Genomic DNA, 56,392 nt, shown 5'->3' with positions numbered 1-56,392 from the left:
GCAGACCTATCCCGACCGGCTCGCCGACGGGCAGTCCCGCCGGATCGACCTCTACCAGGGCGAGGAGTTCCTCCAGACGGTGGTCAAGCCGGACGAGAAGGAGCCGCTGCGCACCACGATCGACCTCAAGGTGCACCGGGCGGGCGCCGCCGCGCTCGACGGCGTGCGGAAGCCGGCCTCGCTGGTCGCCATCCGGCCGTCGACCGGCGAGATCCTTTCGGTGGTCAACAAGCCGGGCGGGTTCAACCGGGCACTGCTCGGCAAGTACCCGCCCGGCTCGACGTTCAAGGTCGTGACCGCCTCCGCGCTGGTCGCGGACGGGGCGAAGCCCGACGAGCAGGTCGAATGCCCGGCCGAACAGAACATCGGCGGCTTCCCCTTCCACAACGCCGGCTTCCACGACTACGGCCGGCTCTCCTTCCGCGACGCCTTCGCCCACTCGTGCAACACCACGTTCGGCGCGATGGGGGTGGCGAAGCTCGGGGACGGGCGGCTCGCCGAGGTGGCCGCCGGCTTCGGATTCGGTTCCGCGATCACGCCGGGTGTGCCGGCGGTGAAGGCCGAGTTCCCCGCGCCCAAGGACGACACCGACCTCGCCTCCGCCTCCATCGGGCAGGGCAGGGTGCTGGCCAGCCCGCTCAACATGGCCTCGGTCGCGGCCGCCATCGCCGACGGCTCCTGGCGTCCGCCCCGCCTGGTCGCCCAGGAGCTGATGCCGGACCGCACGCTCCGGCCGCGCCCGCTGGAGGACGGCGTGGTGCGGGCCCTGCGCGAGCTCATGCCCGCCGTCGTCACCGACGGCACCGCGCACGCGGTGAAGTTCCCCTCCGGCACTGCGGGCAAGACCGGGACGGCCGAGTACGGCTCCGGCAAGGAGCCGCCCGCGCACTCCTGGTTCATCGGCTACCGGGGGGACCTGGCGTTCGCGGTGATCGTGGAGGGCGGCGGCGCCGGCTCCGCGGTGGCGGCCCCGATCGCGGCCCGCTTCCTCAACGCGCTGAGCTGACCCGCCTCCGCTTCACCACCGCCCCGCTCCGATCGGCCCGGCCAAGCGGCCGACCGGCCCGGCTCAGGGGCTGACCGGCTTGCGGTCCACCGGTGTGGTGAGGCTGGCGACCGCGGCCACCACCTCTGAGGCGTTGGACAGGTCGGGCAGCACGAGGTCGGCCCCGGCCTCGCGCAGCTCGCCGGCCATCGACCGGCCGGAGGTCACCCCGATCATCGCCGCCCCACCGATCTTGGCGGCCTGTACGTCACGCGTCGAGTCCCCGATGACCACGGTGTTGGCCGAGGTGAACGGCACCCCGAAACGCGCCTTGGCCCGCCCTTGGGCGACCTGGAGCAGCGACGCCTTGGGGTAGACCTCCTCGCCGTAGCCGCCGAGCTCGAAGTCGATGTACTTCTCGAGCCCGAACGCCTTGAGCTTGTGCACGGCGTTGCTCTTGATCGTGCCGGTGAGCACCGTCTGGACCACGCCGTCGAGTTTGGCGACGGCCTTGAGCGCCTCCTTGGCGCCCGCCATCGCGCGGCCCTCGGTGGCCAGGCGCTTGCGCCGGTCGGCGAACGCCATCGCCAGCGCGGACAAGAACCGCGGCAGGGTGTCGTCCTCGGTGACGATGCCGTTGACCGCGAGGGTCTCGAAGACGATCTCGGAGTCGGGCCGACCACGCGCCGGCGCCAGTTTGAGCATCGGGCGCCCGGTCACGGCGCGGAACGCCTCGGCGTAGGCGTCCCTGGTCACTATCGCGACGTCGACCAGTGTGAGGTCGATGTTCCAGAGCACAAGGCGTTTGATGGCGACCTCCTGAAGGGGACCCAGCCAGGGTACGGCCATCCGCCGGGCCAGGACGGCCGGCGACGCGATTCAGGCATACGTGAGCGCTTGCGCGAGGGTGTCGACGACCGGCAGCCCGGTGGCCTCCAGCTCGGCGCGCGTGGTCATGCCGCCGGTGTAGAGGACGGCCCTGGCGCCCACGTGCTTGGCGGCGAGCCCGTCGTCGACGCTGTCGCCGATCACCAGGATCTCGCGGGCCTCGACGTCGATGGCCTCGATGTGGGCGGTCAGGTGCGCGGCCTTCTCGCCACCCGTCAGCCCCACCAGACCGTCGACCCTGGTGAAGTGCCGGGTGATGCCGAAGGACTCGATCAGCGGCACCAGGTGGGTGTGCGGGGCCATCGAGCAGAGCGACTGGGTGCCCGTCCAGCTGGTGAGTGACAGCTCGGCGTCGGCGGCCAACTGACAGGCCACGCTGAGGCGGAAGTAGTGCTCGTGGAAGCCTTCGTCCAGCAGCTCCCACTCGCCCTCGTTGAGCGGGCGGCCGAGCAGCCGCTCGTAGGCGACCCAGATGGGCCGGGTGTAGACCGCGCGGAATTCGTCCGCGGTCAGCGGCGGCAGCTCGTACGGCCTGAAGACCTCGTTGGTGGCTCCGACAACGGCGTCGATGTCGTGGAACAGCGTGCCGTTCCAGTCCCAGATGATGTGCTTTGTCATGTCACGATCAGTTTAACCGGCGGGTGTGACATCCCGATGAACGGTGAAGCCGCAGCCCGTTGGCCGCGGCTTCACCCGTGACTGCGAGTCAGACCCGCGTGGCTAGCCGCAGGCCTTGGAGGTGGTGCCGGAGCCGTTCTGGCCGCCCTGGCCGGAGCCGAACACCACGCTGGCACCGCCCCAGGCGCACATGTTGTTGCCGTACAGCATGTTGCCCCAGTGACGGCCGCCGTTGCCCTGCTTGAAGGAGAACCGGTCGTACCTGTCGTCCGTGTAGACGCTGATGGTGCCGTGCGCGGACGAGGCCGTCCTGATCTCGATCCAGTTGGTCTTGCACCTGCTCGACCACCAGAGCTGGATCGTGCCGACCTTGCCTTCGATGCGGTTGCTGAGCGACGCGCTCCGCACCACCTGGGCCGCGTTGCCGCAGCCGGTCTTGTAGGGGTCCTTGTGGTCGTAGTAGTAGTGCTTGGGGGCCGCCTGCGCGCTGACGGGAGCGACCGTGAGGAGGGCCGCCGCCACCGCGCCGACCGCGATGGCCGTTACTCGGAACTTCACCTGGAACCGACTCCTTGAGCTGGGGATGGGATCCGTGGGGAACTTAGCGATAAGCCTCAGGAGACGGTCAAGGTTCGGTGATCTATTTAACGTGTTCCTAACGTTACTCTATGAGATCAGGGATCTCCTGCGTGGCGAACCACATGAGCTCATGCGCCTCGGCGCCGTCCACGGTGAAGCGGGCGTCGTCGTCGCCTCCGTCGGCGGCGGGAAGGGCGGCGATCGCGGCCTGGATGTCGGCGACCGCGTAGAGGTCGTCCACGTGGACCGCGGCCACCTTGGCCATCGGCACCGGCTCCGCCACCCGTACTCTGGCCCGTTCTTCCAGGTCGGCGCCTATGGAGAGGGCGCCGTCCGGCACCTCGGCGACGACGACCAGGCGGCGGGAGCCCGCCTCGACTCCGTCGGCGTGGTCGGCGGCCAGCATGCGCAGCGAGGCGCGGGCCGCCTCGGTGAGTGCCACGTATTCGAGCTCCTCGGTGTCTCCCGAGGCGTACCACTCGGTCAGCGCGGGGGTCACCGCGTAACCGGTCAGCGGGGCCGGGCCTAGCTCTCCCGCCTCGACCGCTCGGGTCAGGGCGGGGAGCGTGCACGGCAGATAGACGCGCATCACGAACCTTTCACAACATGCAAGGGGGCTCTATCATGCCCGTCGCAACGGAAGTTGGAGCAGAGACTCGAGTTCCGTGATGGTCGAATCGGCGTCGCGGTGGTGGATGCCCGCCATGCCGAGCCCCCGCGCGGCCACGATGTTGGCCTCGATGTCGTCGATGAACACGCACGCCTCGCCGGGCAGCCCGACCCTGCCGAGCGCGTGCTCGAAGATGCGCGGCTCAGGCTTGCGCATGCCGACCTCGCCGGAGATCACGATCGCGTCGAAGAGCTCGTCCCAGCCGTCCCGGGGATAGACGTTGGACCAGGAGTTGGACAGCAGGCAGGTCTTGAAGCCGTTGCGTTTGACGTCGTGCAGCATGTCGTACATCGCGTCGACCCGCTCGAAGCCGGCGAACATCCGCTCCAGCAGCCCCTCGGCCTCGGGCGACACCCCGTCGACGGTCCGCAGCCGGGCGGCCAGGTCGCGCTCGAACGCGGCCCCGTCCAGCTCCCCGCGCTCCAGCGCGTGCACGACGCTCTCCTGGTCACCGCCGTAGGCCTGGTCGATCAGCTCGCGCATGACGGATCGGTAGTGGGCGTCGTCGATGCGATCCGCCTCGATCCACTTGCCGATGGACACGGAGAGACTGGTCGTGAGCACGCCACCCCAGTCGATCAGCACCCCTGTGATCAAGGTCCCTCCTTGGAATCCCGTTCTAGGGTAGTAGAGCGTCGCACATCCCACGGTGACCGGCACAAACCCCTGATAAAGGACAAGCAAATTGCCCGGCTATGGTGAGGTTCCATTGAGCTGACCCCCGGAAGGGACCGCCGTGCGTACGACGATCCTGATCACCTCGGATGAGTTCAAAGCTCCAGGGACGGAGTTGTTCGACTTCGACCCGATACTCCCCGGCGGCCCGGAGTGGCTGACCAAGCCCGTACTTCTCGCTCTGCTCTCCTCGGCCCTGATCATCGCCTTGTGCTGGGCCGCCTTCGCCAAGCCGAAACTGGTCCCCAGAGGCTGGCAGAACGCCGGCGAGTACGCCTACATGTTCGTCCGCGAACAGATCGCCAGGCCCAACCTCGGCAAGGACGCCGACAAGTGGATGGGCCTGCTCCTCACCGTCTTCCTGACCGTGCTGGTCTGGAATCTGATGGGCGTCATCCCGTTCATCCAGTTCCCCGTCGCCGCGAACATCTCCTTCCCCTTCGTGCTTGCGGTCAGCGTGTACGTCATCAAGGTCTACCTGGGTGTCAAGCACCACGGTGTCCACGGCTACCTGAAAGGCGTCGTGTACCTGGAGGGCCTGCCCGGCTGGGCCTACGGGATCTACGCCCCGCTGATCATCGCGGAGACCTTCATCAACTCGCTGTTCACGCACTTCATCCGGCTGTTCGCGAACATGTTCGCCGGCCATCTCCTCCTGGCGTTCTTCAGCTCGGTCGGCTTCTGGTTCCTGTTCGAGCGACTGACCGTGCTCGGCGCGGGCATCGGCGTCCTCGGCGTGGTGATGACGATACTGATGACCGCGTTCGAGATGTTCATCATGTTCCTACAGGCGTTCCTGTTCGCCCTGCTCGCCTCGATGTTCATCGCCAGCGGGCTGAAGGGCTCGCACTAACGCGCGACGCGGGCGGCCAGCCTGCGGTGCTCCGCGCCGCGGAGCACCTTGGCCGCCTGGGCGGCCGACGCCACGGGCGCCTTGGGCAGCAGGCCACGGCCCTGCTTGAGCTTGAGCAGCCGGGTCACCGACTCGTCGAGGCGCTGCTGCGAGATCTTGCCCGACTTCACCGCCGCCAGCACCGCGTTGTACGCCTTGGGCAGGTCGTTCGGCATGAGCAGCAGGTCGGCGCCCGCCTGGATGGCGCGCACGGGGATCTCGGCGTCGTTGTACTTCTTGCGCACCCCTTCCATGTTGAGCGCGTCCGTGGAGATCACGCCCTGGAAGCCGAGCTTGTTCCTGAGCAGCCCGGTCAGGATGGGCTTGGACAGCGTCGCGGGGTCGCGTGACGGGTCGAGCTTGGGGAAGACGATGTGCGCGCTCATCACGGCGTCGACGCCGGCGGCGATCGCGGCCTTGAACGGTGGCGCGTCGATCCGCTCCCACTGCTGCTTCGTGTGCTTGATCACCGGCAGCCCGGTGTGGCTGTCGATGTTGGTGTCACCGTGGCCGGGGAAGTGCTTGGCGGTGGCGGCGACCTTGGCGTCCCTGAAGCCCTTGACCGACGCGGCCACCATCTTGGCCACCTCACCCGGCTGGTCGCCGAAGGCGCGCTTGCCGATGACCGGGTTCCTCGGGTCGACGTTCACGTCGGCGACCGGGGCGAAGTCCAGGTTCACGCCGACCGCGCGCAGCTCCTCGCCGGTGGCCTTGGCCACGGCCCGCGCGAGCGCGGTGTCCTTGGTCGCGCCCACCTCCGAGGCGCCGGGGAAGTCGGTCATCAACGCGCCCATCCTGGACACCAGGCCGTTCTCCTGGTCGGTACCGATCAGGAGCGGGACACCCTTGGACGCCTGCTGCAGCCCGTTGGTCAGGTTGACGACCTGGTCGACGCCCTGGATGTTGGCCGGGAAGAGGATCACGCCGCCGAGGTGGTAGCGGGCGACCACCTTGGCCGGGGTCTGGACGCCGTATCTCGCCTGGTTCTCGCCCGACACGGTGCCGGGCGCCGTGCCGTACAGGACGGGCATGAACAGCTGGCCGACCTTCTCCTCCACACTCATCTTCGACACGACCAGCCGCAGATCGGCGCCCTCGCCGGACCGCGAGGGGCTCGGCCGGGACGGCTGGGTCGGCTGGGTCGTGGCCGGGGTCGCCACCTCGGGCCTCGTCGCCGGAGCGGCGCCCGCCGGAGCGCCACCACCACCGGCGCATGCCGCGAGAGCCATCACCAGGAGCCCGGTCGTACCTGTCCGTCGAAGCATGCCCCAACGGTATCCATGCCGCCGGGACGCCCGGACCACAAGCCGTCCTTCCGGCCTCCGGTCAGCGCTCCTGAACGCAGAGGCTCCTGAACGCAGAGGCTCCCAAACGCAGAGGCTCCTAGACGCCCAGCGGAACGAGGCCGGGCAGATGCGAGCGGGCCGCCGCGCGGGCGTGCGCCGGCGTACTGGCTCCCCGCGCCGCCTGCGCGGCGAGCTGGCACTGGTCCAGCGTGTGCGCGCCAAGCCCGGTCCGTACGGCGGGCAGCGCGGCGGCGCCCATGGACAGCGTGGTCACCCCGAGCCCCACGAACACACAGGCCATGGCCGGGTCGGCGGCCGACTCCCCGCAGACGCCGCACGGTTTGCCGTTGTCGGCGGCGGCCGTCGCGGTCATGGCGACGAGGTCGAGCAGCGCGGGCTGCCACGGGTCCTGCAACGAGCCCAGCGCGCCGGACTGACGGTCGGCGGCGAAGGCGTACTGCGCCAGGTCATTGGTCCCGATCGACACGAAGTCGACCACCGTGACCAGGCTCTCCGCCCGCAGCACCGCCGCCGGGATCTCGATCATCACGCCCGCCTGCGGGAGCCCTCTGGCGTGGCAGGCGTCGGCGAACCACTTGGCCTCCTTGGCCGTGGCGACCATCGGAGCCATCACCTGGAGCTCGGCCGCCGCCGTCCCCGCCCGGACCGCGGCCGCGCGGTCCACCGCCGCCGCCACGGACAGCGCTTCCAGCTGGGCGTCCATCACCTCGGGGAACTTCTCGAACAACCGCAGGCCACGCTCGCCGAGTGCCGGGTTCGGCTCGGGCGCGGCCGGCGGCAGGAACGCCAGCGGCTTGTCGGCTCCGGCGTCCAGCGTCCGCACCACCACCCTTCCGCCCGGGAAGGCCGCCAGCGCCGCCCGGTAGACCTGCTCCTGCTCCGCCACGGAGGGCGCCTCGGGCCGCCCGAGGAAGAGGAACTCGGTGCGATAGAGCCCGACCCCCTCCGCCCCGGCCGCCAGCGCCCCGTCGAGGTCGCCCGGGCCGCCGATGTTGGCCAGCAGTTGCACCAGGTAGCCGTCGCGGGTCCGGCCGGGGCCGCCGGTCGTCATCCGTTGCCGCCTGGCCTCGTTCGCGCCGACGTGCCGGGCCACGTCGGACTCGGTGGGCTCCAGGCGTACCTCTCCGGTGTTGCCGTCGACGAGCACCCGGGTGCCGGGCGGGATCTCGGTCGCGCCCGGACAGGCCACGACGGCGGGCACGCCCATCGCCCTGGACAGGATCGCGGTGTGGCTGGTCGGCCCGCCGCCCTCGGTCACGAACGCGGCCACGACGTCCTTCGACAGCAACGCGGTGTCGGCGGGCGCCAGATCGATGGCGATCAGCACATACGGCTCGCCCGTGCCGGGATCGGGAGGCGGGGCCGGCAGGGGGTGGCCGGTGAGGCGGGCGATCACGCGGTCCCTGATGTCGTCCAGGTCGGCGACGCGCTCGCCGAGATATCCGCCCGCACTAACCAGCATGTCCCGATATTTCGCGAAAGCTTGGTAGACCGCCCGGGGAGCCGCGATCCCCTCGTCGATCAGGGCCTTGACCCCCACCACCAGGCCGGGATCCTCGGCGATCAGCGCCTGGGCCTTGAGGATCTCCTTGGCCTCGCCGCCGGCCCGGTTGCCGCGGGCCTCCAGCTCTCCCGCCACCTGCCGGAGGGCGGCCACCGCCCGCTCCCGCTCCGGCTCCGGCGGGCCCTCGTACGTGGAGCCGGGGGCAGGCTCGGGTACGGCGCCGGTCAGCACGTACGCGGCACCCAACCCGATCCCCGGGCTGACCCCGGCCCCCCGCAGGTTCATGGGGTCCCGGCGATCGCCGCGAGCTGGTCGAGCACCTCGTCGGCGCCCTCGCCCTCGGCCCTGATCACGATGTCCTCGCCCTGCCGGACGTCCAGCCCCAGGATCTGCAGGATGCTCTTGCCGTTGACCGGCGTGCCCCCCACGCCCTTGGTCACGGTGATGTCCATCGGGGCCTTGACGGCGGTCTGCACGAACGTCGCCGCCGGGCGGGCGTGCAAGCCCACTTCCGCCGCCACGGTGACCTTGCGCTCGGCCATGTACTCCTCCTTGTCCACCGGTCCGGACCACCCGGACTCAGATCGTGCTAATCCCAGAGAAAAAGCTCGTCTCCGGCGAGTACCGACCCGCCGGCCATGGCCGTCACCGACCCGGCGGGCGCGTCGAGCGCCACCACCGGGCAGACCGGCGAGCGGCCACCGGCCTCGATCGCGGCCGGGTCCCAGGCCACCACGGGCTGGCCCGCGCACACCCTGTCACCCTCGGCCGCGAGAAGCTCGAACCCCTTCCCCTTCAGCTGAACCGTATCGATGCCCAGGTGCACCAGCACGCCCTTGCCGTCGTCCCCCACGATGACATAGGCATGCGGATGCAATTTCATGATTTTTCCTGTTATCGGGGCTACGGCCGTGCCCGGTCCCCGCGCTGGATCTATCGCCGTTCCCGGCCCGACCATGCCCGCGGAGAACACCGGATCGGGCACGGCCGACAGCCCGACGGCCACCCCCTCGACCGGGGCGAGAACAGTCGTCATGGTCTCGCCCTCTAGCCGATGATGTCCTCGATGTCGCTGGCGATCGTGTCCGCCTCGGGCCCGACGACGACCTGCACCACGTTGCCCGCGGCCATGACGCCGTGCGCGCCCGCCGCCTTGAGCGCGGCCTGGTCGACCTTGGAGACGTCACGCACCTCTGTCCGTAGCCGGGTGATGCAGGGTTCGATGTCGATGATGTTGCCGGCACCGCCGAGCCCCGCGATGATCGCGCTGGCATCAGCCGCCATCCGTCCTCCTCGTACGTTACGACCAGGCTAAACGTCAGTCGGTCTGGGTCACCTTGTTGAGCCCGCGCGGCGCGTCGGGATCGATGCCCAGCCTCCTGGCCAGCGCCTCGGTGAGCAACTGCCCCGGCACGATGAGGCCCATGGGCGCGACCCACTCGGGCAGGTCCGGGCCGTTGAGCGCCGCCGTGCCCGCGTGGGCCAGCGCCGGACCACCGCCGATGGTGAAGGCCGCGGCGCCCGCGGCGACGACGCGCTCGGCCAGCGCCACGGTCCCGGACAGCGTCGGGCTGTTCTCGGCGGCGACCAGCAGCGCGGGGGTGTCGGCGTCGACCACGGCGATCGGCCCGTGCAGCAGGTCGGCGTACGACAGGCCCATGGCGTGCAGGTAGCACGCCTCCTTGAGCTTGAGCGCGGTCTCCAGCGCGGTGGAGAAGGCCAGGCCGCGGGCGGAGACCACGGCCCCGGGCTTGTCGGCCAGGCCCTCGACGACCGCGTCGAGGTCACCAGGCTCGGCGATCAGCTTCTCGACCGCGTCCGGGACCCGCTGCAGGTCGGCCGCGTCCACGTCGGCGCCGAGGCCGAGCGCGAGCACGGCCAGCGCGGCGAGCTGGGTGGTGTAGGTCTTCGTGGCGGGGACCGCCTTCTCCTCGCCCGCCAGCGTGCACAGCGCCAGGTCGGCGGCCTGGGCGAGCGGGCTGTCCGGACCGCCGTTCGTCACGCCGACCGTCCTGGCCCCGCAGTCCTTGGCCCAGGTCAGCGTCTCGACGATCTCCTCGGTCCGGCCCGACTGCGAGATGGCCACGGCCAGCACGCCGTCGAGGTCCAGCTTGCGCTTGTACGTCGTCGCGACGGACGGGGCGGCGAGCGCGGCCAGCCGGCCCGCGTGGGCTTCGACCAGGTAGCGCCCGTAGACTGCGGCATTGTCGGAGGTGCCACGCGCGATGAACAGCAGTTGCCGGGTCTGCTCACCCAGCGCTCTCACCTCGCCGATCCTGGGGAGCAGGGAGTCGAGCGTGGCCCGCAGAGCCTGGGGTTGCTCAGCGATCTCGCTGCGCATCTTGGTGGTCATCATCCCTCAAATCGTTACCGTGCAGACTTGACCCTGTTTTACGACATGTGGTCTAGTCCGGACTAGACCAGTACGAACCATAGCCCATTGCCCAGGTCAGATCGAGGGGAGGATCCGTGGCGCACATAGATCCGGACAGCCCGGTGCCCAAGTACTTCCAGCTCCGCGAGATCCTGCTGGATCTCATCGACAGTGACGAGCTGAGCATCGGCGCGGCGATCCCGTCCGAGCGCGAGCTCTGCCAGCGCTTCGGCCTGTCCAGGATGACCGTCCGGCAGGCGGTCGACCACCTGGTGTCCGAGGGCCGGCTGCACCGGGTTCCCGGCAAGGGCACGTTCGTGGCCAGGCCCAAGATCGAGCTCGCGCTGCAGCTCACGTCGTTCACCGACGACATGCGGGCGCGCGGCATGGAGCCGGGCTCGCGCGACCTGGACAGAAGGGTCGTACGCGCCAGCGCCCATCTGGCCAAGGAGCTGGGCATCCAGCCGGGCGAGGAAGTGCACTTCATCGAGCGGCTGCGGACCGCCGACGGCGAGCCGCTGTCCATCGAGCGGGCGCACATCCCGGTCAAGCTCGCCCCCGACCTGGCCGAGCACGACCTGTCCGGCAGGTCACTCTACGAGCTGCTGGAGAGCCGCTACGGGCTGGTCATGGACGCCGGCGAGCTGACCATCGACGGGGGCATCGCCGATCCGAGCGACGCCGACCTGCTCAAGCTCGCCCGGGGCGGGGCCGTACTACTGTTGCAGCGCAGATCCTTCTCCGGCGGCGTCTGCGCGGAGCTGGGCGTGTCCACCTATCGCGCGGACCGCTACCAGCTGCGCACCATTCTGGAAACGCCCACCAGACGGGGCTGAGGGCCCGATCCGGAGGAACCCCCGGTGAACGAGACCACCGCCGCCAGGCCTTCGCCGTTCTCACGCGTGATGAACGTGCTCCAGCGGCTGGGCCGCTCGCTCATGCTGCCCATCGCCGCCCTGCCCGCAGCCGCGCTGCTGCTCCGCTTCGGCCAGCCCGACATGCTCGGCTCCAACGGCGCCGACCCCGGCGGCCTGGCCGACGTGGCCGGCTTCGGCTGGATGAACCAGGTCGCCGAGGTGCTGGCCGCCGCCGGTGCGGCGCTGTTCGAGAACCTGCCGCTGCTGTTCGCGGTGGGGGTGGCGATCGGGTTCGCCCGCAAGTCCGACGGCTCGACCGCGCTCGCCGCGGTGGTCGGCTACCTGGTGTTCGACCGCGTGACCAAGGTGATGTTCTTCGGCTCGGCCATCAGGAACACGGTCCTGATCAGGGCGGAGCAGCCTCAGGGCATCAAGGAGATCATCAACTACGGCATGCAGAATCCCACCCAGGTGCTCGGCGGCATCATGATCGGGCTGGTCACCGCCATGCTCTGGCAGCGGTTCCACCGGATCAAGCTGCCGTCCTGGCTGGCCTTCTTCGGCGGGCGCCGGTTCGTACCGATCATCACCTCGATCGCGGCGCTGCTGCTCGGCGTGCTGATCGGCTGGGTGTGGCCGATACTCGGCGAGTGGATCGGCCACGCGGGCGAGGCCCTGACCACGCTCGGGCCGCTGGGCACCGGCATCTACGGCCTGATCAACCGGCTGCTGATCCCGCTCGGCCTGCACCACTTCGTGAACTCGATCGTCTGGTACGTGGTCCCTCAGTGCGAGGTCGGCGGCCAGGTCCTCGGCGGCGACTGGAACTGCTACTTCGGCGGCGCCCCGCACTCCGGCCAGTTCATGGCCGGGTTCTTCCCGATCATGATGTTCGCGTTGCCGGCCGCCGCGCTGGCCATGTGGCGGGCCGCGCCTCCGCACCGTCGGGCGGCCGTGGGCGGCATCATGCTGTCGGCCGGGCTGGCCTCGTTCGTCACCGGCATCACCGAGCCGATCGAGTTCGCGTTCATCTTCGTGGCACCGGTGCTGCTGGTCGTACACGCGGTGCTGACCGGTCTGGCGATGGCGCTCACCACACTCATCGGCGGGCAACTGGGCTTCGGCTTCTCCGCGGGACTGCTCGACATGCTCCTCAACGCCAGCAAGTCGAACACCCATAATCTGCCGGGGATCCTGTTGCTGGGAGTGATCTATGGGGTGGTCTATTACGTGGTGTTCACTTTCCTCATCCGCAAACTCAACATCCTGACCCCCGGTCGCGAGCCCGAACCTGACGTCGACTCGGGCGAATAACTTCCATTTTTTACGGCAAGCCCGGTGAGCCCCACCCGCCATACAGGGCTGAGATCTGTCCAGGGGCACGCTCCTCCGGTGGAGGTGGCTGGGCGCCGAGACGCGCGTCTTCTTGGCCGGGGCCTACCGCCCAGGCGGTAATGGAGCATCGGGGTGGGCCGGATCCGTTCTGGACGGGCCGGTGGCAGGGTGGGCTGGACCGAAATTTTGCTGGACCACTCCAGCTTTCGGTGATCTTGTTCGCCAATCACCTCGAATCGGCGGCCCAGGCGGGAAAGTTGGTGGCCGATGTATTCGGGGGCGGGGCCGGAAACTCTATGTATCGATCCCTCTCCCCCTATGACATCGGAGGACCCATGTCATCTCTTCCGCACGCCGCCGCCGTTCCCGACCCGCTCGTGTGGGGGCCGCCGGGGGCCATCCCCGACGAGCGCAAGCTGAGGTCGCTCGGACAGGCACTGGCCGAGGTGCTCGCGGGACGGCGGCCGGCTGAGAGTGTCGCCGACCGGTTCACCGAGCGGGCCTACCGTGAGCTCGTCAGGGCGGGGCGGATGATCGACGCGAAACGGCCGCCGTTCGTGGGGAGCCCGCATGTGAAGGAGCCCAAGGACGGCGCGGTGGAGATGTGCCTGCTCGTCCATTGCGGCGAACGCAGCCACGTGCTGGCCGTCCGGCTGGAGCGACGCGGCGTGCAATGGCTGTGCACGGACTTCGAGACGGCCTGACGCGGCATTTGAGACGGCCATTCGAGACGGCCCGAATCGGCTATTCGAGACGGCCTGACGCAGCACGTGAAAGAGGCCCCCGCCGGGCGGCGAGGGCCTCTTTCACGGCACTGGGCGTTGTTACGCCTCGGTGTGCTTGGGGTCGCCGTGGCAGCGCTTGTACTTCTTGCCCGAGCCACAGGGGCAGGGCGCGTTGCGCTCGACGTTGCCGTAGGCGGCGCGCTCGGCCGACGTGCTGCGGACCCGGGTGTGCTCGACCTCGCCCGCCTCGCCCGGCGCGGTGTATTCGAGCTCGGCGGGCCGCTCGGGCCCACGCAGGCCGCGCGCGATGATCGAGCGGGTCTCCGCCATCATCGCGTCCTCTTCCTCGACGATCGGGTTCTCCTGAACCTCGACCTCGATGTTGAACAGGAAGCCGACCGAGTCCTCCTTGATGCCCTCCAGCATCGCGGCGAACATCTCGAAGCCCTCGCGCTGGTACTCGATCTGCGGGTCCTTCTGCGCGTAGGCCCGCATGCCGATGCCCTCGCGCAGGTAGTCCATCTCGTAGAGGTGCTCACGCCACTTGCGGTCGAGGACCGACAGGATGACGCGGCGCTCGAACTCGCGGGTGGCGTCGGCGCCGAGCTCCTCCTCACGCCTGGCGTAGGCCTCCAGCGCGTCCTTCTTCACCTTCTCGGAGATCAGCTCGGCGGTGAGCTCCTCGCGGCTGCCGGCCTCCTCGACGACGTTGTCGATGGTGAGCGTGACGGGGTAGAGCTCGCCGAACGCCTTCCACAGCTTGTCGAGGTCCCACTCCTCGGCGAACCCCTCGGCCGTGGCGCCGGCGACGTAGCCGTCGATCACCTCGCCGACGAAGCCGCGCACCTGCTCGTGCAGGTCGGCGCCCTCCAGGACGCGGTGGCGCTCGGCGTAGATCACCTTGCGCTGCCGGTTCATGACCTCGTCGTACTTGAGAACTTCCTTGCGGATCTCGAAGTTCTGCTGCTCGACCTGGTGCTGGGCGGAGGCGATGGCCTTGGAGACGATGCCGGACTCGATCGGCTGGTCGTCCGGGATGTTGAGCCTCGTCATGATCATCTCGACCCGGGCCGAGTTGAACAGGCGCATGAGGTCGTCGCCCAGCGAGAGGTAGAAGCGCGACTCGCCCGGGTCGCCCTGACGGCCGGAGCGGCCACGCAGCTGGTTGTCGATGCGGCGCGACTCGTGGCGCTCGGTGCCGAGAACGTAGAGGCCGCCGATCTGGGTGACCTCGTCGTGCTCGGCCTTGACGGCCGCCTTGGCCTTCTCCAGCGCCTCGGGCCACGCCTTCTCGTACTCTTCGGGCGTTTCGAGCGGGTCGAGGCCGCGCTGGCGCAGCTCCAGGTCGGCGCGGAACTCGGAGTTGCCGCCGAGCATGATGTCGGTGCCTCGACCGGCCATGTTGGTGGCCACGGTGACGGCGCCCTTGCGGCCCGCCTCCGCGACGATCGCGGCCTCGCGCGCGTGGTTCTTCGCGTTGAGCACCTCGTGCGGAACGCCGCGGCGCTTGAGCGCCTTCGACAGCCGCTCGGACTTCTCGACCGAGGTGGTGCCGACGAGCACCGGCTGGCCGGCCTCGTAGCGCTCCTTGATGTCCTCGACGACCGCGGCGAACTTGGCGTCCTCGGTCTTGTAGACGACGTCGGCCTGGTCCTTGCGGATCATCGGACGGTTCGTCGGGATCGGGACCACGCCGAGCTTGTACGTCTGGTGGAACTCGTTCGCCTCGGTGACGGCCGTGCCGGTCATGCCGGACAGCTTCTTGTAGAGGCGGAAGTAGTTCTGCAGGGTGACCGTGGCGAGAGTCTGGTTCTCGTCCTTGATCTTCACACCCTCTTTGGCCTCGATGGCCTGGTGCATGCCCTCGTTGTAGCGGCGGCCGTGCAGGATGCGACCGGTGAACTCGTCGACGATCAGCACCTCGCCGTCGGAGACGATGTAGTCCTTGTCCTTCTTGAACAGGTCCTTGGCCTTCAGGGCGTTGTTCAGGAAGCCGACCAGGTGGGTGTGCTCGGCCTTGTAGAGGTTGTCGATGCCGAGCCAGTCCTCGACCTTGGCGACACCGGACTCCAGGACGCCGACCGTGCGCTTCTTCTCGTCGACGATGTAGTCGCCGGTGCTCTCCTCGTCGGGCGACTTGGCCTCGACGCCCCTGCGCAGGCGGGGCACGATCTTGGCGAACTCGGTGTACCACTTACCCGACTGCTCCCCGGGACCGGAGATGATCAGCGGGGTGCGGGCCTCGTCGATGAGGATGGAGTCGACCTCGTCGACGATCGCGAAGTGGTGGCCGCGCTGCACGCACTCGTCCAGCGACCACGCCATGTTGTCGCGCAGGTAGTCGAAGCCGAACTCGTTGTTGGTGCCGTAGGTGATGTCCGCCTCGTACTGCTTGCGCCGCTCGTCGGGGGCCTGCCCGGACAGGATCATGCCGACTTCGAGGCCGAGGAAGCGGTAGACGCGGCCCATGTGCTCGGCGCCGACCTTGACCAGGTAGTCGTTGACCGTGATGACGTGCACGCCGTTGCCGGCGAGCGCGTTGAGGTAGGCGGGGAGGGTGCAGGTGAGGGTCTTGCCCTCGCCGGTCTTCATCTCCGAGATGTTGCCCATGTGGAGGCTCGCGCCGCCCATGATCTGCACGTCGAAGTGACGCTGGCCGAGCACGCGGCGGGCCGCCTCGCGCACGGTCGCGAACGCTTCGGGAAGCAGATCGTCGAGGGTTTCGCCAGCGTCGAGCCGCTGCTTGAATTCGTCCGTCAGGGCGCGCAACTCCGCGTCGGACAGGCTCGTGAAGTCGTCCTCGATGGAGTTGACCTGATCGGCGATCCGCTTGAGCTTGCGCAGGGTCTTGCCTTCGCCGGCGCGTAGGATCTTGTCGAGAATGGCTGCCACTTTATGTAAAGCTCCTCGCAGGTCTACCCCGGCGGCGCCGCCAGGAGGAGAGGCTGAGACAAACTTCCCCGTTGCCATCGTAGGCGGTTCCGCAACCAGACACAGCCACCGCGACGACGAGAGCGTCGGGCACGTCTGGGAGAATGGGGTTAGGCAGAGCGTATGCCGGTAAGACGCCGGTTCGCACCATTAGCGGGATATCCGGTAAAGGGAAGGATTTGTGATGGTTGAGGGGCGCAAGTCAGAGCATGCGGAGAATCTCGGCAGCCATGGCGGCCGTGCGTCCTCATGGCTCGCGGTGACCGTGATGGTGCTCGGCACCGTCGTCGCCGGCTATGGGTTGACCGCCGCCAACTGGACGCTCGTCTGGATCGGGGCCGGGGTGTTCGTCGTGGGCGCAATCCTCGCCCTCGTCTTCGACATCGTCACCGACGTCGTGATCGACGCCCCCCGAGCCGGACTGCGCGCGGAAGACCACCGCTGAACCACTGCCTCACCTCCGCCCCACCTCCGCCGGCGGATGCGGCCACCGCTCACCCCCGGGACATAACGGGCGGCAACCGCCAAACCGCCGCATCCATGGACAGACGCGGAGGGTCGCCGCCCAACCTCCGAGACGGAGGCGAGACAGGCCCCGCCGCTGATGCGTACGTCTCGCGGCGGGCCGCCGTTTCTGTCGGTGCCCGCCGCTAGCATTCGCGGCATGCCTAGCCGTACCAATGTGCTGATATGACGGATCTGACGGCCGACGAGGCGCGGCGGATCATCCTGCGGGCCCAGGGCCTGCTCGGCGGCGCGGACGCGCGCCGGGGCGGCGTGCACGGCATGCTCCGCAGGCTCGGCGCCATCCAGCTCGACACCATCTCCGTTCTGGCCCGCTCCCACGAACTGGTCGCCTACGCGCGCCTGGGCGCGGTGGGCAGGCCCAAGGTCGAGCGCGCCTACTGGCACAACCCCGCCCAGAGCTTCGAATACTGGTGCCACGCCGCCTGCATCCTGCCGATCGAGCACTGGCCCCTCTACGCCTTCAGGCGGCGCGCCTACCGCGACCGCCGCTACCGCTGGCACGAGGTCCCCGACCACGTCGACAAGCTGCGGGATCAGGTACGCGACTCGGGCCCCCTCACCACGTCGGACGTCGGCGGCGCCAAGAACGGCGGCCCCTGGTGGGACTGGTCCGACTCGAAGATCGGCCTGGAGTGGCTGCTCGACATCGGCGATATCGTCTGCAGCCGCCGCGTCGGCTGGCGCAGGGTCTACGACCTGTCCGAGCGGGTGGTCCCCGCCGAGCTCCTGGCCGAGGACCTCTCCGACGAGGAGTGCATCGTACGGCTGGCGGCCATAGCCGGCGCCTCGCTGGGCGTGGCGACCAGGGGTGACCTGATCGACTTCCTGCGGCTCAAGGGGAGGTTCGCCGCGATCCTCGACGAGGTGCTGCTCAGCGGGGCCACCGGGCTGGTGCCCGTACACGTGACCGGCTGGCCCTCGACCAGGGGGCAGACCAACGCGTGGGCCGATCCGGCGGGCCTTGCGTCGGCGCCGCGCGGCCGGCACCGCACGACGCTGGTGTCGCCGTTCGACTCGCTCATCTGGCATCGCGGCCGGACCGAGCGGGTCTTCGGCTTCAACTACCAGCTCGAGCTCTACGTGCCCAAGCACAAGCGGGTGCACGGCTACTTCACGATGCCGGTGCTGGCCGGCGGCCGGCTGATCGGCCGCGTGGACCCGGCCCGCGAGGGCACCACCCTGGTGGCCAGGCAACTCAGCCTGGAGCCCGGCCTCACCGCCGCCAAGTGGGCCGACGCCCTGCGCGACGCCCTGTGGTCAGCGGCCGAGTGGGTGGGCTGCGACGCCGTACGAGTCGAACGCGCCGACCCCACCCTCATCACCCACCTGGAAGCACCCGCCGACTGACCACGACCCTCGTCGCCTACTTGACGACAGACACCACCTCGGTCACCCACCAGGGCACGAGCATCACCTGACCACCGCGCTCGTCGCCTATCCAGCGGCGAGTGCCGTCAGAACGCCGTCCTCCGCACCCGCGGGGCACGAGCACCGGCTGACCGCTACCCTCCGCACCCGTTCGGGACGGACACCGGGTGATCGTCACCCTTCACCGCCCGCCCGGGGCGCACCAGGTTACGCCAGGCGCCGGCGGCGGCCTGCGGGCGCCAGCCAGGGCGGCTCGGGTGCGCTCGCCCGCCCGCGCAGACGCGCTCCGCGGTGGCGCGTCGGATGCCCAGGGCGCGCGTCGGATGGTCGCCACCCGTCGCACCCGTCGGGGGCTGGGCGTTCGCCACCCGTCGCACTCCGTGGGGGGCCGGGTGTTCGCCATCCGTCGCCGCCTCGGCGGGGGCGTCAGGTGATTTCCAGCATGCGTTCGCGCACCGCGTAGACCACGGCCTCCATGCGTGAGTGGAGTTGCAGCTTGTCGAGGATGTTGCGGACGTGGTTCTTGACCGTGTTCTCGGAGATGAAGAGCTGCTTGGCGATCTCGCGGTTGTTCATCCCCTTGGCCACCAGGCGCAGCACCTCCATCTCGCGTTCGGTCAGCCGGGGCACGGGGAGCTGGGGTGGGCGTTCGCTCTCTTTCTTGCTCATGTTCGCGAACTCGTTGATGAGTTTGGCGGCCATGGCCGGATTGATGAGCGACTGGCCTTCGTGTACTCCGCGCACGGCGGCGGGGACGTCGTTGATCTGCACGTCCTTGAGCAGATAGCCGGTCGCGCCCGCCTTGATGGCCTCGAAGAGGTCTTCTTCCTCGTCGCTGACCGTCAGCATGATGATGCGGGTGCTCGGCACGGAGGCCTTGATGCCCTTCGCCGCCTCGATGCCGTCCTGTCGCGGCATGCGTACGTCCATGAGCACCACGTCGGGCATGAGGCGGTCGGCCATTTCGACCGCCTCGTGCCCGTCGCTGGCTTCACCGACCACCTCGATGTCCGGCTCGGCGGCCAGCGCCAGAGCCAGGCTCCGCCTGATCAACTCGTGATCGTCCACGATCAGGACGCGGATCGGCTCGCCTCCTGACGCGCGGGCCTCGCCAGACTCCGTCACCAGGCCTCCTCGATCAGCCTCGCGACTGCCTTCTCCGCGGTTCGCTCGCTCATCACCTGACTGAGCTCGCTCACGTCTCCTCCTCGTCGGGGGGCCAGAGCCGTTGGACCGCCAATGATGGCACGTCTAACGCGGTCCTAGGGTGGTCGAGAAGATCTTTTAGCGCGCTGTCACGGCTCTACGAGCCGCAGCACGCCGTAGTTATAGCCGCGCCGGTTGTAAACGACACACGGCTGGCCACTCTCCTTGTCACGGAACAGGTAGAAGTCGTGGCCGACCAGCTCCATCTCAAGGAGAGCCTGGTCGATGGTCATTGGTTCCGCTTTGTGGTGTTTCTCCCGTACGATGAGCGGCCCGTCGCCCTCCATCTCGATCGGGACGATGTCGTCGTACTGCTTGTCATCGGGTAGCTGATCTTCTTCGAACTCGGGGACGGCCTCGGCCTCGACCTCGCGGGGTGCCAGGTCGGCGACTTCGGGGAGCGTCGCGGTGAGCTCCGCGACGGAGGGCGGGCAGTGGTTGCCGTGATGCACTTTGCGCCGGTCGGAGAGCCGCCTGAGGCGACCTTCCAGTTTGTCCAGCGCCATGTCTAGGGCGGCGAATCGATCGTCGGCGGAAGCCTCCGCACGGATGGCGGGTCCTCGAGAGTGAATGGTCAGCTCGACGCGCTCTCGCTGGCTGGCGATGCGCGGATTGCGCTCCTTCGACACCTCCACATCGACTCGAATGAGCTTGTTGTCCAGACGCTCGATCCTGGCCAGCTTGGTCGTCACCTGGTCTCGGAACCGATCACTCACTCCTGTGTGCCGGCCCTTGACGATGATGTCCATGCAACAGCCCCCCTTCGTCTAACGACTGAGAAAGAGCGCCCGACGACGTTCTTGCCGGGCGGGGTCTTCCGTCTGCCTCTCTGCTGTCACCGTTACCCTCTTCCGACGTTCCGTCACCGGGATCTCGGGTGGCACCCGCCCGGCCGACCTGGTCTTCGACCCCACATCCGCCTGCTGAGGATTTCGCGGCTCTGATGCCACTACTGCCCTTCTCTCCTGACGGGGGACATCTGGACCCCCGGGAAGGCAGGACTTACCCCTAAGCCGCACCGTGATCGGTCGACAAAGAGTCGCCTTACGTGGACCGTTTTGCCTGCGGCTGGCATCGGCTAGCAGAGCCGGGAGCCCCGACCCTGCGCAACCACGGACCCGAACGGGTGCCATGTCAGAACGCTATCCGGATCGCGACCGAATGTCAGCCTACGGATCGGGCAAACGATCACTTTCTGTGATTTTTCACCAGTGTGACGGGCATGATGCGTGCCCTTTTCTGCATACGGCCGCCTATATATCCGTCCCATCGTGGAGTGCTGAGCTGCCCCGCCGCCGCTCGGTGGGCAGTGACATGTGGCCTCCAGGTCAGGGCCGACAAATAGATCTTTCTTTACCCAGGGTGACCGTAATGGATTTCAAGATCTTCGGCGTGTCGCGGCGACGGTGACCGCCAGGAGGACTTCGACGCCGTTCGCCCGGAGTGTCCTGGCCGCTTCGGCCAGGGTGGAGCCCGTCGTCACGATGTCGTCCACGAGCAGCACAGAGGCCGCTGGGCGGGCCTTCCCTGCGGGGGTGACCCGATGGGAGGCGGCGAGGTTGGCGGCCCGCTGCGTGGCGCTCAGGCCCGCCTGGTCGCCTATCTGGCGCGCCTGCCCGAGCGCGGGCCACAGCTCCGCCCGGCGACCGGATGCCACCAGTTGCCGTACGGCCAGCGCGGCCAGCCTGCCGACCGGGTCGTGTCCCCTCGACCGGCGGGCGCGGGCGGCGCTGGGGACGGGGACGACGGCCACGGGCGCGGCGGGCCTGGACGCCAGGGCATGGCAGGCGGTGAAGGCCAGCGCCGCCGCCAGTGGACGGGCCAGCGTGGTCTGGCCGCGCTCCTTGTAGGCGACGATCGCCGCGCGCACGGCCCCCGCGTAGTCGGCGGCCGACCAGCACTCGGGGAGCCCGGCCGGGACCGGTCTCGGCATGCGGCGGGCCGGGACGGGGGCCAGGCACCTCCCGCACAGACGCGGGCCACCGGCGGCACAGCCCAGGCAGTGCTGCGGCAGGATCAGATCGGCGAGAGCGGCGAACACGGGGACCAGCATGCCCGGCGCCCCCGACAGTTTCGGTGCCGCGAGATCGCAGGTCAGGCGGCCCGCAGCGGGTCAGCCCAGGGGGAAGATCGGGGTGTCGGCGTCGGCGGCGATCTTGGCGGTCCAGCTCTGCTTGTCCAGGTTGGATTCCAGGATCTCGTTCTTCTGCAAGGTCCCCGCCAGGATCCGCTCACCCTGCGCGGCCAGTGTGCGCAGCCGCTTGTCCGACGGCAGCTTGGTGACCGTGCCGTCGCCCACGTTGATCTCCTTGACCACCGACCCGGCCTTGCTCTGCGAGAGCACCACCAGGTGCTCGCCGTCACGCCAGGCCAGGTCCATGATGTTCTCCTCGTCCACCGTGCTCAATGTCTGGAAATTTCCGAGCATGGTGGAGGCGCCCCCTCCGGTGATGGCGCCGACGCGGATCTCGTGCTTGCCGATCGTGACCGCCACCCGCACGCCGTCCCTGGCGACCCGCAACCGCGTGACGTCGAACCCGTCGAGGCTCGGCGCGGCGATGCGCTCGGGCCCGCGCCCGGCGCTCGGGTTGCACCGGAGCACGGCCCCGTTGCGGCGGTCGTACGTCCATAGGGTGCCGTCCCTGTGCCAGGAGGGCGCCGTGAGGTCGGTGCTCGCCCCCTGGATCCACTGCTGCCAGCGGCCGTCCGCGGCGGCCCTGGTGACCCAGATGCCGCCCGTCTTCGACTTGGCCGCGATGAGGTCGGCGCCCTGACCGGTGGCGTAGCCGCCGGCGATCACGGCGAAGTCGGAGTACTGGCTGTTCGGCTGACCGGCGGGCCCGGCCACGACCCTGCCCGGCCCGTCGTGGCCCACCGAAGAGACGGCGCCTTTGCTGTTGGTGTAGTAGACGACGTTGGAGGCGGCGCCCAGCCAGTCGTCGGGCATGTTGGGCGGGATGGTCATCGTGTCCGAGGAGAAGAACGGCTCGCCGTCGAGCAGCACCTCGATGGACCGGCCGTTGGCCACGTTGTTGCTGGTGAGGCTCCATCTGAGCTGGGCCTGGAGTCCCCTGCTGAAGATGTCGTCCGCGTCGATGGGACCGCTGAGGTTGATCACCACGCGGTCGTCGCCCGCGCGTACGTACTCGACCCGCGTGCCATGCGGGAAGACATTCTCCACGGCGCCCTGCAGCGCTTTGCTCGGGCCCTTGAGCAGGCGTTCGATGATGGTCTTGGCGAAGCTCTCGGTGGGCTTGAGCCGCAGTCGCACCCGGTCGACGACCAGCATGTCCGCGTTGGCGCCGCCGCTGCCGGGCGCGCCGTTCAGGTAGTACAGGTTCGTCGGCCGGTACGCGCGAGCGACGTCCGCCTCGGTGAGCACGAGGCCCCCGAGCAGGGAATTGACCCGATATTCGCCTGTCTTGTCCTTGACCAGGGTGAACTTCCTGTCCACGCCCACGGACACGGGCACGTAGGTGTCGTCGTCCTCGATCCGGGCCACCTGGGTGCCCGAGATGACGACGGTGACCTCCTTGTCGCCGATCTTCCCAGATTCATCGTATTTAGCCCCGTTGTCGAGCACCGTCACCGGACCGCCGGGCTTCCACGCCTGCCGAGCCTCGTCCGTCAGGTACTTCGCCAGGATCTCCGGGTCGTCGGCGTAAGCGGCCATGGCGGCCTGCAAGCCCTCCACCACCTGCTGCGGCGACCAGCCGGGCTGCGGCTCGATGGCGACCATGCGCTGGAACGGCTTGCTCATCGGGTCGTTGTCACCGGCCTCGCCGACCGCGAACGGCCCGCCCACGGGGATCACCGCGCAGGCCGAGCTCCAGGTGAGAGTCGCGATGACGACGCCGACGGCGCCGAGCCGCCTGAGCCGTGCGCGGAGCGGCCTGCCGGTCCTCGTCACAACCGGCCTAGTCCTCGTCATAACCGGCCCCATCCGCCGACGCGGGCAGCAGCACCGGCGTCATCTGCCCGCGCCACGTGCGCCGCATCTCGATCTCGGGCGGCACCAGCGACAGCGGCGACCCCTTCAGGTCGGTCCCGGCCACCCGGGGCAGTGTCAGCCGGAACTGCGAGCCCTCCCCCTGCTGCCCCCACGCCTGCAGCCAGCCGCCGTGCAGCGAGGCGTCCTCGCGCGAGATGGCCAGGCCCAGCCCGGTGCCGCCGATGGTCCGCGCCCGTGAGGGGTCGGCGCGCCAGAACCGGTCGAAGACCATGGTGTCCTCGCCCGCCTTCAGGCCGATCCCGTGATCGCGTACGGCGACGGCCACGGCGTCCCGGTCGGCGCCCACCGTCACCACGACGTCCCTGCCCTCGCCGTGCTCGATGGCGTTGAACAGCAGGTTGCGCAGGATGCGCTCGACCCGCCGGTTGTCGATCTCCACCATGCACGGCTCGTTGGGCAGCCGCAGCTCGAAGCGGGTGGAGTGACGCTCGGCCAGCGCCTCGGAGTCGCCGATCGCGCGCAGCACCACGTCACGCACGTCGACGGGGTCGAGGTCGAGCGTGGCGGCGCCGGCGTCGTAGCGGCTGATCTCCAGCAGGTCGGCCAGCATCGACTCGAACCGCTCCAGCTGGGCCTGCATGAGCTCGGCCGAGCGGGCGGCCATCGGGTCGAAGTCCTCGCGGGCGTCGTAGAGCAGGTCGGCGGCCATCCGCACGGTGGTCAGCGGGGTGCGCAGCTCGTGGGAGACGTCGGACACGAACTGCCGCTGAACCTGGGACAGCTCCTCCAACTGGTGGATCTTCAGCGCCAGGTTGACGGCCATCTCGTTGAACGAGGTGGCCAGGCGGGCCAGGTCGTCCTCGCCGCGTACCTTCAGCCGCTCGTCGAGCTTGCCCGCGGCCAGGCGCTCGGCCGCCTGACGGGCCAGGCGCACCGGGCTGACGACCTGGCGGGCCACCAGGTAGGCGATGGCGGCGAGCAGCAGCACGAGTCCCAGACCCACCACGGCGAGGGCGAGCCTGACGTTGGACAGCATCTGCTCTTCCTCGTTGATCGGGAAGAAGTGGTAGACCTCGTAGTTCTCGCCGTTGATGTCGACCACGCCGCCGATGACCAGCGTGGGCGTGGCCTGGCTGTCACCGGTGAACGTGATGGGCGCGGTGAAGCGCTGCGGCTTGTCGAAGATGTACTTCTGCTCCTGGCTCCGCAGCTTCTGCTGCAGCGCCTGCGGCACGTTCTCGGGCGCGACATTGCCCGAGGCGCGCGACTGGCCGGGGCGGGAGGTGTTGAGCACCAGCACCTCGTAGCGCTTCTTGGAGCCGTTCTCGCCCGAGCCGGTGATCGTGTCCATCACCTCGTCGAGCGGGTCGACGGGCGTGTTGCCGCCCGTGTCGGCGGTCGACTTGGCCTGGTCGTCGGGCTTCTGGCTGAGCGCGTCCGCGATCTGCACGCGGTCGGCGAGCGCCTCGGTGGCCGACGACTGCTGGCGGCTCTCGATGACCGATCTGTTGATCTGGTCGGACAGGAAGACGCCGAGCACGACCACCACGGTCACGGAGATCACCAGTGTGCTGGTGACCACCTGGAGCTGGAGTGAGCGCCGCCAGACGCTCCGTACGCGACCCGCCGCACGCCGCGTCCGCCGCCGGACCCCGCCCAGAATCTGGCGGAGAGTACGGCGGCGGAGTCGTTTCCTGCTAGTCGAGGCCATGGCCAGGTCGGGCGGAGGTCAGGCCGGCCCGGCTTTGTAACCCACGCCGCGGACCGTGACGACGATCTCGGGGTGCTCCGGGTCCTTCTCGATCTTCGCCCGGAGCCGCTGGACGTGCACGTTGACCAGCCGGGTGTCGGCCGCGTGCCGGTAGCCCCAGACCTGCTCCAGGAGGACCTCCCGGGTGAAGACCTGGCGCGGCTTGCGGGCCAGCGCGACGAGCAGGTCGAACTCGAGCGGCGTCAGGTTGATGGTCTCCTCACCACGCTTGACCGAGTGACCGGCCACGTCGATGGTGATGTCGCCGATCTGCAGGATCTCCGGGGTGGGCTCGTCGGTACGGCGCAGCCGCGCCCGCACCCTGGCCACGAGTTCCTTCGGCTTGAACGGCTTGACGATGTAGTCGTCGGCGCCCGATTCCAGACCGAGCACGACGTCGATCGTGTCGCTCTTGGCGGTGAGCATGACGATGGGCACGCCCGACTCCGCCCTGATTCTGCGCGCCACGTCGATGCCGTCCGCCCCCGGCAGCATCAGGTCGAGCAACACCAGGTCCGGGCGTGTGTCCCGGAAAGCGTCAAGGGCTTTGTCACCATCTGAGACAAAGGATGGCTCGAAGCCTTCGCCGCGCAACACGATACCCAGCATCTCGGCGAGAGCGGCGTCGTCATCGACGACCAGCACGCGACCTTTCATGGCCCCTCATTCGTTCTACGCATTCTGGGACATACCCGCACGATCGCTGAAGGTTACCCTTCGTTGGCCCATGCATGGGACACGAGACGTACAAAAGACAAGTTTTAGACTTGCAGCCGAGACCGCAATCTCAGTCTGCGGTAACAGACCGACTTTCGGCCATCCTTCGATGAGATCCTTGAGCAGGAACGCCCCGGAATGCGGGCAAGATGAGCCGGCGAATCGCACGCACGACACCATTGCCTCGCCCACCATGCCAGGATTGGGATATGTCAGACGGTCACGGTCCCTCGCCCGAGACGCCACCAGGCTGGGCTCCAGAACAGCCCCCTCCCTACGGCGCCCCGCAGACCTCGCCGTGGACCGCCCCCGGCTTCGAACAGCAACAGCCTCCACCGGGCCCCGGCCCGCAGGCGCCCTATCAGCAACCGCCGCCTGGATACGGCTACATGCCGCCGCCACCCGCACTGCGCCCCGGGATCATACCGCTACGGCCACTGGGGCTGGGCGACATCCTCGACGGAACGATCAAACTCGTCCGGTCGAACCCCAAGGCGGTGCTGGGCCTCTCGGCGGTCGCCGCCCTCCTCGGAGCCCTCCCGATCGCGATCGGGCAGGTGTTCGCCTTCGACTCCATGCGTGGCCTGCTCGACGATCCGGCCTCGGCCGATCCGGCCGACCTGTCCGGGATGTACGGCGGGTTCATCGCCCAGTACGGCGGCGCGATCGTCTCCACCGCGGTCAGCTTCGTCGTGGTGACCCTGCTGACCGGTGTGCTGATGCGGATACTCGGCCGCGCCGTGTTCGGCGGCAAGATCTCCGCCGGGGAGGCGTGGCAGCTGACCAAGGGCCGCGTCCCGGCGCTGTTCGGCGTGGTGGGGCTGATGGCCGTCATCGTGCTGGTCCCGCTGGCCGTCATCGCCCTGCTCATCGTCGCGATCATCGCGACCGGCACGGGCGACGACTCACCCGCCGCGGCGGGCGGCGTGATCGTGATCTCCGTGCTGCTGCTCATCCTGTACTTCTGCTACGTGCTGTACTTCAGGACCCGCTTCGCGCTCGCGGCGCCGGCCGTGGTGCTGGAGGGCAAGGGTCCCATCGAGGCGCTGCGCCGTTCCTGGAACCTGGTGACCGGCGACTTCTGGCGGGTGCTCGGCATCCTGCTGCTCACCTCGCTGCTGGTGGGGCTCGTCGCGGGCATCCTGGAGGTCCCGTTCACCATCGCCGGGACCCTCCTCGGCCTGCTCGGCAAGTCTCCCGGCACCGCCGTGCTGGCGGCCGTGCTGCTCGCCCTCGGCGGCACGCTCGGCGCGCTGATCACCTACCCGTTCGAGGCGGGTGTCGCGGGCCTCCTCTACGCCGACCGGCGGATGCGCAGTGAGGCGTTCGACCTGGTGCTGCAGACGGCGGCGATCGAGCAGCAGCGTCAGGGCTGGGTGCACGCCTCGGCGGACGAGCTCTGGCATCCGTCCAACTCCGCCAGGCCGTGACCCCGATCGACAGGGGGGAGGCCGCGCGCAGAGCCGCGGAGGAGCTCCTCAAGCCGGGCTACGAGCGCGAAGCGCTGCTGGACCAGGCGTGGCGGCGCTTCCAGCAGTTCGTCGGCGACCTCATGGACGCGGCCACGGGCAGCGGCACGACCGGTGGCGTCATCTCCGCCATCGTGATCACACTGATCATCAGCGGGGTGGTCGCGCTGGTCGTGTGGCGGCTCCGCAAGACCTCGCGCAGGAACGCGGCGGCGCCGGACGGCCTGTTCGGCGAGCGGACGATGACCGCCGCCGAGCACCGCCAGGCGGCCGAGCGGCTGGCCGCCATGGGCAGCTGGGCCGAGGCGATCCAGGAGCGGCTGCGCGCCATCGCCCGCGACCTGGAGGAGCGGGCCCTGGTCGACGGGATGCCGGGGCGTACGGCCGACGAGCTGGCCGCCGAGGCGGGCCTGGCGCTGCCCGGCTTCGCCGACGAGCTGACCGCCGCCGCCCGCTCGTTCGACGACGTCACCTACGGCGCCGAGCCGGGCACCCGGGAGGCGTACGACGCCATGAGCGGTCTCGACGAGCGACTCCGCCAGGCCAGGCCGGTCCCGCTGGCCGCGCCCACGCTCGGGAGCACCTCATGAGCCTCGACATGCGGCCGCTGGAGACCGGCGAGTCCCACTCCACCTCCCCCACCGTGCGCTCCACCTGGCGGGCGAGCCGGCTGATCGTCCTGCTCGGCGCGCTCATGGTGCTCGCCGCGGTGCTCAGCGTGCTGCTCAAACCGGACACCCGTCCGCCCCGCCATCTGGATCCCGCCGACGCCACGCTGGCGGGCTCGATGGCGCTGGCCGAGCTGCTGCGCGACCGAGGTGTCACCGTCGACAGGGTCGACACGGCGGAGGCCGCGGCGGCGAAGGCCACCGGTGCCGCGCCGGGAGACCGGCTGCTGCTGGTCACCGACGCCTCCTACGCCGACCCGCGCGTCCTGGCCGGGATCCAGGGCGACCGGGTGATCGTCGACAACATCTTCACGCTCGACGAGCTGGCTCCCGGGGTGCGGCCGGAGCGGGGGTCCGCACGCGAGCGCTCGCGCGAGCCCGGCTGCTCGCTGCCCGCCGCCAGGGCCGCGGGCAGCGCGTTCATCGGCGGCTCCGCGTTCACCGGACCGGCCGGCTCCACCGGCTGTTATCCGGCGGGCGACGGATGGACGCTGGTCAGCTACCCCAACGCGGGCGGCACCACCACGGTCCTGGGCAGCGCCGAGTTCATGACCAACCAGCGCCTGACCGAGGACGGCAACGCCGCGCTCGCCCTGAACCTGCTGGGTTCGGCCAAGGCCGTGACCTGGCTGGTCGCGCCGGAGACACCGCCCGTGGGCGAACTGCCGGGCGCGGACGGCCAGTCGATGTACGACCTCATGCCCGCGAGCATCCCCTGGGCCGTGCTGATGGCGGTCATCACGGTGCTGATGGTGGCGTTCTGGCGGGGCAGGCGGCTGGGGCCGGTCGTGACCGAGCGGCTGCCCGTCGTGGTGCGGGCCGCGGAGACGGTCGAGGGGCGCGGGCGGCTCTACCGGGCCAGGCGGGCCAGGGGCAGGGCGGCCGACGCGCTCAGGGCCGGCACGATCGACCGGCTCACGCCCCGGCTCGGTCTCGGCTCCGGCTCGGGCCGGCACGAGCTGGTGGCCGCCGTCGCCGTACGGACCGGCCAGGACGCGCAGGAGATCGGCGCCGCGTTGTACGGCCCACCACCCGCCGACGACGCCGGGCTCGTCGCCCTGGCAGGCTACTTGGACTTCATCGAGAGGACCGTCAGTGAACATTGAGATGACCGCCCAGGCGCCCGGCGGTGACTCGGCCAGGAACGCGCTGAGCGCGCTGCGCGCCGAGGTGTCCAAGGCCGTGGTGGGCCAGGACGCCGTGGTGACCGGACTGGTCATCGCGCTGTTGTGCCGGGGGCACGTGCTGCTCGAAGGCGTGCCGGGCGTGGCCAAGACACTCATGGTCCGCACGCTGTCCGCCGCGCTCTCGCTGGACTTCAAGCGGGTGCAGTTCACGCCCGACCTGATGCCGGGCGACGTGACGGGCTCGCTGATCTATGACGCGAAGACGGCGCGGTTCGAGTTCCGCGAGGGGCCGGTCTTCACCAACCTGCTGCTGGCCGACGAGATCAACCGCACCCCGCCGAAGACGCAGGCCGCGCTGCTGGAGGCGATGGAGGAGCGGCAGGTCAGCGTCGAGGGCGACGCGCGCAAGCTGCCCGACCCGTTCGTGGTGTGCGCGACGCAGAACCCGATCGAGTACGAGGGCACCTACCAGCTACCGGAGGCGCAGCTCGACCGGTTCCAGCTCAAGCTGACCGTGCCGCTGCCGCCGCGCGACCAGGAGATCATGGTCCTCGAACGCCACGCGCAGGGCTTCGACCCGCGCGACCTGTCCGAGATCAAGCCCGTCGCCACCGCCCAGGACCTGGAAGCGGGCCGCGAGGCGGTGGCGAAGGTGCACGTGGGATCCGAGGTGCTCGGCTACATCGTGGACGTGGCGCGGGCCACCAGGAACTCCCCGTCGCTCCAGCTCGGCGTCTCGCCGCGTGGCGCGACCGCGCTGCTGGCCGCCTCGCGGGCCTGGGCGTGGTTGTCGGGCCGCGGCTACGTCACGCCCGACGACGTCAAGGCGCTGGCCAGGCCCGCGCTGCGGCACCGGATCCAGCTCAGGCCCGAGGCCGAGCTGGAGGGCGCGACCGCCGACGGCCTGCTCGACGGCATCCTGGCCTCGGTCCCGGTCCCGCGCTGATGGCTCTGACGGGACGCGCCGGGCTGGTGGCGGCGCTCGGCGTCGTGGTCGTGCTGCTGGCGCCCGATCCGGGGTACGCGGTGGCGGGCGTCTGCCTGCTGCTGGCCGCCGCGATCGTCGTGGACCTGGTGTTCGCGGGCGCGGTCCGCCCGCTCCGCTTCCACCGCTCGGGCGACCGGCTGGTCCGTCTCGGCGGCCAGGCCACGGTCGAGCTGGTGGTGGAGAACCCGGGCGGCCGGCGGGTACGCGGCCTGCTGCGGGACGCCTGGCCGCCCTCCGCGGGCGCGTCACCGCGTTCCCTGCCGCTCGACGTGCCCGCGGGAGAGCGCCGCAAGCTGGTCGTGACGCTCACCCCGACCAGGCGCGGCGACCGCGAGTCCGTGGCGCTCACCGTCCGCTCGCTCGGGCCGCTCGGCCTGGCCGCCCGCCAGGGCACCCACCGGGCGCCGTGGTCGGTGCGGGTGCTGCCGCCGTTCCTGTCGCGCAAGCACCTGCCCTCCCGGCTGGCCAGGTTGCGCGAGCTCGACGGCCAGCACCCGGCCCTGGTACGCGGGCAGGGCACCGAGTTCGACTCGCTGCGCGAGTACGTGGTGGGCGACGACGTGCGCTCGATCGACTGGCGGGCCACCGCGCGCCGCCACGACGTGGTCGTCCGCACCTGGCGTCCGGAGCGGGACCGGCGGGTGCTGATCGTGCTCGACACCGGCCGCACCTCCGCGGGCCGGGTGGGCGACGCCCCGATGCCGCTGGCCGGCGCCGCGGCGGGCGGCGGCGGGCTGCTGGTCAGGCCGGATCCCCGCCCGGTGCCCGGCTGGCCGCGGCTCGACTGGTCGATGGACGCCGCCTTGCTGCTCGCCGCGCTCGCCGCCAGGGCGGGCGACCAGGTGGACTTCCTGGCCTACGACCGGGCCGTACGCGCCTGGGTGGCCGGGGCCTCGCGTACCGAGCTGCTGTCGTCGCTGGTCAACGCCATGGCGCCGATCGAGGCGGAGCTGATCGAGGCCGACTCGCAGGGCATGGTCGCGGCGGTCCTGTCCCGGGCCAAGCGGCGCTGCCTGGTCGTGCTGCTCACCGACCTCAACTCGGCCGCGCTCGACGAGGGGCTGATGCCGGTGCTGCCGCAGCTCTCCTCGCGCCACCTGGTGCTGGTGGCGGGCGTCTCCGATCCGCGCGTGGCGGCGATGGCGGCCCAGAAGGGCACGGCCGAGCAGGTGTACGACGCGGCGGCGGCCGAGCACACGGAGCTGGGGCGCAGGCGCATCACCGCCCGGCTGCGCCGCCACGGCGTCGAAGTGGTGGACGCGCCACCGGAGGACATCGCCCCGGCCCTGGCCGACGCGTACCTGGCGCTGAAGGCCGCCGGCCGCCTGTAGGCGGCTTCAGGTGCCGGACGGGCTTGGGCTCGGGCGCTCGGCGGGTTCAGGCGCTCGGGGCCACGTCCGGGGCGCGTTCGAGGTCGCCCGTCTCGTTCTGGCTCAGCGCCCGCCTGCCGAAGACGATCACGTACGCGAGGAAGGCCCCTTCGGCGAGCACCCCGATGCCCACCCGCACCGGGGTCGGCAGCCCGGACGGCGTGACGAACGCCTCGATGAGCCCCGACACGAACAGCACCCCGACCAGCCCGAGCGCCACGCTGACCACCGCCCGGCCCTGCTCCGCCAGCGCCTCGACGCGCTTGCGCGGTCCGGGGTCGATGACCGTCCACCCCAGCCGCATGCCGACCGACGCCGCCAGGAAGACGGCGGTCAGCTCCAGCAGGCCGTGCGGCATGATCAGCCCGAAGAAGATGTCGAGCTTGTCACGCGAGGCCATCAGCCCGGCGGAGACGCCGAGGTTGGCCGCGTTCGACCAGAGCACCAGGGGGATCGGCAGCCCCAGGAAGATCGCGTAGATGATGACCTGCGCCGAGACCCACGCGTTGTTGATCCACACATGGCTGGCGAAGGAGGCGGCCGGGTTCTCGGAGTAGTAGTCGGCGAAGTCGTGCTCGACGAGCTGGGTGATCTCGTCGGGCGAGGCGATCGAGGTCTGCACCTGCGGGTTGCTCGCCACCCACACGCCGAGCACCCACGCGACGGCGACGCACGCCAGCGACGTGGCCAGCCACCACCACCGGGCCCGGTAGGCGACCACCGGGAACGACACCGTGACGAACCTGACGAACTCCCGCCAAGCGGGCGTGTGCGCCCCGGTCACCGCCGACCGCGCCCTGGCCACCAGCGCGGACAGCCGGCCGGTGAGCATCGCGTCCGCGGAGGACGAGCGGACGATCGACAGATGCGTGGACACCCGCTGGTAGAGGTCGACCAGCTCGTCGACCTCGGGCCCGGTCAGCGAGGAGCGGCGTTTGATCAGGTGCTCCAGTCTGTCCCACGCCGGGCGGTGTGCGGTGACGAACGCATCGATGTCCACCGGACCATTGTGGCCGGTCATCCATCGGGCCAATGCCGTTAGGCTCCACGTATGTCAGAGGTTGTGACCGGTGACGCCGTCGTCGTCGAGGTACGGGTGGCCCAGATGCCGTCCCGCGCCCTGGCGCTCATCATCGACATGGCGGTCCAGATGACCGTCCTGATCGCCTCATACGTGGTGCTGGAAGCGTTCTTCCTGGTCACCGACATGGCGTTGTTCGCCGCCGTGTCGATCGTGCTGGTCGTGCTGGTGATCGTGGGTTACCCGGTGATCTTCGAGACCCTGAGCAGAGGGCGGAGCCTGGGCAAGCTGGCGCTCGGGTTGCGGGTGGTCAGTGACGACGGGAGCCCCGAACGGTTCAGGCAGGCGTTGTTCCGCGGGCTGGCCGGGCTGGTGGAGTTCTGGATGTTCTCGGGGGCGCCGGCGCTGATCTCCTCACTGATCTCGCAGCGGGGCAAGCGGCTGGGCGACATCTTCGCGGGCACGATCGTGATCTCCGAGCGCGGCCCGCGATCCGCGGGGCACCTCATCGTGATGCCGCCGCAGCTGGCCGCCTGGGCGGCGACGCTGGAGCTCTCGCAGCTGCCCGAGGAGGTGGCGATGGCCGCCCGGCAGTACCTCTCCCGCTGGCACGACCTGTCGCCGCAGATCCAGCACGAGATGGGGACGCGCATCGCGGCTCAGGTGGCGGCGTTCGTCTCGCCCGCCGCGCCGTCCGGGGTGCCGCCGCACGCGTACCTGAGCGCCGTCCTGGCCGAGCGCCGCAGGCGCGACCAGGTACGGCTGGCCCAGCGCAACGGCATGGCGCCACCGGCCTACGGCCGGCCTGGGCCGCCGCGCCAGCAGCAGGGACCGTATCCACCTGCCCAGCAGCAGGGAGCGTACCCGCCGCCGATGCCGCCCGCCCAGCCGTACCAGCCGGGTGGGCAGCCGTCTTACCAGCCGCCGTCGTACCAGCCGCAGGCGCCGAGCGCGCCGGAGTCGCCGCCGCAAGCGACTCCGGGTGGGTTCGCGCCGCCTCAGTAGGGGTACTGGGTCTGGGTGTTGAGGACCTTCAGCCGCTTCGCGGCGGCCGGGTCGGTCCGCTGGTCGGTGATGGTCAGCACGTCCAGGCCCCGCTGGATGTCGCTGCTGTAGATGTGGCCGTTGTAGTAGTAGGCCGACCAGGAGCCGCCGAGGTTCTGGGGCTTGAGCGGGCCGCGGTCGAAGTAGCCGATCTCCGCGGGCGCCGACGAGTCGGTGAAGTCCCAGATGGACACTCCGCCCTGGTACCACGCCTGGACCATGATGTCGCGGCCCTTGACCGGGATCAGCGAGCCGTTGTGCGCCACGCAGTTCTCGGCCGGGCTCTGGTTGCGCGGGATCTTGTAGTAGCTCTTGAACGTGAGTCGGCCGTCCACGATGTCGTAGACCGCGTCCGCGCCTCGCTGGGGACCGGTCGCCGCGTTGCAGGTGGCCACGATGCCCCCGCCCAGTTCGTCGGTGAAGACGACCTTGGTGCCGGTGTTGTTGAACGTGGCCGAGTGCCAGAACGCGAAGTTCTCGTCGGTGACCCTGGTCGTGACCTTCGGGTGCTCCCTGTCGGAGATGTCCATCAGCACGCCGTCGCCCATGCAGGCGCCCGCGGCCAGGTCCTTCTCCGGGAACACGGTGATGTCGTGGCAGCCCGTGGTGGGAACGAGCAGGTTCTCCTGCTTCTCGTTGCCGCCGTCGGGGAACAGCACCGGGCGCGAGACCACCTTGGCCGAGGTGGGCTTGCCGAGCGGCACCTTGACGATCGAGATCCGGTCGTGCGGCGGCTTGCAGTCGGGGTACGACCTGCTGGGCCCGTACGACGAGACGTACAGGTAGACGGCCTCGCTCTTCTTGCCCGCCCGCGTCTTGTCCGGCACGAGCGTGTGCGTGTGTGAGCCACAGGCGGTCTCGATGGACTTGATGTACTTGGGCCGCTTCTTGTCGCTGATGTCGAAGATCCGGATGCCCTCCCACGCCGACTTCACGCTGGGCGTCTCGGCCTCGGCCTTGCAGGAGTCGCTGGAGAGCGACTCGTCCACCGACAGGAAGAGCAGGTCGCCCTGGACCGAGACGTCGTTCTGGGCGGCGGGGCAGGTGACCCGGCTGACGACCGCCGGCTTGGCCGGGTTCTTGATGTCGTAGATCGTGAAGCCGTGGTAGTTGCCCTGGTAGGCGTAGTCACCCTGGAAGGCCAGGTCGGTGTCGTAGGCGTCGTCGCCCTTGAACGGCCCCTGCTTCGGGATGCCGCCGACGAGCTTGACGTTGGCGCTGGACTTGACGTCGCCCGACGCGTGGGCCGGGAGCACCTGCAACACCAGCACCGCCGCTCCCGCCAGGATCAGGGCGCGGCCGAATCTGGACACCACGAAGAACCTCCTGAGTTGAATGGGCATGAGGCGCCTCACTATGACAGGAAAAATCAGTAACTAGGAGGCGTAGCGGCAATGATGAACTCGGTGGGTTCCTCGCCCGGATTCAGGTAGCGGTGCGGCAGCGAAGAGTCGAAGTAGCAGCTGTCGCCCTCCTCCAGTTCGTGGTCGAAGCCCGAGACCTCGACGACGAGCCGCCCCCGCAGCACCAGCACGCACTCCTCCGACGGATGCGACCACGGCTCGGCGGCCGACGAGCCGCCGGGCAGCAGGTGTCCCTCCAGGACCTCCAGCCGGCCGCGTCCCGGCGACACGCGCGCGTAGGTGATCCCGTCGGACGGCGATTTGACCCGCACCCGGCTGTCGGCGCGGATCACCGCCACGAGTGCCGGATCCGGCTCCTGGAACAGGCTGAACAGCGGCAGGTCCAACGCCTTGGCGATCTTCCGTAGCGCCTCCAGGCTGGGATCGGCCAGATCGCGCTCGACCTGGCTGATCAACCCCGAGGCCACCCCCGCGGCCGTCGCGAGCTGTGCCACGGTCAGACCACGTTCGGACCGGAGCTCGCGAATTCTGGTGCCAATCATCCGGCGATCCTATCGATGTAACGTGATTGAAGGTTTATTGAATTCAATGAAAGCGGCTGATAGGCGGCCCGAAATGTTACGAATGTTGAATTCCGCCCAATTCCGGGCGGAGTTCCCTTCGCTGGCCGACACCGTGCATCTGGCGAGCTGCAGCCAGGGCGCCCTGTCCGCCCGGCTGGCGTACTCGCTGCAGGAGATCGGCTATTCGCTCCGGGACAAGGGCGCGCCCTGGGGCGTGTGGATGGCCGAGGTCGAGTGGGCGCGCGAGCGGTTCGCCCGGCTCATCAAGGCCGCCCCCGGCGAGGTCGCGGTGCTCTCGTGCGCGTCGGAGGCCGCCTTCCAGGTCGCCTCGTCGCTGGACTGGTCACGTCGGCCCGGCATCGTGACCAACGACCTGGAGTTCCCGTCGATCGCGCACGTCTGGCTGGCCCAGGCCGGACGCGGCGCCCAGGTACGGGTGGCCGCGGACACGGGCGAGAACGTTGAGGCCGGAGCGTACGAGCGGGCCGTGGACGAGAGCGTCAACCTGGTGTCGGTGCCGCTGATCACCTACCGCAACGGTGCCCGCCTGCCCGTCCCGGACGTCGTACGGCTGGCGCACGAGCACGGGGCGCGGGTGTTCGTGGACGCCTATCAGGGGACCGGGGTCATCCCGGTCGACGTGCGCGAGCTCGACTGCGACTACCTGACCTCCGGCTCGCTGAAGTACCTTCTCGGCCTGCCCGGCATCGCGTTCCTGTACGTACGCGACGGGCTGGAACATCAGCGCGACCCGGAGCTCACCGGCTGGTTCGGCCGGGTGAACCCGTTCGCGTTCGACACCCGGCTGCTGGACTTCCCCGGCGACGCGCGGCGCTTCGAGACCGGCACGCCGCCCGTGCCGTCGGCCTACGCGGCCAACGCCGGGTTCGACCTCATCGAGCGGGTGGACCCGCGGGCCGTACAGGATCACGTGTCGGAGCTGGTCGAAGAGCTGGCCGAACGGCTGGCGGCGGCGGGCGAGCGGGTGGCGAGCCCGGCCGGCGCACGCGGGCCGCAGGTGGCGATCGTGGACGACGACCCCGACGCGCTGGCGGCACGGCTGGCCGCACGGCGCATCGTGACCGCGCCGCGCGGCCGCCTGCTACGCATGTCCTTCCACTACTACAACGACCGGTCCGACGTGGCGGCGGTCGCCGACGCCATCGCCCTCTGCCGGAAGTCCTGAGACCCCCGCCCACGCCGACACGGCTCCGCCGAGCGGACGGAGGTAGGCGGACGGAGCCGGTACGGCGGCGCCGGGTGGGCGCCGCCGTACCGGGTGGGCGGGTCAGTCGTCGTGGCCCCAGCCCCACTCGCGGTAGGACTGCTGGGTCTGGACGTTCAGCTGGTCGGCGTGTACGCGGTCGGCGCCGTTGGTGAGCCGGTCGTTGATCTTGATGACCTCCAGGCCCTGGTGGAAGTCGGAGGCGTAGATGTAGCCGTTGTAGTAGTACGCGGACCACACACCGCCGCCGCTGTTGTCGGCGCGGGGGCCGCGCTCGAAGTAGCCGATCTCCCTGGGTGCGGCCGAGTTGGTGAAGTCCCAGATCGAGACCCCGCCCATGTACCAGGCCTGGACCATGATGTCCTTGCCCTTGACCGGGATCAGCGAGCCGTTGTGCGCCACGCAGTTCTCGCTGTCGGCCTGGTAGCGCGGGATCTTGAAGTAGCTCTTGAACACGAGCTTGCCGTGCGAGATGTCGTAGATCGCGTCCGCGCCGCGGTTAGGACCGGTCGCCTCGTTGCAGGTGGCCGCGCCGCCGCCGCCGAGCTCGTCGGTGAAGACGACCTTCCTGGCGTCGTTGCTGAACGTCGCCGAGTGCCAGAAGGCGAAGTTCGGGTCGGTGGTCCTGGCCGTGACCTTCGGGTTCAGCCGGTCGGAGATGTCGAACAGCACGCCGTCACCCATGCAGGCGCCGGCCGCGATGTCCTTCTCCGCGTACACGGTGATGTCGTGGCAGCCGCTGGTCGGGACGAGCAGCCCGGGCTGGGTCTCGTTGCCGCCGTCGGGGAAGACGACCGGGGTGGCCGCGACGGCCGCGGCGGTCGGGTCCTTGAGCGGGACCTTGACGATCGAGATCTTGTCGTGCGGCGGCTGGCAGTCGGGGAAGGTGGCGTTCGGGTTGTACGACTGGACGTAGATGTAGACGTTCTTCTTCTTGTCCCAGCCCTTGCCCGGTACCAGCGTCAGCGTGTGCGAGCCGCAGTTGGTCTCGACGGACTTGATGTACTTGGGCGCGGCCTTGTCACTGATGTCGAAGATCCGGATGCCTTCCCAGGCCTCCTTGTGGTCCGCCGACAGGGCCGTGCTGTTGCAGGAGTCGTCACTGCGCGAGGAGTCGACGGCGCTGAAGAGCAGGTTGCCGTAGACGGTGACATCCATCTGGCTTCCGGGACAGACCACCGAACTGACCGGCGTGGCCTTCTTCGGGTTCCGGATGTCGTAGATCGAGAAGCCGCCATAGTTACCCACGTAGGCGTAGTCACCTTGGAAGGCCATGTCGGTGTTGATGGTGGCGGCGATGGGCGCCGGCTTGGGGATGTTCAGCACATGCGTCACGTTCGGGCTGGTCACCACGGTGTCGGGCGGCGGAATGTCGGCGGCCAAGGCCGGCATCGTCGTCAGTCCTAACGCCACAGCGACTCCGGCCGCCAACAGGGTTCTGCGAAGGGTCAGCACCCTCGGGCTCCTTCCGGGTCATAAGGCACACATAAATGACAAAATTCTGACCCGAACTGTCAGCCATGCCTAGCGAGCACTGTGTCAAGAAATTTGCTGACTTGCCCTATTTCCCGGGAGTTGATGGGGCGTCTATAGTGCGACGTCGCGACTCCCCGCGGTCAAGGAGGTCAGGTGCGCAACGCACTAACCGTCGGCACCTGCGCGATCCTGCTCGTCACCGGCTGCTCGGGGGGCACCTCGGCGGCGCCACCCGCCCCGACGGCCGCCGGTACGGCGCCCGTCATCGCTCCCGGACGGCCCGGCGAGGAGGCCAGGACGCTGAACCCGAGCGAGGCCGCCACCGCCGTACCGCCCGAGAAGGCCAACGCGGCCGACATCCGCTACATGCAGAACATGATCATCCACCACCGCCAGGCCCTCGACATGAGCCTGCTGGCGGGCTCGCGGGCGTCGAACGACGGCGTCAAGCGCCTGGCGTCGAGGATCAACCAGGTGCAGGGCCCGGAGATCGCCATGATGACGGACTGGCTGAAGGCCCAGGGCCAGCAGGTGCCCGACCACCACGCCGGCCATGAGGGCATGCCGGGCATGGCCACGCCGGAGCAGCTGGCGAGCCTCGAAGCGGCCAAGGGGGCGGCGTTCGACCGCCTGTTCATCCAGCTGATGACCGCCCATCACCAAGGCGCGATCACCATGTCGACCGAGGTCATCACCAAGGGCTCGCACATACGCGTTCAGGAGATCGCCGAGGACATCTCGGTGAGCCAGGCGGTGGAGATCCGCCGCATGGGGCAGCTGCTCTAGGAGCCGACGCGCCAGGAGTGCAGGTAGTCCTCCTGCTCGCCGGTGAGCGTGTCGATCCCGATCCCGGCGGCGGCCAGCTTGAGCCGGGCCACCTCCTGATCGATCTCCTCGGGCACGTCGTAGACGCCCGGCACCAGCCGCACCCGCTCCTCGGCCAGCCAGGCGACGGCCAATGCCTGGGCCGAGAACGACATGTCCATCACCGCGGCCGGATGCCCCTCGGCGGCGGTCAGATTGACCAGCCGCCCTTCGGCCAGCAACAGCAGCCGCCGCCCGTCCGCCAGCACATATTCATCGGTATTGGGCCGCACGCCGTGATGGATTTCCTCGGCCAGCTCGTCAAGCGCCCGCACGTCGATCTCGATATCGAAATGCCCGGCGTTGGCGAGAATGGCGCCGTCCTTCATGGCGGCCAGATGCTCGCCCCGGATGACGTCCCGATTCCCGGTGACGGTGATGAACAGGTCTCCGGTGATGACGGCCTCCGCCATGGGCCGCACCTCATAACCCTGAAGTGTGGCGTCGAGCGCTTTGACGGCGTCGATCTCGGTGACGACCACCCGCGCCCCCAGCCCCTTGGCCCGCTCGGCGACCCCCCGGCCGCAGTAGCCGAACCCGGCCACCACGACCGTCCGCCCGGCGAGCATGGTGTTGGTGGCCCGCATGATCCCGTCGAGCGTGGACTGCCCGGTGCCGTAGCGGTTGTCGAACATCCGCTTGGTCCGGGTGTCGTTCACGGCCACGACCGGAAACCGCAACGCGCTCTCGGCGGCCATCTGCCGCAACCGAATGATCCCGGTCGTGGTCTCCTCACAACCTCCGGAGACCCCGTCCAGAAGATCGGTCCGCTCGGTGTGCAGGATATTGACGAGATCACACCCGTCATCCAGCACCAGGTCAGGCCCCAGATCAAGCGCCTGATGAATATGCCGGTAATAGGTCGCCCGATCCACCCCGGCCCGCGCATGAACGTCGATCCCATAGTCACGCAACGCCTGGGCGACATCATCCTGAGTGGACAAGGGATTGGAAGCGGCAAGAGCGATCTCAGCTCCCCCGGCCTTCAACGCCCCCATGAGCACAGCGGTCTCAGCGGTGACATGCAGACAAGCAGCGATCTTCAGCCCATCAAGCGGCCGGGAAACAGCGAACCGCTCCCCAATGGCCGTAAGAACGGGCATGGACCGAGCAGCCCAACTGATATGCCGCTCTCCACTCTCGGAAAGATCCATGCCCACCCCACATTTCCCCGAAGAAGACGGCCAAGAAGACGCACGTAACGGCGCCCAGCCCCGCATCACCGGAGGAGCGTTCCCCTGGACAGACGCCAACCCCGTGCGGGGTTGGCGCCCACCGTGCTCTGCCGTAAAGAAAAAGCCGCTTTTCTAAAAATCAGTACCGATAGTGGTCGGACTTGAACGGGCCCTCGACGGGGACGCCGATGTACTCGGCCTGGACCTTGGTCAGCTCGGTGAGCTTCACGCCCAGCGCGTCGAGGTGCAGGCGGGCGACCTTCTCGTCCAGGTGCTTGGGCAGCACGTAGACGCCGATCGGGTACTCGTCCGTCTTCGCGAACAGCTCGATCTGCGCGATCACCTGGTTCGTGAACGAGTTGGACATCACGAAGCTCGGGTGGCCGGTGGCGCAGCCCAGGTTCATCAGCCGGCCCTCGGCCAGGACGATGATCGAGTGGCCGTCGGCGAACACCCACTCGTCCACCTGCGGCTTGATGTTGCGCTTCTCGACGCCGGGCAGCTTGGCCAGGCCGGCCATGTCGATCTCGTTGTCGAAGTGCCCGATGTTGGAGACGATCGCCTGGTGCTTCATCTTCGCCATGTGCGCGGCGGTGATGATGTCGAAGTTGCCCGTCGCGGTGACGAAGATGTCGGCCAGGCCGACGACCTCGTCCAGCGTGGTGACCTGGAAGCCGTCCATGGCCGCCTGGAGTGCGCAGATCGGGTCGATCTCGGTCACGATGACGCGGGCGCCCTGGCCGCGCAGCGCGTCGGCACAGCCCTTGCCGACGTCGCCGTAGCCGCAGACCACGGCCACCTTGCCGCCGATCAGCACGTCGGTGGCGCGGTTGAGGCCGTCGATCACCGAGTGGCGGCAGCCGTACTTGTTGTCGAACTTCGACTTGGTCACCGAGTCGTTGACGTTGATCGCCGGGAACCGCAGCGAACCGGTCTTGTGCATCTCGTACAGGCGGTGCACGCCGGTCGTGGTCTCCTCGGTCACGCCCTTGATGCTGTCGGCGATCGCGGTCCACCGCTTGTCGTCGCCGACCGTGCGGCGGAGCAGGTCGATGACGACGTGCCACTCCTCCGGGTCCTCATCCGTGGCGGACGGGACGGCCCCGGCCTTCTCGTACTCGGCGCCCTTGTGGACGAGCATCGTGGCGTCGCCGCCGTCGTCGAGGATCATGTTGGGGGTCACGCCGCCGGGCCAGGTGAGCGCCTGCTCGGTGCACCACCAGTACTCCTCCAGCGTCTCGCCCTTCCAGGCGAAGACCGGGACGCCCTTGGGGTCGTCGACGGTGCCCTGAGGGCCGACGACGACCGCTGCGGCGGCGTGGTCCTGGGTGGAGAAGATGTTGCAGCTGACCCAGCGGACCTCGGCGCCGAGCGCGACCAGCGTCTCGATGAGGACGGCGGTCTGGATCGTCATGTGCAGGGAGCCCATGATCCGCGCACCGGACAGGGGTCGCGCACTTGCGTATTCACGGCGGATCGCCATGAGGCCGGGCATCTCATGCTCGGCGAGCCGGATCTCCTTGCGGCCGAAGTCGGCAAGTGAAAGGTCGGCGACCTTGAAGTCCATCGGGTTTTCCCCTCGCGTCCACGGTGTTGTCGCGGACGAGTTTAGGCGCCGTTGGAGCAAGGTCGCATCCTGACCACCCGAAAACTGACGTAAGAATGTAAGAATGCGCATCACTGAAGCGGCCAGGCGGCTCGGCATGTCCCCACGAATGCTCCGATACCGGGAGGCTCTGGGCCTTCTGCCGCCCGTCCGGGAGCAGGGCGCGCATCGGCGGTTCGGCCCGGACGAGCTCGCGGCCGTGGCTCAGGGGATCGAGCTGGAGAAGCGGTTCGACATCTCGCCCGCCGAGCTGGCGTTCGCGTTGCGGGTGCTCAGCGACCCCGCCGTGGCGGTCGCCGTACGCGATCTCGGCGTACGGATCGGCCGTATCCAGGCACCGCGCCGGGCCCTGGACTTCGAGAAGGAGAAAGCGCTGCGGCTGCTGCGAACTTCCGCCCCTGGCCAGACGTCCAAATGGTCATGATGGAGCTGCTGATGGCCACCGTACTCGCCCTGTCTCCGGTGCAGCTGGGCGGCGAGGTGAAGGTGTACTTCTCCAAGGGAGATGGCATTCCCGGCAAGGTGGTCGCGGTCACCAGGAAGGCTCCCGATCGGGGCGTCGCCCGGTTCGCGATCGGGCAGCTGATCGCGGGCCCGACCAAGGCGGAGCGCGGGAAGGGCCTGCGCTCCGAGCTGACCGGACGGCTCCGCGGCCCGTCCGACTGCGGCGCCGACTTCAAGCTGAAGATCAAGGACGGCACCGCCACGCTGCGCTTCTGCCGGACGGTGTGGGGCGCCGGCGTCGGCAGCGACGCGCGGGCCCTGCACACGATCTCCGCCACGTTGAAGCAGTTCAAGTCCGTCAAGAAGGTGATCTCGCTCAACAAGGACGGCCGCTGCCTGTTCGACGAGACGGACGCGGGCACGTCCTGCCTGACCGGCCACGAGTGAACCGGCCACCTACTCCAGCGGACAGGTGATCGACTGCGGGTTACGATCTCCGGCAAAAGCGGCTTCCGTGGAGGTTTCGGGTGACCAAAGAGATCGAGCACCGCATCGACACGTCCGTGCCCCACCCAGCCCGCGTCTACGACTACTGGCTCGGCGGCAAGGACAACTTCGAGGCCGACCGGGTGGTGGCCGAGATGGTGCTCAAGGCCGAGCCGGGGATGATCGAGGCGGTCCGGGAGAACCGCGCCTTCCTCGGCCGGGTGGTGCGCTACCTGGCCGAAGCGGGCATCAGCCAGTTCCTCGACATCGGCACCGGCATCCCCACCCAGGGCAACACGCACGAGGTGGCCCAGTCGGTGAACCCCGCCGCCCGCATCGTCTACGTGGACAACGACCCGATCGTCATGAACCACGCCCGAGCCCTGTTACGCGGCTCCGAGGAGGGGCGCACCACCTACATCGAGGCGGACCTGCTGGAGCCCGAGACGGTCCTCGGCGATCGGAGCGTGCTCGACACACTCGACTTCAGCAAGCCGACAGCCGTGATCATCATCGGCACCCTCATGCACATCAGGAACGAGCTCGACCCGTGGAGCGCGGTCAAGGCCTACTCGGCCGCCGTCTGCCCTGGCAGTTACCTGGCGATCTCCCACACGACCGCTGACTTCGAGCCCGAGGCGATGGCGGCCATGGCGGAGATCTACCGCGACACCCCGACCGGGATGACCCACCGCAGCGGGCCCGAGATCGCGCGCTTCTTCGACGGCTACGCGTTCGTCGAGCCCGGACTGGTCGTCGGCCACCAGTGGCGCCCCGAGGGCGGCGTGCCGAAGAAGGTCTTCGCGGGAGGGTACGGCGTCGTCGGCCGGAAGCTCTGAAGCCCCACGGGACGCTACACGGCGGCGGGCGCGTGGAGCTGCTGGGCGAGCCACGGTAGCGCCTGTGGCAACTCCCTGTTCCAGGTGTTGAAGTTGTGCCCACCGCTGGGCAGGATCAGCGACGACGCCTGCATCGGCGGCTTCACCGCGGCCAGGAAGCGCTGCGTCGACTGGTAGTTGCCCTCCCCCTTCTTGCTGGTGGTGACCAGCACGTTGACCGGCGGCGCGGGCAGGCCGGCCAGCCGCCACATGAGGTCGTTGCGTTGCTCGACCGTCTTGTCCCCGGCGAACAGGTCTCCGGTGGTCCCGTCGATGATCGTCTTGTAGTAGCCCGAGAGCGACACGGCGGCCGAGAACCTGTCCGGATGGCTCATGGCGATCTTCAGCGCGCAGTAGCCGCCGGTCGAGCCACCCAGTAATCCCCAGTACTCCCGGCCGCTCCCCACCCGGTACGAGTCGATCATGTCCTGCCGCACGTCAGTGGCGAAGTACGCCTGCGACTGCGGCCCGCGCGGCACATCGACGCACTCGGTGTCGCGCGGCAGCACCACGCTGGGCCGCATCATCACCAGGATCGTCGGCTTGACCTGGTGCTCGGCGATCGCTTTGGCCATCCGGCCCGGCAGGTCGAGCCGGGTCATGAGGTTGCGCGGGTCGCCCGGATAGCCGGTCAGCGACAGGATCGCGGGAAAGCGCTGGTGCTTGTCCGTGAAGTAGGCCGAGGGCAGGAAGATGTACGCCTCCTCACTGAGGTGCGTGGTCGACCCCGGCATGATCACCTGCTCGATCCGGCCGCCCCGTACGGCATGCTGGGTCAGCACCCGGATCCCCGCGCCGACGCCCGCGACCGTGATGGGCGCGGTGGCCGTGTCGGTGCCGAGCAGGTCGGGCCACGAGCTGTAGAAGCCGAAGTACGAGTTCCCGATCAGGCCGAGCGCCGTCAGCGTGAGCACCTGGTCGCCCACGAGCACACCCACCCTGCCCAGGACGGCCGGCCAGCTGCGGCCGCTCAGCCGCGGCCACAGCCAGACGGTCGCGACCAGCGCCGCCACCGCGAGCCCGGCCACCAGGAGTTGCAGTTTTACCGAGGTCAGTTCCATCTCGCCTCCACGACAGGGATACTCCGCGAAGCGTAAGAAGCGGGTTAACGCACGCTCCGCGCACCCCTCAGGACTTAACGCGGGCGTTATAGAGGGCTGCGTTTAATATCGAACTGTGAAGAGGATCGCGCGCCCGTGGGTGCCGGCCGTCACAGGCTACGCGTCTCTGATGATCGGCCTGCTCGACATCATCAAGGTCGTGGCGCCGGGGTTCGGTCAGACACGGATGGGCCAGTGGTCCGACCTGCTGCCCGGCATCGTCACCACGGTCGCGCGGGCGTCGTCGCTGGTCGTCGGCATCCTGCTGGTGATGCTGGCGCACGGCCTGCGCCGCAGGAAGGCGCGGGCCTGGCGGGCGATGGTGGTGCTGCTGCCGGTGAGCGCGGCCGTGGAGCTCATCCATCTGCGTCACCTGTTCACGGCCGGGCTGAGTCTGGCCGTCTGCGTGGCGCTGCTGCTGAACAAGCGCGAGTTCGCCGCCCTGTCCGACCCCCGCACCCGCTGGCGGGCGCTGTGGAACCTGCTCGGCCTCGGCACCCTCGACCTGGTCCTCGGCTTCCTGCTGGTCAGCACCCACCCGATGGCCACCGTCGGCCACCCGAGCGTGCTCGACAGGCTGGAGCACGTGGTGCTCGGCCTCGTCGGCATCGAGGGGCCGGTCACCTACTCCGTCGAGCGCATCTCGGACCTGGTCTACTTCTCGCTGCTCGCGCTCGGCACGCTGACCGTGGTCAGCACTCTGTACCTCCTGCTGCGCCCGGAACGCCCGATCTCCGAGCTCACCGAAGACGACGAGCAGCGGCTGCGCGAGCTGCTCGACAGGCACGGACGGCGCGACTCGCTCGGCTACTTCGCGCTCCGCCGCGACAAGAGCGTGCTCTTCTCCCCCTCGGGCAAGGCGGCGATCGCCTACCGGGTCGTCTCGGGCGTCATGCTGGCGAGCGGCGACCCGATCGGCGACCGCGAGGCGTGGCCGGCGGCGATCGACAGGTTCATGACCGAGGCCAGGCGGCACGCCTGGGTGCCCGCGGTCATCGGCTGCGGCGAGACCGGCGGCGAGGTGTGGACGCGCAGGACCGGGATGTCGGCGCTGGAGCTCGGCGACGAGGCGGTGGTCGAGGTCGCCGGCTTCACGCTGGAGGGCCGGGCCATGCGCAACGTCCGCCAGATGGCCAACAGGGTCGAGCGCGCGGGCTACACCTGCCGCGTACGACGGGTCGCCGACCTGCCCGAGACCGAGAAGGAACGGATCAAGCAGGCCGCCGTCTCCTGGCGTGGCACCGAGACCGAACGCGGCTTCTCCATGGCGCTCGGCCGCTTCGGCGACCCCGCCGACGCCGAGTGCGTGGTGGCCACCGCGCACAAGGAGGGCGAGATCAGGGCCGTGCTGCACTTCGTGCCGTGGGGGCCGCACGGCATCTCACTCGACCTGATGCGCAGGGACCGCGACGCCGAGCCGGGGCTGAACGAGCTGCTGATCGTCAAGACCCTCCAGGCCGCGCCCGCGATGGGGATCGAGCAGGTCTCGCTGAACTTCGCGATGTTCCGGGCGGTGCTGGCCAGGGGCGAGCGGCTCGGCGCCGGGCCGGTGCTGCGGGCGTGGCGCGGGCTGCTGGTGTTCCTGTCGCACTGGTTCCAGATCGAGTCGCTGTACCGGTTCAACGCCAAGTTCCGGCCGATCTGGGAGCCGCGGTTCGTGGTCTATCCCAACGCCCGTGATCTGCCGCGGATCGGGGTGTCGGCGCTGCAGGCCGAGGCGTTCATCAAGCTCGGCCTGCCCTCCCCCGGTCGCCGCGCCTTCCGCCTCATCCGGCGCGACGCGGCCCACCTCGTCTCGTAAGAGCCCGATTCCTCAGGCGGTCGGCGTGTGCGAGCGGTCCAGGTCCGGCTCCAGGTAGATGACCCGCGCGATCGGTACGGCCTCGCGGATCCGCCGCTCGGCCTCGTCGATGCCCCTGGCGACCTCGGAGGCCGAGTCGTCGTGCGAGACCGCGATCTTGGCCGCCACCAGCAGCTCTTCCGGCCCGAGGTGCATCGTGCGCATGTGGATCACCCGGTCGACCTCCGGCGTGCTCTCCAGCGCGGTCCGGATCTGCTGCTCCATCTCGGGCGAGGCGCCCTCACCCACCAGCAGCGACTTGGTCTCGATGGCCAGCACGACCGCGATCACGGCCAGCAGCAGGCCGATCATCAGCGTGCCGATGCCGTCCCACACGCCGTCGCCCGTGATGACCGCCATCGCCACACCGAACAGCGCGAAGATCAGGCCGAGCAGCGCGCCGAGGTCCTCCAGCAGGATGACCGGCAGCTCGGGCGACTTGGACCGGCGGATGAACGTGACCCACGACTGCTTGCCACGCAGCGGGTTGGACTCCATGATCGCCGTGCGGAACGAGAAACTCTCCGCGATGATCGCGAAGATCAGCACCGCGAACGCCCAGATCGGCGACTCCACGTCGTGCGGATGCACGATCTTGGTGACACCCTCGTACAGCGAGAACGCCGCGCCGATCGTGAACAGCACCACGGCCACCACGAACGCGTAGAAGTAGCGCTCGCGGCCATAGCCGAACGGATGCGCCTTGTCCCTCTCCCGCTGCGCCCGCCTGCCGCCGATCAGCAGGAGCAACTGGTTGCCCGAGTCGGCGACGGAGTGGATGCCTTCGGCGAGCATCGAAGACGACCCGGTGAAGAAGGCGGCCACGAACTTCGACACGGCGATCGCCAGATTGGCGGTCAACGCCGCAATGATCGCCTTGTTACCGCCACTCGCGCTCACCGGAAAACTCCACTCATCATGATCATGTAGTCAAAGGCCCGAAATGGGATCCTATTGCGAAATTCTGGCCTTAAGCTCCGTGATCGCCGACACAGGGGTCGGATCGACTCCATACCCGAGGGCCAGATAGGTGGCCGCATAGTCGCCCAGGCCGATCAGCGAGGCGACCCGCTCCAGCGGGTGCGAGCCTTCCGCGGACAGCTCGGTGACGGGTACGTCGCGGTCGTGCGCCAGCCGTACGGACGCCTCGCGGCGGCGTGACACCCGCGGGTCCTCTTCGACGTCGCGCAGCATCACCAGCCTGAGCGTGTGGCCGGCGTCGTCGGCGAAGATGTCGCGCCTGGCCAGCGGCCCGTCGAAGGCGGCCACCTGGTTGTGGCCGGCCTCGGGCAGCTCACCGAAGATCGCCGGGTATTTGGCGTTCGTGTTGAGCTGGCAGGCCAGCCGGTAGCCGGCGACCGCGGTGACGGAGGACGAGCCCCAGATCATCGGCACGCTCTCGGCCAGCTCCATGGCCAGCGTCTTGCCCGGGTTGACGAACGACTCGCTGGACGGCCGGCACCGGTGCGCGATGTCCTCCAGCATCGCGGCCACCCGTTCGTACAGCTCCTCGTCGGCCTTGATCAGGCCGAGTGCCGCGGCGGACACGATCAGCGGGATCGTCAGCAGCCAGACGTTGGCGCGGGGCTGCCCGGTCGCCGGCACCGGCACGTAGACGGCGGACGCCTGCCTGGCGATCGACTCCAGGGGCGAGCCGGCGCTGCCGACCGCGATCAGCGAGCAGCCGCGCCGCACGGCCTCCAGGGCCGCCGACAGCGTCTCCTCGGTATGACCCGAGCACGACACCGCGATGACCAGATCGGTGGCGCCCACCCAGCCGGGCAACTGGTGGGAGCGCAGGGTCACGACGGGCAGCGGGGAGCCGCGGCCGCAGACCGCGGCGAGGACGTCGCCCGCGACGGCGGAGGCCCCCATGCCCACGACCACGACCGCGCGCGGCCGGACCCGAGAGGTCAGCCGGTCGACGCCCGCCTCGACCGAGGCCCGGTAGGCGATGCGCACCTGGGCGGCCGAGGCCGCCACCGCGACCAGCATGCCGCCCGGATCACCCTCAGCGAGATGCCCCTGGTCATCGAGCCGCTCGGGCTCCCAGGTCACGGCTTCCTGGCCTCGTCGACGAGCAGAACGGGAATGTCATCCCTGACCGGGTAGATCAGGCCGCACCCCGTACAGACCAGCTCCTCGGTCTCGCTCTCCGCGCGCAGCGGTGACTTGCACGCCGGGCAGGCCAGGATCTCCAGCAGCCAGTCGTCGATCTTCACACTGACACCCCTCTAACCATGGCGAGGACCTCGTCCCGTATCGCCGTCATCTTGCTCTCGTCAGCCGCCTCGGCGTTGAGCCGCAGCAGCGGCTCGGTGTTGGAGGCGCGCAGGTTGAACCACCAGCCGGAGCCGGTCACGGTCAGGCCGTCGAGCTCGTCGACGGTGCCCCTCGGGCCGAACTCCCGGCGTACGCGCCGAAGGGCCGCGTCCTGGTCGGCGACCGTACTGTTGATCTCGCCCGAGGCGTGGTAGCGCGCGTAGGCGCCGATCAGCTCCGACAGCGGGCCGTCCTGCTCGCCGAGGGCGGCCAGCACGTGCATCGCGGCGAGCATGCCGGAGTCGGCGAACCAGAAGTCGCGGAAGTAGTAGTGGGCCGAGTGCTCGCCGCCGAACACCGCGCCCGTGCGGGCCATCTCGGCCTTGATGAAGGAGTGACCGACGCGGGTGCGCACCGGCTCGCCGCCGTGCTCGCGGACGATCTCCGGCACGCCGGCCGACGTGATCAAATTGTGGATGATCGTCGCGCCCGGATATTTGCCCAGCTCGCGTACGGCCACCAGCGCGGTGACGGCCGACGGCGAGACGGACTCGCCACGCTCGTCGATCACCCAGCACCGGTCGGCGTCGCCGTCGAAGGCCAGCCCAAGGTCGGCGCCCGTCTCGCGGACGGCGCGCTGCAGATCGAGCAGGTTGGCGGGCTCCAGCGGGTTGGCCTCGTGGTTGGGGAAGGAGCCGTCGAGCTCGAAGTAGAGCGGGACCAGGTCGATGGGCAGGCCCGCGAAGACGGCGGGGACGGTGTGACCGCCCATGCCGTTGCCCGCGTCGGCGACGACCTTCAACGGCCGCACGCCCGACAGGTCGACCAGCGTGCGCAGGTGGTCGGCGTAGCCCTGCAACAGGTCCTTCTCGATCAGCGACCCGGTCGGCGGGGCCGTGCTGCCGACCAGCTCGGCCGCGCGGTCGCGGATCTCGGCGAGACCGCTGTCACCGCCGATCGGCACCGCGCCCGCGCGGCACATCTTCATGCCGTTGTAGCGGGCCGGGTTGTGGCTGGCGGTGAACATCACGCCGGGCAGCCCGAGGCTGCCGCTGGCGTAGTAGAGCAGATCGGTGGAGCCCAGCCCGGCGTGCACCACGTCGGCGCCGCGCGAGCGCGCACCGCGCACGAACGCGGCCGACAGCGGCACGGAGGACTCTCGCATGTCATGCGCGACCACGGCCGATCGGGCCCCGGTCACCTCGACGAAGGCCGCCCCCACGGCCTCGGCGGTCTGCTCGTCCAGCTCGTCAGGCACTACGCCGCGAACGTCGTACGCCTTGAAGATCTTGGCGAGGTCGCCCACTCTCCAGCTCCGCCCTTAGGTCGTCACGTGTACGAACGAGCCTACCGGTCGCGATGTTGCTGGGCGGACCGCAGAACGCGCAGGTGTCCCCTACGCCCGACTTCGACCCCTTGGCCGACCGGTTCGCCCCCGCCGGACGGCGCGGGCCTGGCGGCCTCCCTGACGGCGTTGGCGAGCGCCTCGAGGTCGTCCGAGCTGGGCGACGTGCCGTCCGTGGGCAACCGCACCACCTCCCAGCCGCGGGGAGCGGTCAGCCGCTCGGCGTGTTCGGCGCACAGGTCGTAACAGTGTGGCTCGGCGTACGTCGCCAGAGGGCCCAGAACTGCGGTCGAGTCGGCGTATACGTACGTGAGCGTGAAGACTGCAGGCTGGCTGCAAGCGGTGCGGGAACAGCGGCGGACGGGGCTCACGGAGGGACCGTATCTGGTAAGAGTGCGAGGCGCCACTATCTGAGCGCTCTTAACGAGCGTGTCGCCACAATTCGGACACCTGTCGCAGGCTTTCTCCCCACATGCCCCGAAGCCGCCTCCCCGTACACTTGCCGTGTGAACCAACGGCGTGGCCCCAGACGGCGTGACCGGCACGGTCGCGGCATGCGCGGCCCCCTCGCCCCTTCCCACGTGCCGATCGCCAGATCGCGTAGCGAACGGTTCGACGACCTGGTGCTCGACGCGGTCGACCGGCTCCGGCCGCAGTGGGGCAAGCAGCTGGCGGCGGTGGAGTTCGCGGTCGAGGAGGTGCCGCCGCTGAGTGAGCTCGGCGACGGGCCCAGCACCGGTTCCGAGCCGATCCCGTTCGGGCGGGCCGACGTCGCGCGCGGCCAGGACCCGGCCGCGGTGGTCGTCTATCGGCGGCCGCTCGAAGCCCGCGCCCGCGACCGCGACACGCTGGGGGCGCTGGTGCACGACACGGTGGTCGAGCAGGTGGCCACGCTCCTCGGCCTGTCACCGGAGACCGTCGACCCGGGCTACGACGACCGCCGCTGACCACGAAGATCGGCTTGTCGGGCGAAAGTTTGACACTCGCTTGCCTGGTTGCAGAGAGTAGCCATACGATTACCGTGAGTGTTCATTCGATGTGAAGGAGAGCATCCATGGGCAGACACGAGAAGCCCGACAGCCCGAAGGCCGTGGACCTCGATCCGAAATCCACCGCGGCCCGGGGATCCGGATCCAATGAGGACCACAACCACACCGCCAAAGGCGCGCACAGCGCCGACCCGAAGAAGGGTGGCAAGAAGTAGTGGACGACACGGCGCAGGGGATCGAGCGCCTGATCGAGCACCTCGACGAGTTCGACGACATCGGACCACGCGCCAAAGAGGCGATCCGCGCGGTGCCCCGTCACCTGTTCATCCCTACGGTCGGGCTCCCTGTACCGACCAGCCCCGACAGCGCGTACATCATCGACCGCGACGCCGACCCCGACGCCTGGTGGGACGCGGTCTACTCGCCTCACTCCATCGTCACCCAGCTCGACGATGGAGCCACCGACCTCAGAGCCATAGAAGGCGGCTACTCCTCCTCGGCCTCAGCGCCGAGCACCGTCGCCTACCTGCTCCACATCCTGGACACCGTGCCAGGCCGCCGGGTGCTGGAGATCGGCACGGGCACCGGCTGGACCGCCGCCCTGCTGTCCTATCTCGTCGGCGAGGAGAACGTGACCTCGATCGACATCGATCCTGTGGTGGCGGAGCAGGCGGCCAAGAACCTGAGCGAGGCCGGCGTGCACCCGCACCTGATCGTCGGCGACGGCGCGGCCGGCTGTCCGGAGCGGGCGCCGTTCGATCGGGTTCACGTCACCTGTGGCATCCGCACGGTGCCATACGCCTGGGTGGAGCAGTGCCGCCCTGGTGGGGAGATCGTGCTGCCCTACTGCCCCGGGTTCGGCCACAACCACGCCCTGCGGCTCGTTGTCGCGCCGGACGGCACCGCCTACGGCTTCTTCCCCGGCTTCGCCTCGTACATGATGATGCGCTCCCAGCGTCCCGTCGAGGACCGCCCGGCGCGAGGGCCGGAGGACAGCCACCACCTCACCACGCGCGTCGACCCCCGCACGATCGCCTACGCTCCGCCCGGATCGGACCTCGCCATCTCGGCACTGACCGGCCTGACCTCGAACGGCAGCGCGGAACCGGACGAGGACGGTGAGATGTACCGGCTGTGGGTGTCCGACCCCTCCAGCTCATACTCCTGGGCTGTGGCGGAGTGGCGGCCCAACACCGAGGAGTACGAGGTCTACCAGGTCGGCGACCGGCCCCTGTGGGACGAGGTCACCGACGCCTACTTCCGCTGGGTGAGCTGGGGCGAGCCCGATCGCGACCGGTTCGGCATGAAGGTCACTCCTGACGGCCAGCAGATATGCCTGGACGGCACCCCTATCGGGGAGCCACAACGGTTGGTGTGTCCGTCAGCTTAGGGAGCAGAGTCCAGGTCCGGGCGGGTGCCAACGGTTGGTCGGTGATCAGCAGCCCGCTCTTCAGCCGCTCCTCCGTCACCCGCCCCCCGTACACCTCCCCCGAAACCGGGGTGACCACCACCCCGAACTCCCCCTTGCCCTTGAGCGGCACGTTCCTGGTTCGCCCGGCGGGCACGTCCACCACGAACGGCTGCCCGGCCGGGCCGCGGTCCGGCACGATCCGCACGCTGACCCGGCCCGCCGCCCCCGGCGCCGTGAGGACCAGCCGGGACCCCGCGCCGTTGGCCGCCACCGCACTGCCCAGGTCGAGCGACGGGGTCCCGGCCGTGAACGCCACATCCGGTTTGTCACCCGTGCCCGTGACGACGACGCCGGCCACGACGGGCGTCCGCGACGTCAGCACGAGCGCCGCCGCCTCCCCGCCGATGCCGGTGGTCACGTCGAGCGCGGCCACGCTGCCCGCGGGGACGTCGAGGGACTCGCGGCCCTTCATCGCGTACGCGGCGTCCTCGGTCACCGCCTGGATGGCCACGGTCGCGTCGGCGTCGCCCGGAGCGGCGACCAGCAGTTGCCGGGTGCCGCCTCCGCCGGGTATGCCGGGGACCACGACGCGGGTCGACGGCGGTACGGCGGCCGGGAGCCAGTCGACGCCGTTCCCGCCGAGCGAGGCCTGCGCGGCGACCGCGAGCCGGCCGGTGAGGACGGTGACGCCGACGGCCATCACGTTCGCCGAGGGTGCGAGCGTCTTGAGGTCGATCGCGCTGTAGCCGCCCGGTGGGATCTCCAGGCCCTGGCCCTTGTCGGCGGAGACCGCGCCCTCCGCCGCGTAGATCTGGACGTCGGCCAGGGCGGGCGCCCGGTCGGCGTTCATGAGGTGCAGCGTGACGTCGGCCTCCGCGGGGCCTGGGCCGACGAGCCAGGTCGTGGCTCCCGGCACGGCGCAGCGCACCCCGGCGAGCCCGCGCCGGGTGCCCTTGGCGACCCGCGTGGTGTATCCGGCCTCCAGCCCGCCCGAGCCGTTCACCACGTACGGCTTGGCGTCCTTCATGGGCTCGTGGGACAGGGTGTCCGGCAGGTAGACGCTCACCCGCTCACCCTTGGTCGCCGGGCAGACGGCGGTCACCGACTCCACGGCCACCTTGCGCGGCCCCTCGGCCTTGGGCGGTGCTGGGGCCGGCCGGGTCACGTACGCGACGCCGTACAGTGCGCCGAGAGCGACGACCACCAGCAGGAACAGCCCGAACCTGTTCTCCACGAACGCCTTCATCAGACACTCACCAGGGCGGCCGGGGCGGGCGCCTCGACGCGTTCGGCGGTGGGCTCGCGTCTGCCCGGAGCGGCCAGCACCGCCACGAGCAGCACCAGCGCGGCCTGCGTCCAGAGCCAGGGGCGGTGCAGGGCGCTCTCCGGTTGCGCGGGCACGTGGGCCACCGGCTCCAGGAGCCGCCACAGACCGCCCGCGTCCGACAGGTTCACGCGTTCCAGCGACGGTTCCGAGTCGAGGGCCTTGACCAGTTCGGGCGCGACGGGCGGCGCCAACGCGACCATCGCCACGCCGTTCCGCGCGAGCGTGGCCGCGTCCTTGCCGCCGCGCCCGCCGGCCAGCCCTTCGGCCGCGGTGGCCACCAGGGCGCGGGTCTTCGACGCGACGGGCAGCTCCGCCTCGCCGATCAACGGGGTACGGCCGTGCAGCACGGTGAAGCCGGAGCCCCTGATCACCAGGGTGCGCTCGCCGTGCTGGGACTTGAGCGCGGCCATGGCGGGCATGACGTCGGCCGCGCTGCCCTGGAGCGGCCCCGGCACACCCTGGGCGACCCAGTACCCGGCCGCGAGCACCGGCGTGCTGAACGCGACCGCCACGACCAGCGTGGCGCCCAGCCGGCGCGGCCCGCCCGCGGCCCGCGACTCGGCCAGCCGGTGCGCGGTCAGCCCCACGAGCACGAGCAGCCCGGTGGCGGCGAACGCCAGCGGCACCCCCGGCCAGGCCCGTGCCCCCTCGACGGTGACGCGGCTGGCCAGGATCGCGACCAGCACCCCGTACACCGCGACGCCCCACCCGATCGCGACGATCATCCGCTGCGCCCGCATGAGCAGCGCGGCCAGCGCGGCGGCGACCAGCCCGCCGGTCACCCAGAACGGCGGCAGCCCGGGACCCCCAGGACTGAAGGCCAGCAGCGACTCGGGAGCCAGCCCCTGGTCGGACAGCGCGGCGTCGTGCAGCCCGGCTTCGAGCAGCAGGCGGCCCGGGTCGAGCACCAGACCGGCCAGCCAGGGGAACAGCAGAGCCACGGGGACGGTCAGGGCGATGGCCATCGAGGTCACCACGTCCCGCCGTACCCCGCCATAGGCCACGGCGGCGAGCACGCCGAGCACCGCGAACAGCGGGTAGACCAGCGGCACGAACGCCGTGCCCACCGCGAGCAGCAGGCCGAGGCCCCAGCCCGCGCGGCGGGCGCGGCGGCGCTCGCCGGACAGGAGGTTCGTGGCGAGCGCGGCGTAGACCGGCAGCAGCACGAAGACCACCGCCGTGCCGAGTCGGCCGGCCGCGATCGCGCCCGTCGCGACCGGCAGCAGCGCGTACGTGGCGGCCAGCCAGACCCGGGCGGGCACCTCGGGGATGATGCGGCGGGTCGCCAGGTAGGCGGAGGTCCCGGCCAGCGGCACCGAGCCGAGCAGCAGCACGGAGACGGCCAGCCAGGTCTTGCCGAACGCCAGCGTGGACAGGGCGGCGACCACCGCGACGTACGGCGGCGCCCAGTCCGTCGAACCGAGGCCGATGTCGTGGAAGCCCTCGGTGTAGAAGCGCCACAGGTCGGCCGCGTCACCGGTGACGGGGACCAGCGCGCCGCCGCCGAGCCGGTCGCCGCCCAGCAGGGAGCGTTCGGCCACCAGCGTGACGAGGGTGAGCGCGGCGACGAGCAGCACGCCCGGGCGTCCGAGGAACCGTCTGACGGCACCGGTGTCGGACGGCATCACCTCGGCGTCCTCGTCGCCGGCGGCGTAGTGGTGGCGTCCTTCCGAGCCGACGGGTCCCTCTCCGGCGAGGAAGCTCTGGACCATGTCGACCAGCCGCCGGTAGGCCGCGCCTCGCGGCGTCAGCAACCGCTTAATCCGGATATATCCCTTTTTGCGGCCATGGCGGCGGGCGCGGCGGGCCTTGAGCAGCCGGATCGGGTGGATCAGGATCGAGCCGAGCGCGACCATCTCGTCCAGCGCGTTGGCGGGCTGCTTGCCGACGACAAGAGCAGCGTGCGGAGGAACGAGCCGAAGACGTTCCGGATCAGCGCTCCCAGCAGCGCGCGGAACGGCAGGTTCGCCATGACGACGAAGATCGCGTTCCGCCGGTCTAACCTGCGCGGATGATCACCGCTGACCGTGATGGGCCGCCGCCTGCGGGTCGCCGCCTCGGCGTGCCAGGCGATCGCCGTGGTGACGACCAGCACCCGGTGCCCGGCGTTGCGCACCCGCCAGCAGAGGTCGAGGTCGTCGCGGAAGAGGGGGAAGAACGGGTCCAGACCGCCGACCTCGTCCCACACCTCGCGGCGGATCAGCATGCCCGCCGTGGAGACCGACAGCGCCTCGCGGGTGCCGTCGTGCTGTCCCTGGTCCAACTCCCGGGGCTCCAGGCCGGTGTCCCTGCGCCCGGTGCGGTCGACGGTCACGCCGACTTCGAGCAGCCGCCTGCGGTCCAGCCAGTCGCGGAGTTTCGGCCCGAGCACCGCCGCTTTTGGGCTGTGCTGAGCCTCGTGCAGCAGCATTTCGAGCGCGCGGTGATCAGGGGCGCAGTCGTCGTGGAGCAGCCAGATCCACTCGTCCTGGCCGCTGCCGGGTAACTTG

At 69.7% G+C, this 56,392-nt stretch carries 54 protein-coding genes and 1 pseudogene (2 of these 55 only partly in view); 22 read left to right on the top strand and 33 right to left on the bottom strand.

Translation table 11 applies throughout. From position 1 onward, the window contains the following. Window positions 1-1,006: the 3' portion of a penicillin-binding transpeptidase domain-containing protein gene (locus AB0B91_RS47795; protein ID WP_358335837.1), read on the top strand. 554 nt of this gene lie to the left of the window's left edge; 1,006 of the gene's 1,560 nt are visible here — the last part of the coding sequence; the start codon falls outside the window, past its left edge; the stop codon is at window positions 1,004-1,006. 63 nt (window positions 1,007-1,069) lie between these two features. Here the strand turns inward: AB0B91_RS47795 and AB0B91_RS47790 are convergent, their stop codons facing one another. The 5 genes from AB0B91_RS47790 to AB0B91_RS47770 form a co-directional block, all read right to left on the bottom strand. Next, window positions 1,070-1,783, bottom strand: coding sequence for an HAD hydrolase-like protein (locus tag AB0B91_RS47790; RefSeq protein WP_358335834.1), 714 nt, complete (start codon window positions 1,781-1,783; stop codon window positions 1,070-1,072). A gap of 81 nt (window positions 1,784-1,864) precedes the next feature. Next, the gene (locus AB0B91_RS47785) at window positions 1,865-2,491 is read right to left on the bottom strand and encodes an HAD family hydrolase (RefSeq protein ID WP_358335831.1); all 627 of its coding nucleotides are present in this window, start codon (window positions 2,489-2,491) and stop codon (window positions 1,865-1,867) included. Between the two features lie 102 nt (window positions 2,492-2,593). Continuing rightward, on the bottom strand, window positions 2,594-3,049 hold the full coding sequence (locus AB0B91_RS47780) for a DUF2690 domain-containing protein (protein ID WP_358335829.1): 456 nt from the start codon (window positions 3,047-3,049) through the stop codon (window positions 2,594-2,596). Window positions 3,050-3,152: 103 nt separating this feature from the next. Then, window positions 3,153-3,659 carry a hypothetical protein gene (locus AB0B91_RS47775; protein WP_358335826.1) on the bottom strand — a complete coding sequence of 169 codons (507 nt, stop codon included), beginning with the start codon at window positions 3,657-3,659 and terminating at the stop codon, window positions 3,153-3,155. A gap of 33 nt (window positions 3,660-3,692) precedes the next feature. Further along, window positions 3,693-4,337, bottom strand: a complete 645-nt coding sequence (locus AB0B91_RS47770; protein ID WP_358335823.1) for an HAD family phosphatase — start codon at window positions 4,335-4,337, stop codon at window positions 3,693-3,695. Window positions 4,338-4,476: 139 nt separating this feature from the next. Between AB0B91_RS47770 and atpB the strand changes: the two genes are divergently transcribed. After that, the gene (gene atpB, locus AB0B91_RS47765; protein WP_358335821.1) at window positions 4,477-5,268 is read left to right on the top strand and encodes a F0F1 ATP synthase subunit A; all 792 of its coding nucleotides are present in this window, start codon (window positions 4,477-4,479) and stop codon (window positions 5,266-5,268) included. On the opposite strand, the gene nagZ is transcribed toward atpB, so the two are convergent. The 6 genes and pseudogenes from nagZ to AB0B91_RS47735 form a co-directional block, all read right to left on the bottom strand. After that, on the bottom strand, window positions 5,265-6,572 hold the full coding sequence (gene nagZ / locus AB0B91_RS47760; RefSeq protein ID WP_358335818.1) for a beta-N-acetylhexosaminidase: 1,308 nt from the start codon (window positions 6,570-6,572) through the stop codon (window positions 5,265-5,267). The two genes, atpB and nagZ, sit on opposite strands and share 4 nt — an antisense overlap. Before the next feature lie 118 nt (window positions 6,573-6,690). Continuing rightward, a complete protein-coding gene (gene ptsP / locus AB0B91_RS47755; RefSeq protein ID WP_358335815.1) occupies window positions 6,691-8,403 on the bottom strand; it encodes a phosphoenolpyruvate--protein phosphotransferase in 1,713 nt (570 codons plus the stop codon). Then, window positions 8,400-8,660, bottom strand: a complete 261-nt coding sequence (locus AB0B91_RS47750) for an HPr family phosphocarrier protein (RefSeq protein ID WP_214633533.1) — start codon at window positions 8,658-8,660, stop codon at window positions 8,400-8,402. The genes ptsP and AB0B91_RS47750 overlap by 4 nt, the downstream gene beginning before the upstream one ends. 47 nt (window positions 8,661-8,707) lie before the next feature. Then, on the bottom strand, window positions 8,708-9,154 hold the full coding sequence (locus AB0B91_RS47745; protein ID WP_358335811.1) for a PTS glucose transporter subunit IIA: 447 nt from the start codon (window positions 9,152-9,154) through the stop codon (window positions 8,708-8,710). Between the two features lie 11 nt (window positions 9,155-9,165). After that, window positions 9,166-9,405 (bottom strand): annotated as a pseudogene (locus AB0B91_RS47740) (PTS glucose/sucrose transporter subunit IIB); the annotation flags it as partial. A 31-nt stretch (window positions 9,406-9,436) separates the two neighbouring features. Beyond that, window positions 9,437-10,474, bottom strand: a complete 1,038-nt coding sequence (locus AB0B91_RS47735; RefSeq protein WP_358335808.1) for an SIS domain-containing protein — start codon at window positions 10,472-10,474, stop codon at window positions 9,437-9,439. A 113-nt stretch (window positions 10,475-10,587) separates the two neighbouring features. Between AB0B91_RS47735 and AB0B91_RS47730 the strand changes: the two genes are divergently transcribed. The 3 genes from AB0B91_RS47730 (at window position 10,588) to AB0B91_RS47720 (ending at window position 13,388) form a co-directional block, all read left to right on the top strand. Continuing rightward, entirely contained in the window at window positions 10,588-11,328 is a 741-nt protein-coding gene (locus tag AB0B91_RS47730) for a GntR family transcriptional regulator (protein WP_214633529.1), read from the top strand. Between the two features lie 24 nt (window positions 11,329-11,352). Next, entirely contained in the window at window positions 11,353-12,663 is a 1,311-nt protein-coding gene (locus tag AB0B91_RS47725; protein WP_358335805.1) for a PTS transporter subunit EIIC, read from the top strand. 356 nt (window positions 12,664-13,019) lie between these two features. Continuing rightward, window positions 13,020-13,388 (top strand): Rv3235 family protein, encoded by a 369-nt coding sequence (locus AB0B91_RS47720; RefSeq protein ID WP_358335802.1) that lies wholly within the window; start codon window positions 13,020-13,022, stop codon window positions 13,386-13,388. 120 nt (window positions 13,389-13,508) lie between these two features. Here AB0B91_RS47720 and secA read toward each other — a convergent pair whose 3' ends face one another. Further along, the gene (secA, locus tag AB0B91_RS47715; RefSeq protein ID WP_358335799.1) at window positions 13,509-16,301 is read right to left on the bottom strand and encodes a preprotein translocase subunit SecA; all 2,793 of its coding nucleotides are present in this window, start codon (window positions 16,299-16,301) and stop codon (window positions 13,509-13,511) included. A 223-nt stretch (window positions 16,302-16,524) separates the two neighbouring features. On the opposite strand from secA, the gene AB0B91_RS47710 reads away from it, so the two are divergent. Both AB0B91_RS47710 and AB0B91_RS47705 read left to right on the top strand, forming a co-directional pair. Continuing rightward, window positions 16,525-16,785, top strand: coding sequence for an HGxxPAAW family protein (locus tag AB0B91_RS47710; protein ID WP_358335797.1), 261 nt, complete (start codon window positions 16,525-16,527; stop codon window positions 16,783-16,785). Between the two features lie 245 nt (window positions 16,786-17,030). After that, window positions 17,031-18,215, top strand: coding sequence for a crosslink repair DNA glycosylase YcaQ family protein (locus tag AB0B91_RS47705; protein WP_358335794.1), 1,185 nt, complete (start codon window positions 17,031-17,033; stop codon window positions 18,213-18,215). A 447-nt stretch (window positions 18,216-18,662) separates the two neighbouring features. Here the strand turns inward: AB0B91_RS47705 and AB0B91_RS47700 are convergent, their stop codons facing one another. From AB0B91_RS47700 to mtrA, 6 genes are all read right to left on the bottom strand, one after another. After that, complete coding sequence (locus tag AB0B91_RS47700; RefSeq protein ID WP_214633525.1) at window positions 18,663-19,361, bottom strand: response regulator transcription factor; 699 nt, start codon at window positions 19,359-19,361, stop codon at window positions 18,663-18,665. 170 nt (window positions 19,362-19,531) lie between these two features. After that, window positions 19,532-20,191 (bottom strand): ribosome-associated translation inhibitor RaiA, encoded by a 660-nt coding sequence (raiA, locus tag AB0B91_RS47695; protein ID WP_358335791.1) that lies wholly within the window; start codon window positions 20,189-20,191, stop codon window positions 19,532-19,534. 629 nt (window positions 20,192-20,820) lie between these two features. Continuing rightward, window positions 20,821-21,495 (bottom strand): phosphoribosyltransferase family protein, encoded by a 675-nt coding sequence (locus AB0B91_RS47690; protein ID WP_358335788.1) that lies wholly within the window; start codon window positions 21,493-21,495, stop codon window positions 20,821-20,823. Window positions 21,496-21,555: 60 nt separating this feature from the next. Beyond that, complete coding sequence (locus tag AB0B91_RS47685; RefSeq protein ID WP_358335785.1) at window positions 21,556-23,352, bottom strand: LpqB family beta-propeller domain-containing protein; 1,797 nt, start codon at window positions 23,350-23,352, stop codon at window positions 21,556-21,558. A 7-nt stretch (window positions 23,353-23,359) separates the two neighbouring features. Next, window positions 23,360-25,105, bottom strand: coding sequence for an MtrAB system histidine kinase MtrB (gene mtrB, locus AB0B91_RS47680; protein ID WP_358335782.1), 1,746 nt, complete (start codon window positions 25,103-25,105; stop codon window positions 23,360-23,362). Between the two features lie 18 nt (window positions 25,106-25,123). Then, entirely contained in the window at window positions 25,124-25,801 is a 678-nt protein-coding gene (gene mtrA / locus AB0B91_RS47675; protein WP_043620615.1) for an MtrAB system response regulator MtrA, read from the bottom strand. Between the two features lie 269 nt (window positions 25,802-26,070). Between mtrA and AB0B91_RS47670 the strand changes: the two genes are divergently transcribed. The 5 genes from AB0B91_RS47670 to AB0B91_RS47650 are packed head-to-tail and all read left to right on the top strand — an operon-like array spanning window position 26,071 to window position 31,444. Then, window positions 26,071-27,291 (top strand): glycerophosphoryl diester phosphodiesterase membrane domain-containing protein, encoded by a 1,221-nt coding sequence (locus AB0B91_RS47670; RefSeq protein ID WP_358335779.1) that lies wholly within the window; start codon window positions 26,071-26,073, stop codon window positions 27,289-27,291. Next, a complete protein-coding gene (locus AB0B91_RS47665) occupies window positions 27,288-27,920 on the top strand; it encodes a DUF4129 domain-containing protein (RefSeq protein ID WP_358335777.1) in 633 nt (210 codons plus the stop codon). The genes AB0B91_RS47670 and AB0B91_RS47665 overlap by 4 nt, the downstream gene beginning before the upstream one ends. Then, window positions 27,917-29,104: a DUF4350 domain-containing protein gene (locus tag AB0B91_RS47660; RefSeq protein ID WP_358335774.1), complete on the top strand. Its 1,188-nt coding sequence runs from the start codon at window positions 27,917-27,919 to the stop codon at window positions 29,102-29,104. The genes AB0B91_RS47665 and AB0B91_RS47660 overlap by 4 nt, the downstream gene beginning before the upstream one ends. 1 nt (window position 29,105) lies before the next feature. Then, a complete protein-coding gene (locus AB0B91_RS47655; protein ID WP_358336094.1) occupies window positions 29,106-30,071 on the top strand; it encodes a MoxR family ATPase in 966 nt (321 codons plus the stop codon). Then, window positions 30,071-31,444: a DUF58 domain-containing protein gene (locus AB0B91_RS47650; RefSeq protein ID WP_358335771.1), complete on the top strand. Its 1,374-nt coding sequence runs from the start codon at window positions 30,071-30,073 to the stop codon at window positions 31,442-31,444. Before AB0B91_RS47655 ends, AB0B91_RS47650 begins: the two co-directional genes overlap by 1 nt. A 46-nt stretch (window positions 31,445-31,490) precedes the next feature. Here AB0B91_RS47650 and AB0B91_RS47645 read toward each other — a convergent pair whose 3' ends face one another. Beyond that, window positions 31,491-32,483, bottom strand: coding sequence for a stage II sporulation protein M (locus AB0B91_RS47645; protein WP_358335768.1), 993 nt, complete (start codon window positions 32,481-32,483; stop codon window positions 31,491-31,493). A 51-nt stretch (window positions 32,484-32,534) separates the two neighbouring features. On the opposite strand from AB0B91_RS47645, the gene AB0B91_RS47640 reads away from it, so the two are divergent. Continuing rightward, a complete protein-coding gene (locus AB0B91_RS47640) occupies window positions 32,535-33,509 on the top strand; it encodes an RDD family protein (RefSeq protein ID WP_358335766.1) in 975 nt (324 codons plus the stop codon). On the opposite strand, the gene AB0B91_RS47635 is transcribed toward AB0B91_RS47640, so the two are convergent. Then, the gene (locus AB0B91_RS47635; RefSeq protein WP_358335763.1) at window positions 33,503-34,891 is read right to left on the bottom strand and encodes a hypothetical protein; all 1,389 of its coding nucleotides are present in this window, start codon (window positions 34,889-34,891) and stop codon (window positions 33,503-33,505) included. The genes AB0B91_RS47640 and AB0B91_RS47635 overlap by 7 nt on opposite strands. A gap of 26 nt (window positions 34,892-34,917) precedes the next feature. Beyond that, entirely contained in the window at window positions 34,918-35,454 is a 537-nt protein-coding gene (locus tag AB0B91_RS47630; RefSeq protein WP_358335760.1) for an XRE family transcriptional regulator, read from the bottom strand. Between the two features lie 82 nt (window positions 35,455-35,536). Here AB0B91_RS47630 and AB0B91_RS47625 point away from each other — a divergent pair, with 82 nt between their 5' ends. Further along, window positions 35,537-36,661: an aminotransferase class V-fold PLP-dependent enzyme gene (locus tag AB0B91_RS47625; RefSeq protein ID WP_358335757.1), complete on the top strand. Its 1,125-nt coding sequence runs from the start codon at window positions 35,537-35,539 to the stop codon at window positions 36,659-36,661. A 102-nt stretch (window positions 36,662-36,763) separates the two neighbouring features. Here AB0B91_RS47625 and AB0B91_RS47620 read toward each other — a convergent pair whose 3' ends face one another. Further along, window positions 36,764-38,155, bottom strand: a complete 1,392-nt coding sequence (locus tag AB0B91_RS47620; protein ID WP_358335755.1) for a hypothetical protein — start codon at window positions 38,153-38,155, stop codon at window positions 36,764-36,766. Between the two features lie 174 nt (window positions 38,156-38,329). Between AB0B91_RS47620 and AB0B91_RS47615 the strand changes: the two genes are divergently transcribed. Further along, window positions 38,330-38,962 carry a DUF305 domain-containing protein gene (locus AB0B91_RS47615; RefSeq protein ID WP_358335752.1) on the top strand — a complete coding sequence of 211 codons (633 nt, stop codon included), beginning with the start codon at window positions 38,330-38,332 and terminating at the stop codon, window positions 38,960-38,962. Here AB0B91_RS47615 and AB0B91_RS47610 read toward each other — a convergent pair. Both AB0B91_RS47610 and ahcY read right to left on the bottom strand, forming a co-directional pair. Then, a complete protein-coding gene (locus AB0B91_RS47610; protein WP_358336091.1) occupies window positions 38,959-40,194 on the bottom strand; it encodes an adenosylhomocysteinase in 1,236 nt (411 codons plus the stop codon). The two genes, AB0B91_RS47615 and AB0B91_RS47610, sit on opposite strands and share 4 nt — an antisense overlap. A 160-nt stretch (window positions 40,195-40,354) precedes the next feature. Next, window positions 40,355-41,782 (bottom strand): adenosylhomocysteinase, encoded by a 1,428-nt coding sequence (gene ahcY / locus AB0B91_RS47605; RefSeq protein ID WP_358335749.1) that lies wholly within the window; start codon window positions 41,780-41,782, stop codon window positions 40,355-40,357. Window positions 41,783-41,885: 103 nt separating this feature from the next. Here ahcY and AB0B91_RS47600 point away from each other — a divergent pair, with 103 nt between their 5' ends. The 3 genes from AB0B91_RS47600 (at window position 41,886) to AB0B91_RS47590 (ending at window position 43,590) form a co-directional block, all read left to right on the top strand. After that, a complete protein-coding gene (locus tag AB0B91_RS47600; protein ID WP_358335746.1) occupies window positions 41,886-42,245 on the top strand; it encodes a MerR family DNA-binding transcriptional regulator in 360 nt (119 codons plus the stop codon). Between the two features lie 11 nt (window positions 42,246-42,256). Further along, the gene (locus AB0B91_RS47595) at window positions 42,257-42,712 is read left to right on the top strand and encodes a GerMN domain-containing protein (protein ID WP_358335743.1); all 456 of its coding nucleotides are present in this window, start codon (window positions 42,257-42,259) and stop codon (window positions 42,710-42,712) included. Window positions 42,713-42,792: 80 nt separating this feature from the next. Beyond that, a complete protein-coding gene (locus AB0B91_RS47590) occupies window positions 42,793-43,590 on the top strand; it encodes an SAM-dependent methyltransferase (RefSeq protein ID WP_358335734.1) in 798 nt (265 codons plus the stop codon). Window positions 43,591-43,604: 14 nt separating this feature from the next. Here AB0B91_RS47590 and AB0B91_RS47585 read toward each other — a convergent pair whose 3' ends face one another. Beyond that, window positions 43,605-44,690, bottom strand: a complete 1,086-nt coding sequence (locus AB0B91_RS47585) for an alpha/beta hydrolase-fold protein (protein ID WP_358335731.1) — start codon at window positions 44,688-44,690, stop codon at window positions 43,605-43,607. Window positions 44,691-44,805: 115 nt separating this feature from the next. On the opposite strand from AB0B91_RS47585, the gene AB0B91_RS47580 reads away from it, so the two are divergent. Further along, a complete protein-coding gene (locus AB0B91_RS47580; protein ID WP_358335728.1) occupies window positions 44,806-46,530 on the top strand; it encodes a phosphatidylglycerol lysyltransferase domain-containing protein in 1,725 nt (574 codons plus the stop codon). A 12-nt stretch (window positions 46,531-46,542) separates the two neighbouring features. On the opposite strand, the gene AB0B91_RS47575 is transcribed toward AB0B91_RS47580, so the two are convergent. From AB0B91_RS47575 to AB0B91_RS47555, 5 genes are read right to left on the bottom strand one after another with little or no spacing between them, the layout of a single operon-like run. Beyond that, complete coding sequence (locus tag AB0B91_RS47575) at window positions 46,543-47,469, bottom strand: cation diffusion facilitator family transporter (protein ID WP_358335725.1); 927 nt, start codon at window positions 47,467-47,469, stop codon at window positions 46,543-46,545. 51 nt (window positions 47,470-47,520) lie between these two features. Beyond that, window positions 47,521-48,627, bottom strand: a complete 1,107-nt coding sequence (locus AB0B91_RS47570) for an SIS domain-containing protein (protein WP_358335722.1) — start codon at window positions 48,625-48,627, stop codon at window positions 47,521-47,523. Beyond that, a complete protein-coding gene (locus AB0B91_RS47565) occupies window positions 48,624-48,791 on the bottom strand; it encodes a Trm112 family protein (RefSeq protein ID WP_214633501.1) in 168 nt (55 codons plus the stop codon). Before AB0B91_RS47565 ends, AB0B91_RS47570 begins: the two co-directional genes overlap by 4 nt. Then, on the bottom strand, window positions 48,788-50,137 hold the full coding sequence (locus AB0B91_RS47560; protein WP_358335718.1) for a phosphomannomutase/phosphoglucomutase: 1,350 nt from the start codon (window positions 50,135-50,137) through the stop codon (window positions 48,788-48,790). The genes AB0B91_RS47565 and AB0B91_RS47560 overlap by 4 nt, the downstream gene beginning before the upstream one ends. 41 nt (window positions 50,138-50,178) lie before the next feature. Further along, the gene (locus tag AB0B91_RS47555) at window positions 50,179-50,547 is read right to left on the bottom strand and encodes a DUF3499 domain-containing protein (protein ID WP_214633499.1); all 369 of its coding nucleotides are present in this window, start codon (window positions 50,545-50,547) and stop codon (window positions 50,179-50,181) included. A gap of 183 nt (window positions 50,548-50,730) precedes the next feature. On the opposite strand from AB0B91_RS47555, the gene AB0B91_RS47550 reads away from it, so the two are divergent. The 3 genes from AB0B91_RS47550 (at window position 50,731) to AB0B91_RS47540 (ending at window position 52,555) form a co-directional block, all read left to right on the top strand. Continuing rightward, window positions 50,731-51,123 (top strand): metallopeptidase family protein, encoded by a 393-nt coding sequence (locus tag AB0B91_RS47550; protein WP_214633498.1) that lies wholly within the window; start codon window positions 50,731-50,733, stop codon window positions 51,121-51,123. Between the two features lie 107 nt (window positions 51,124-51,230). After that, window positions 51,231-51,380 carry a hypothetical protein gene (locus AB0B91_RS47545; RefSeq protein WP_358335715.1) on the top strand — a complete coding sequence of 50 codons (150 nt, stop codon included), beginning with the start codon at window positions 51,231-51,233 and terminating at the stop codon, window positions 51,378-51,380. Next, window positions 51,380-52,555, top strand: coding sequence for a methyltransferase domain-containing protein (locus AB0B91_RS47540; RefSeq protein WP_358335712.1), 1,176 nt, complete (start codon window positions 51,380-51,382; stop codon window positions 52,553-52,555). The genes AB0B91_RS47545 and AB0B91_RS47540 overlap by 1 nt, the downstream gene beginning before the upstream one ends. Here AB0B91_RS47540 and AB0B91_RS47535 read toward each other — a convergent pair. The 3 genes in view from AB0B91_RS47535 to AB0B91_RS47525 are tightly spaced (each overlapping or abutting the next) and all read right to left on the bottom strand, a layout consistent with a single transcriptional unit that may run on beyond the window. Beyond that, entirely contained in the window at window positions 52,515-53,822 is a 1,308-nt protein-coding gene (locus AB0B91_RS47535) for a DUF5719 family protein (protein WP_358335709.1), read from the bottom strand. The genes AB0B91_RS47540 and AB0B91_RS47535 overlap by 41 nt on opposite strands. Beyond that, window positions 53,822-55,759, bottom strand: a complete 1,938-nt coding sequence (locus AB0B91_RS47530; protein WP_358335706.1) for a hypothetical protein — start codon at window positions 55,757-55,759, stop codon at window positions 53,822-53,824. The genes AB0B91_RS47535 and AB0B91_RS47530 overlap by 1 nt, the downstream gene beginning before the upstream one ends. After that, a protein-coding gene (locus AB0B91_RS47525; protein WP_358335703.1) for a glycosyltransferase family 2 protein crosses the window boundary here: on the bottom strand, window positions 55,735-56,392 show its 3' portion. The gene runs 233 nt beyond the window's last position; the window shows 658 of its 891 coding nt (coding positions 234-891); its start codon lies beyond the right edge, outside the window — the gene reads right to left on this strand; its stop codon occupies window positions 55,735-55,737. Before AB0B91_RS47525 ends, AB0B91_RS47530 begins: the two co-directional genes overlap by 25 nt.

It is taken from the genome of Nonomuraea sp. NPDC049141 (assembly GCF_040648415.1).
GTDB lineage: Bacteria > Actinomycetota > Actinomycetes > Streptosporangiales > Streptosporangiaceae > Nonomuraea.
This window is presented reverse-complemented; position numbering and strand designations above follow the sequence as displayed.

Coding starts and splice junctions, on each gene's coding strand:
- AB0B91_RS47785 (WP_358335831.1), bottom strand. CDS start 2,491: ATGACAAAGCACATCATCTGGGACTGGAACGGCACGCTGTTCCACGAC.
- AB0B91_RS47775 (WP_358335826.1), bottom strand. CDS start 3,659: ATGCGCGTCTATCTGCCGTGCACGCTCCCCGCCCTGACCCGAGCGGTC.
- nagZ (WP_358335818.1), bottom strand. CDS start 6,572: ATGCTTCGACGGACAGGTACGACCGGGCTCCTGGTGATGGCTCTCGCG.
- ptsP (WP_358335815.1), bottom strand. CDS start 8,403: ATGAACCTGCGGGGGGCCGGGGTCAGCCCGGGGATCGGGTTGGGTGCC.
- AB0B91_RS47750 (WP_214633533.1), bottom strand. CDS start 8,660: ATGGCCGAGCGCAAGGTCACCGTGGCGGCGGAAGTGGGCTTGCACGCC.
- AB0B91_RS47745 (WP_358335811.1), bottom strand. CDS start 9,154: ATGACGACTGTTCTCGCCCCGGTCGAGGGGGTGGCCGTCGGGCTGTCG.
- AB0B91_RS47735 (WP_358335808.1), bottom strand. CDS start 10,474: ATGATGACCACCAAGATGCGCAGCGAGATCGCTGAGCAACCCCAGGCT.
- AB0B91_RS47720 (WP_358335802.1), top strand. CDS start 13,020: ATGTCATCTCTTCCGCACGCCGCCGCCGTTCCCGACCCGCTCGTGTGG.
- AB0B91_RS47710 (WP_358335797.1), top strand. CDS start 16,525: ATGGTTGAGGGGCGCAAGTCAGAGCATGCGGAGAATCTCGGCAGCCAT.
- AB0B91_RS47705 (WP_358335794.1), top strand. CDS start 17,031: ATGACGGATCTGACGGCCGACGAGGCGCGGCGGATCATCCTGCGGGCC.
- raiA (WP_358335791.1), bottom strand. CDS start 20,191: ATGGACATCATCGTCAAGGGCCGGCACACAGGAGTGAGTGATCGGTTC.
- AB0B91_RS47690 (WP_358335788.1), bottom strand. CDS start 21,495: ATGCTGGTCCCCGTGTTCGCCGCTCTCGCCGATCTGATCCTGCCGCAG.
- mtrB (WP_358335782.1), bottom strand. CDS start 25,105: ATGGCCTCGACTAGCAGGAAACGACTCCGCCGCCGTACTCTCCGCCAG.
- mtrA (WP_043620615.1), bottom strand. CDS start 25,801: ATGAAAGGTCGCGTGCTGGTCGTCGATGACGACGCCGCTCTCGCCGAG.
- AB0B91_RS47670 (WP_358335779.1), top strand. CDS start 26,071: ATGTCAGACGGTCACGGTCCCTCGCCCGAGACGCCACCAGGCTGGGCT.
- AB0B91_RS47660 (WP_358335774.1), top strand. CDS start 27,917: ATGAGCCTCGACATGCGGCCGCTGGAGACCGGCGAGTCCCACTCCACC.
- AB0B91_RS47655 (WP_358336094.1), top strand. CDS start 29,106: ATGACCGCCCAGGCGCCCGGCGGTGACTCGGCCAGGAACGCGCTGAGC.
- AB0B91_RS47650 (WP_358335771.1), top strand. CDS start 30,071: ATGGCTCTGACGGGACGCGCCGGGCTGGTGGCGGCGCTCGGCGTCGTG.
- AB0B91_RS47640 (WP_358335766.1), top strand. CDS start 32,535: ATGTCAGAGGTTGTGACCGGTGACGCCGTCGTCGTCGAGGTACGGGTG.
- AB0B91_RS47635 (WP_358335763.1), bottom strand. CDS start 34,891: ATGCCCATTCAACTCAGGAGGTTCTTCGTGGTGTCCAGATTCGGCCGC.
- AB0B91_RS47630 (WP_358335760.1), bottom strand. CDS start 35,454: ATGATTGGCACCAGAATTCGCGAGCTCCGGTCCGAACGTGGTCTGACC.
- AB0B91_RS47625 (WP_358335757.1), top strand. CDS start 35,537: ATGTTGAATTCCGCCCAATTCCGGGCGGAGTTCCCTTCGCTGGCCGAC.
- AB0B91_RS47610 (WP_358336091.1), bottom strand. CDS start 40,194: ATGGATCTTTCCGAGAGTGGAGAGCGGCATATCAGTTGGGCTGCTCGG.
- ahcY (WP_358335749.1), bottom strand. CDS start 41,782: ATGGACTTCAAGGTCGCCGACCTTTCACTTGCCGACTTCGGCCGCAAG.
- AB0B91_RS47600 (WP_358335746.1), top strand. CDS start 41,886: ATGCGCATCACTGAAGCGGCCAGGCGGCTCGGCATGTCCCCACGAATG.
- AB0B91_RS47595 (WP_358335743.1), top strand. CDS start 42,257: ATGGCCACCGTACTCGCCCTGTCTCCGGTGCAGCTGGGCGGCGAGGTG.
- AB0B91_RS47585 (WP_358335731.1), bottom strand. CDS start 44,690: ATGGAACTGACCTCGGTAAAACTGCAACTCCTGGTGGCCGGGCTCGCG.
- AB0B91_RS47550 (WP_214633498.1), top strand. CDS start 50,731: ATGCGCGGCCCCCTCGCCCCTTCCCACGTGCCGATCGCCAGATCGCGT.
- AB0B91_RS47545 (WP_358335715.1), top strand. CDS start 51,231: ATGGGCAGACACGAGAAGCCCGACAGCCCGAAGGCCGTGGACCTCGAT.
- AB0B91_RS47535 (WP_358335709.1), bottom strand. CDS start 53,822: ATGAAGGCGTTCGTGGAGAACAGGTTCGGGCTGTTCCTGCTGGTGGTC.
- AB0B91_RS47530 (WP_358335706.1), bottom strand. CDS start 55,759: ATGGTCGCGCTCGGCTCGATCCTGATCCACCCGATCCGGCTGCTCAAG.